Raw genomic sequence first — 57671 nt, forward strand, 5'->3', positions numbered from 1 at the left:
GCCGAGACGCCTCGACGCCACCGTCCTCGCCGAGCGGCGCGACCGACAGCACACCGTCGAGACTGGCGGGGTAAGCCGCCGCGTCCGTCGTCGGGGATCCTGCGGCGGCCACGACGAGGACATCGGCCGCGACCGCCGCCTGCACGGCCTGCTCCAGCTCGGGAGAGCTGGCCGTCGCCGTGAGCGGGACCGCGATCACTCGGGCGCCCCCGTCGACCGCTGCCGTGATGCCGCGTGCCAAGAGAGTCGGCAGCGCGTCGACGAGCGTGATGTCGTCGGGATCGTTGGTGATGCGAACAGGAAGGATCGTCGCCCCCGGTGCGAGTCCGACGAACTGCGTGCCCTCGACGGCGTGCCCGGCGATGAGGGAGCCGACGAACGTGCCGCGTCCGTAGCAATCGCTGTCGGCGGGACCGCCCGCCAGGTCGACACCCGGCAGCACATGACCCTGCAACGACGTCGCCGCCGCGCTGACCCCGGTGTCGAGCACGGCGACGACGACGTCGCCCGTCGTGCGAGCCCACGCGTGCTCGGCGCCCATCCGCTTCTGCCCCCACGACGCGCCCTCGATGACCGGCGAACCGGCCGAAGCCGCGCACGACGCCGCGGCTGCCACGGGGAGGCTCGGCAGCGCGACAGCCGGCAGCCCCGCCGCGAGGGATGCCACGGCGACGACCGTGATGCGTCGGAGCGCGCGCCTCGTGCGGTCGAGGCTCACTGCGGCGGCTCCGTCCAGCCGATCTGCAGACCGGTTCCCCCGCGTCGCGTGAGAAGGGACGCGCGTCCGGCCGGCAGCGGCCTGCCCCGGCCCGGCGAGAACGTCATCGGCTCGGATGCGGGCATCGACAGCGTCAGCTCGGGTGTGTTCGACTCGTGCAGGCGTCGGATGACGGCATCCATCGCCGTTCTGCTCGAGCCCGCGCCCGCGCGGGCGAGGACGAGGTGCAGTCCGATGTCGCCCGCCTGCGGGATGAGCTCGACGAGCGGCATGAGTGGGCCCGACATCCCCCCGCCCAGCAGCAGGTCGTAGTCGTCGACGAGCACGAAGAACTCCGGGCCGCTCCACCAGTCCCGCCGACGCAGCTGCGCCGGTGTGATGTCGGCGCTCGGTACGCGGCCGCGCAGTTCGGCGACGAGCTTCGCGAGCACCTGCTCGGTGGCCGAGGTCGAAAAGGCGGTGGCGAATTGGTAGTTCTCGGGCACTGACTCGACGATGCCGCGGCGCGGGTCGATGACGACCATCCGCACGTCGTCGGGCGCATACGCGTCGACGACGCCGCGCGCGATGAGCCGAAGGGCCCCGGTCTTGCCGCTCGCCGAATCGCCGACGATGCTCAGGTGCGGCTTCAGCGCGAAGTCGTGCCACACCGGCTGCAGGTCCTGCTCGCCGTGCCCGAGCGCGATGATCGGGCCGGGCAGGGTGGGAATGGGCAGCACAGCGGCGTCGAGCACCGCGGGCAGCATGCGCACCGGCGGGGCGACGGGACCGTCCCACGCCTCGTCGAGGGCCTCGCCGAGACCTCGGGATGCCGCGGCGAGCCCCTCTACCGAGGTGTCGCCGTCGATGCGCGGCACGCCGGCGAGGTAGTGCATGCCATCGACGGTGATGCCGCGTCCCGGCAGCTGCGGCACGGTCGCCGCCTTGCGCATGCCGTGGACCGAGTCGATCGGGTCGCCCAGCTTCAGCTCCACGCGCGTTCCGAGCTGGTCGCGCAGCGAGCTGTGCACGTCGGTCCAGCGGCTCGTCGAGATCATGACGTGCACGCCGTAGGCCAGGCCCTGCCGCGCGATCTCCCGCAGCGTCATGTCGTGCTCCTCGAACTCCGCGCGCAGAGCCGCCCAGCCGTCGACGACCAGGAAGACGTCGCCGAACTGCTGGTCGGCGAGCTCCCCGGCGGCGCGCTTCGCGCGGTACTCGGCCATGCCCTCGAGAGCGGCGTCGGTGAAGAGCTGTTCGCGGTCGCGGAGCAGGGTGCGCACCTCGGCGATCGTGCGCGCGACCTGCTCGGCCTGACGGCGGGTGGCGACACCGCCGACGTGGGGGAGTCCTTCGAGCGTCGAGAGGCCGCCGCCGCCGAAGTCGATGCAGTAGAACTGCACCTCGGCCGGGGTGTGGGTGAGCGCGAGGGCGCTGACCATGGTGCGCAACAGCGTGGTCTTGCCGGATTGGGGACCGCCGGCGATGCCGACGTTGCCGCCCGCGCCGGCGAGGTCGATCTCGTAGAGCTCCCGCGTCTGTTCGTAGGGTTTGTCGACCACGCCGATCGGCACGCCGAGGTGTCCGGAACCGGTCCAGCCGATGGCGTGCAGTCCGCGGTCCGGGTCGACGAGCAGCGGCGGCAGCAGCTGGTCGAGCGTCGGCGGTGCGGCGAGCGGCGGCAACCAGACCTGGTGAGCCGGGGGACCAAAGCCGTCGAGGCGGTCGACGATCATCGACATGACCGTGTCGTCGACCCCGGGCGATGTTCCCGTGGGGGCGGGTACGGCGGCCGTTTCTTCCGGTACGGGCAGCGACGTGTCCTCGACCACGGGGGGCACGACGGGCGATGCCTGGAAGACGACGACCTGCTGACGCACTTCTTCCTGCCGCTCCTCGCGCGTGCGCCGCCGGTAGGTGCCCGAGACGTACGCGGCTTTGAACCGTGTGAGCGTCGCGACGTCGCTGCGGAGGTACCCGTTGCCGGGTGCGTTCGGCAGCTGGTGCGCGTCGGGGACGCCGATGACGCTCCGGCTCTCCATCGCCGAGAACGTCCGCAGGCCGATGCGGTAGGACAGGTGACTCTCGAGTTTGGTCATGCGGCCGTCCTCCAGGCGCTGGCTGGCCAGCAGGAGATGCACACCGAGGGATCGGCCCAGCCGTCCGATCATGACGAACAGCTCGGCGAAGTCCGGATTGGATGCCAGGAGCTCACTGAACTCGTCCACGATGACGAACAGCGTCGGCATGGCCTCGAGCGGTACGCCCGCGAGCCGAGCCTTCTCGTGCTCCAGCAGCGACGAGTAGTTGCCGGCCGCGCGCAGGTACTCCTGCCGCCGGTTCAGCTCACCCGCCAGGGCGTCCTGCATGCGGGTGACGAGCGTCGCCTCGTCGGCGAGGTTCGTGATGAGCGCCGAGACGTGGGGCAGCTCGTCGAGGCCCAGGAACGTCGCACCGCCTTTGAAGTCGACGAGCACGAAGTTCAGGGTTTCGGACGAGTGCGTCATCGCCATACCGAGCACGAGCGTGCGCAGCAGCTCGCTCTTGCCGGAGCCGGTCGCTCCGATGAGCAGGCCGTGCGGCCCCATGCCGCCCTGGGCGGCCTCTTTGATGTCGAGATGCACGGGGTGGCCGCGCTCATCGACGCCCAGCGGGATGCGCAGGCGCGTGCGATCGAGGCCTTCGCGCAGAGAGCTCGCGGGGGACCACTTGTCGACGTCGTCGATGCCGAGCAGCGTCGGCAGCTCGAAGTCCGACACCATGGGTTCGCTCGCATCTGTCGAACGGCCGCCCGCACGGTAGGGGGCGATCACGCGAGCGAGCGCCGTCGCGGCGGCGATGCTCATGGCATCCGGAACGCACAACAGCGAGCGCTGCACGCCCTCGGTGCGATCGCGGCGGAGCATGTGCACGGCATCCGTCTGCACGTCCAGCAGCAGGCCGGACGTGTCGTTCTCGTCCACCTCGATGCCCAGGGTGATCGCGGTGGTGCAGCGGTATCCGCCCGCCGTGATGCGCGACCCGGGCACGGGGGCGATGCCGTCGAAGACGACGAGGTGGTAGGGCTCTTCGGCGGTGGGAGAGGCACCGGGCTCGAAGCGGGAGCGCCCGTTGATGTCGGCGTCGATCAGCTCGATGAACTCGGCGGCGTCCGTCGCGAAGAGTCTCGCGGAGCCCGCGCCGTCCTGGCCGCTCGGGTGCTGCGCGTGCGGCAGCCACTTCGTCCAATCCCAGTCGGCGGCGCGCTCCGGTGTCGTGCAGACGGCGACGCGCAGCTCATCCGGCGCGTGCGTCGTCACCGCCTGGGCGACGAGCGCCCGGGCCATGCCCCGCGCGGCATCGTCGTCGCCGGTGAGGCGGATGTCGGCGAGACGACGCACGAACAGGGAGACGGGAAGATCGGGCACCGACCCGTGCACGGCGATGAAGCGCCGCAGCGCGCGCGCCGACAGGGGCTCCAGATCGGCGATGGGTTTGGTCGACAGGGGAGTGATGCGCTGACTGAGGCTGTGCGACCCGGTGCCGATGCGCAGCTCGCCGAAGTCGCCGTGATTGCCGCGGCGCTCCCACAGCCGCGCGGTCATCGCCATGTTCGACAACGACGCCGGGTCGGGATGCCGCCACATCAGAGAAGCGCGCTGCTGTGCGGCCGCACCTCGGACTTTCCCGCGCATCTGACCGAGGTATCGGAGGAAGTCCCGGCGATCGCCGCGCACGGTGGTCCGGCGTTCGGCCGCAGCCCGGGTGAGCTGCACCAGCACCATGAGCACCGCCAGGGCGAGCATGCCCAGGAAGAGCCCGACGGCGAGGGCGGGATTGCGCTCGCCGAGGAAGACGAGCATCATCACCCCGCTGATGAGCATCATCGGCACCATCATGAGCATTGTCAGCGGATCCTTCGGCTGAAGCTCGGGCAGTGATGGCGGCTCCTGCAGCTCGATGTCGCCCGAGGGCAGCTCGGGCGGCTTCTCTCTCTGCTGCCTGCGGAAGGGAATGGTGCTCATGTCGGCTCTCCTCGCTGCATGTGCGTCACCCCTTCCACGGCTGTCCCCCCGCGCGGGGTTCATCGCGCCGCGGCGAAGGTCGTGCCCCCACGATGAACCCTCGCCTCGTCGCGGCGCGTGTGCAGTGCATGACGACGCTCGATCAGCGCACAGCACCCGGCACGGCAGAGGACCACCGGCGGCCCGAAGAGCCCTTCGTCGCCGCGAGCACCGGCGACATGTGCCGTCTCAGCGTCGTCGGGCCGACCTCCCGCGTCGAGCTCGCCGTTCCCTCGCACATCCCGATCGCGGAGTTGCTGCCGACGATCGTCGGCCATCTCGACCCTTCGCTCGCCACGCGGGGCCTGGACCACGGAGGGTGGGTGCTGCAGCGTCTCGGCCAAGCGCCCCTCGATGAGAACCTGGGTACGGCATCCGCGGGGCTCCTCGACGGCGACGTGCTGTTCTTACGCCCGCGCGCGGCCGCGCTCGCCCCGGCGCAGTACGACGACGTCGTCGATGGCGTGCAGTCGGTGCTCGACGCGCGCGATGACGACTGGTCGGCCAGGTCGACTCGCCGAGCGGCGTTGGCCGCGACCGCGGTCGCCTCACTGGCGGCCGTCGTCGTCGCCGGCGGCGCCGGCACGATCGCCCCCCTCATCGCCGGTGCGCTCGCGCTGGTGCTGCTCGCCGCGGGTGTTCTCGTCGGGCGGCTGTGGGATGACCCGATCGCCGCAGTCCTGACCGGCGTGGGCGTCGTCGCGGCCGGCGTCGCGGGAGCGACGGTGCCCGCCGCCCTGTTCCCCGGCGCCGAGGTCTCCCCGCTGGCGACCCTCGCGACGGGAGCCGCCCTGTGGGGCGTCGCGGCGGGTGCGGCGGCCTATGCGCGCGGCGGCGTGCGTCCCGTGCTGTTGGCCTCGGCGGGCGCGGCCATGTTGGCGGTCTCCGCCCTGTCTCTGCCGCTCGTGCTCGGTCTCGACCTGGCCGCCGGGGCGGCGATCCTCGTGGTCCTCGCGCTCGGTCTGGCGCGCGGCATCCCGGGGCTCGCCGCGTGGATCGGCGGACTGGCCGTCGATTCCGTGCCGCTGTCGACGGCGGAGTTCCAGACCGGCCTGGACGCCGTCCCAGCCGACGACGTGCAGCGGCGCGCGACGGTCGCGCACCAGACGGCCACCGCCCTGTGGGTCGCCTGGGCCGCCCTGCTGTGTGCGGCGCTGATCGACCTCGCGCTGGTCCGCGAATGGACCTGCGCGGCCCTGACGGTCGCCGCGAGCGTCGGCGTTCTGCTGCAGGCGAGAGAGCTGCACGCGACGCTGCAACGCGGGGCGGTGCTCGTCGCCGCCGCTCTGCCGGCGGCGGTGCTCGGTGTCGCGCAGGCCGCGCCCCTCGACCCGGTGTGGCAGATCCTCTCCGTCCTCCTGTTGGTGGTCGTCGCCGCCAACGCGTGCGTGCTGGCCCTGGTGCTTCCCCGCACACGCCTCGCACCGACCTGGGGCCGCGCCGGCGACGTCCTGCACTGGTGCTGCGCCATCGCCGTCCCCGGTCTGATGCTCGCCGTGGCCGGTCTCTTCGACTGGATCGCGGACATCGTGTGAACCATCCGCGGCCGTGCGGCCGTGGTCGAGATGACGGCAGGAAAGGAGAGACGACATGTACGGCAGACGGGATCTCGTCGACGCGCACCTCTTCCTGCGCGGGCGCCTCTCGGCGGCGGTCCTGCGGTCCGACCCCGACTCACCCGACCGTCCGCTTCGGCGCACGTCCACCGGGATGGGGGTCGGCGCCGCCGTCGCGGCCGCCGCGATCGTGGTCGTGGTCGTCTTGAATCTCTTCCTGTTTACGACGAACGACAGCTGGCGCGAGCAGCGCGGCGCGCTCCTCGTCGACGAGACGACCGGTAGCCGCTACGTGCTCATCGACGATGTGCTCCACCCCGTCAGGAATCTGGCATCCGCCGCCCTTCTCGTCGGGGGACCGCCGCCGGTGGTCCGCGTCTCGAGTGCAGATCTCGCGTCCGTGCCCCGGGGCCGCGCGGTGGGGGTCGAGGGCCTCCCCGACGAACTGCCGTCTGCTTCGTCGCCGGCGCCGACCTGGACCGCGTGCGCAGCCGACGACACGACGTCCCTGACGATCGGCGGGGCGCCCCGGACGACGCCCCTGGGCGACGGCGAGGGAGTGCTCGTGACGTCGGGCGGGCAGCTGTGGCTCCTCTGGAACGGGGTGCGCTCGCGCGTCGAAGCTCCCTGGGCCGCGCGCGCGATCGGCTTCGAGCCGACGCAGGCTCGCCCGGTCGAGCCCGCGTGGCTGGACACGATTCCCGGCGGTCGCGACCTCGGTCTGTCGCCGTTGACGCTCGGCGGGGTCGGACCGGAAATCGCCGGGCAAGCGACCACGCTCGGGCAGGTGATGGATGCCGAGGGCGACGGGTCTCGCTACGTCGTGACCTCCGAGGGTCTGATGCCCATCACCGAGACGGTCGCGGCGCTGCTGACCGCCGCCCCTTCGTCCGGACTGCCGTCGCTACGCGTTCTGGACCGGCGTGATCTCGTCGCGGCGCGCATCACGGATGCCGCGGCGTGGCAGGACGAACTGCCCCGTACGCCCCCGACGCCGATGGCCCCCGAGGCGGCCCCGTGCTCGGTGTGGACCGACGGGCGGACGAGCATCGCCTCCGTCGAGACCGTCGCGCTCGTCGAGGCCGGCGGAGCCGTCGAGGTGGCCCCGGGCTCCGGGCTTCTCGCCGCCACGGCGGCTGCGCCGGGCGTCAACGGCATCGGCCTGTACCTCGTCTCGGACGACGGCACGAAGTATCCCGTCGCAGACACCGCCACGGCATCCGCTCTCGGGCTCGACGCCTCCCGTTCTCCTGCCGTGCCGGAAGCGCTGCTCGCGCTCCTGCCGACAGGCCCCACGATCGCGACGTAGGAGAGGAGGCGCCCGCAGGTTTCGCATCCACGTCCCCATTCGTTCGAACTCATCCCCTCATCACCCCCGAACAAGGAGAAATTCATGGCACAGCTCACCGGTTTCGAAGCAGGAACCCTTCAGCAGATCATCAGCCGCACGATGGAGCAGGTCTCCGCGATGGAGGCCGCCCGCGGTCGCGTCGAGGACGCCACCCAGACGATGGCCGCAGCGGCGCGGGCGGAGGCCGGAATCGTGCTGCAGCGCCGGCTCACCGAGTGGCAGAGCGAGTACAGCGACATCAAGAACAAGCTCGACGTCCTCAACACCCAGGTGCAGGCGCTGCTGACGCAGCGCACCAACACCGACGACTCCACCACGTCCAGCGCCGCGGCCTGATCACCCCCTTCCCCCCGAAAGGAAAAAGCTATGTCCTTCAATGTCGATCTCGTCCAGTTCGAGGTGGCCAACCAGTCGCTCAACAGCTCCTGCCAGGAGGTCGAGCAGATCCTGCAGAACATCTACGACACCATCCGCCCGATGGGCGAGGCCCAGTGGGGCCGCTCGCTGCCCGTGTGGGGCGAACTGCAGCAGCGCTGGAACGTCGAGTACGAAGAGGTCCAGCAGGCCGGCCTCAACATCAAGAACGCCGCGATGCGCGTTCGCGAGGAGTTCTTCGACGGCGACGTGCGCGGCGCGGCCGTCTTCAACTGAGCACGACGGGGTACCCGCCGTCGGCGGGTACCCCGTGACCCCGACGAGAGGAGAAATCGTGGCAGATGACGGCACCCGCGTCGCCTTCGATCGCGAACAGTACAAGCAGGTGAAGGCGCTGGTCCAGGGCGTCGAGACCACCACCGACGATGCGCTGTACGGCACGGATGGTTACGCCATCAGCTCGGACCTTCGTGCCCAACCCGTCGAGGCGAGATGGGAGGCCGCCGCGCAGGTCGGCAACACCGTCTCGGCGCTCGCCGGTCAGGTGCGTTCGTTCACGGACACCTTCACCGAGAAGACGCTGCCCGAGTTCCGCGACCAGCTGGACAAGGCGGAACAGCTCTTCGAGGAGACCGACGATCTGAGCGCGGTGCAGGCCCAGGCCTGACTCGAAACCCATCACGAGAACCCCCTGCGAACGAGGAGACGACATGGCCGAAGACGAGACCACCACGGGCTCAGGCGACCACGGAGCGACGGGCGCAGGGGGTTCGACGAGCGGGTCCACCGCGACGGGGGACATGGGGTTGGAGGCGCTCCTCGCACTTGTCGCGGGCGTGGAGGACAGCGGGCTGGCGACGGTGCTCGACGAACTGCAGACCGCCGAGAACGGATGGATCGGCGGGACGCCCGGCGGCGCGGGGCGTGACGACTGGTCGGCGGACATGCGGTACGGGTACTACCACTACGAGGACAACGTCCGCACGTACGAGCTCATCAACAACCCGGAGTCCGGCGTGCGTTTCGCCGACGCCTTCCAGGCGCTGAGGAACAACGTCGCCAAAGTGGCGAGCGACAACGGCCCCGGGCTCAGCGCTCGACGCTCCGATACGGCGGCCGCCCTATTCGAGAAGTTCACCTCCGTGATCGGGCAGAACGCCGAAGAGATGTCCGCGCGCGCGACGGCGCTCGGGGCGGAGGACTCGTCTATCCGCGGGTCCGCGGCGACGGCTCTGCTGGCGCAGCTCACCGCTCAGCGGAAGTCCCTCGAGTCCATGCACCGTCAGCTCACCGATGACGGCGGCGTCGGGGCCAACCTCCGGACGGTGGCCGAGGCGGTACGCACCTTCGAGACGTCGGTGCAGAACACGTGGAACCAACACCAGGAGGCCATCGCCAATCGTGCGGCCCAGGCCAAGTCGGCGGTGATGGAGGACATCGTCCGATACATCGAGGAAGCTGACCGCACCTGGCGCGCCGGGGCGAAGGGACGCAACGGCATGACGGTCGAGCACGCCAAGGGCGTCTTCGCCGCCTACACCTGGGGCGACCGTGCACAGCTCGCCCCGCCGGGGTTCACCGGCGTCGGGGGAGATCTGCGGAGCCCGTCGACGTACGGCCCCATCAACCGTGCGATCTCGCAGTCCGTGCGCGACGTCCTCGCGACGGCCGCCGCCGAGGTCTACGCGGCACAGCAGACCCTCGAGACCGCCATGCGATCCTCGTTGCGGGCGCTCAAGCAGATGCAGGACCCTACCGCGATGCCGGAGGACCCGTCGCTTCCCTACCCGGGAGGGAACGGAGTAGGCGGGGACGGCTCGGGCGGGGGGAACAACCTCCCGGACCTGGGCGATCTGCTCGCGGACCTGGACGGGGACGGCGGCGGCGACGGCGCGAACGGCCCGGGCGGGGGCGGTGCGTCGGGCGGCGACGACGGGGCGTACGGCGCTGGCCCGGGTGGTGGCGGCGGTGCGTCGGGCAACGGCGACGGGGTGTTCGGCGACGGTCCGGGTGGTGGCGGCGGAGCTTCGGGCAACGGCGACGGGATCTTCGGCGCCGGTACCGGGGGCGCCGGAAGTGGTGTCGCGGCGGGCAGCGGCGGTGGGGGCGGTGGTTCGGCGAGCGGAGCCGGTCTCGGCGACGGTGGAGGCTTCGGCGCGGCCGGCGACGGCACGGGTTCCGGCGGGGCCGGCGCCTTCGACGGGTCGGGGTTCGGCGGTGCGGGCGGCTTCGGTGCGGACGGCGCAGGCAGCGGCGCGGGGGCCGGCTCGTGGTCTACCGGTGACGTAGGGAGCGGTCAGGGCATCGACGGCGTCGGTGTCGTGGGGACGCCCGGGGGCGCCGGTGGTGGCTTCGGCGGCGCGCGCGGAACCAACAGCGGATCGGCCGGCCGACGGCCCGGGACGAGCGACGGTGCCTACGATGACGGGGCTTCGCTGGTTCCGGACGATGTAGCCCTGCCCGACCTCGACGAGCCGACGGCGGATTTCGCCGGGCTGACGGCGCCCACCGAGTCCGGTGGCGGCGCGGGTATGAGCGGATCGGCGCCGGCGCCCGGAGCCGGCCTTTCCGATCTGGGGTCTGCGGGTGCGGGAGCGGGCGCCGGTAGCGGTGCCGGCTGGACGGCCCCCGGAGCGACCGCCGGTGGCGCCGGTGTCGGAGGCGACCTCGGCATGGGCTCCGGCAACACGGACTCCGACTGGTCGTCGGGCGGCGCCGGGTTCGGGAACGACGTCGGCGCGGGTTCCAGCGGTGCGGGTGGTGCCGGGTCGGACGGGTCGGCGGTCGGCGGCGGCGCGGGCTTCGACGGCGGTGCCGGCGCGGGTTCTGCCGGTGTCGGTGTCGGTTCCGACGGGGCCTCGGGCGGTGTCGGCTTCGGCGGCAGTACCGGTGCGGGCGTCGACTGGTCGTCGGGGGGTGTCGGCGCGGGCTCCGACTGGTCGTCGGGCGGCGGCGGCGCGGGCGCGGCTGGTTCCGGCGCAGACTGGGCGACCGGGGGAGCCGGGTTCGGGAACGACGTCGGTGCGGGTTCCGGCGGCGCGGCAGGCTCGGGGTCGGACTGGTCTACCGGTGGTGGCGGTGCAGGCTTCGGCGGTGACGTCGGTGCGGGCGCGGGCGGCGCAGGTTCCGACTGGGCGCCCGGTGGCGGTGCCGGTGCGGGGCAGAACGCCGGCGCCGACTTCGACTGGTCGTCCGGAGGGGGCTCCGGTCTCACCCCGATCACGGGCGCCGACGCGGGCGACTTCGCCGCGGGTGGCGGTGCGAGTTTCGGCGGCGGTGGCGCGAGCGACCTTCCGAACGTCGGCGGTGGCGGATACTCGCCCGGCGGAGGCGCCGGCGGGATGGGGACGCTCGGGGACGCCGGCTCCGGCGTTGCCGGCCTGAGCGGCGGCGCCGGCGGCGCCGGGTCTTTCGGCGCCCCCGGTGGGGGCCCCGGGGGAGACACCTGGGGCGCGACCGACGGCATCCGCGGTCAGGACGACTTCGCCGCGGGCGGCGGAGCAGCCGGTGCCGGGGCCGTCAACGGCGGCGTGGCCGGCGGCGGAGGGATGGGCGGCGGAGGGATGCCGATGATGCCCATGTCGCCGCAAGCCCAGGCGTCGCGGGACCGGGACCGGGAACGCAACACCTGGCTCTCCGAGGACGAGTCCGTCTGGGGCACGACCAACGCGGATGGCAACGGGGTCGTCGGTCTCGGCGAGGAACGCGAGCCGGTGCAGCCGACCCACGTTCCGGCCGGTGTGGCCGCCGGACGCGCGCCCGTCGCGAGCAGGCGCGCCGAGTCCGGCGCGTCCGAAGAGGCTGCGGTGGCGCAGCAGAAGGGAGCATGATGCAGTTCACCGGAGATGACATCGAGCAGATGATGACGGAGGTGCGGCAGACGCACGCCGATCTCGCCGCTCGCGCCGCCGACATCGACGCGCTGACGGCGACCGCAACATCGAAGGACCGTGTGCTCAGCGCGACGGTGGACGCGCGCGGTGTGCTCACCGATCTGCGGGTGACCGGCCAGTCTTGGCGCGAACTCGCGCCGAAAGAGCTGTGCGCCAAGATCGTCGCCATCGTCGCGCAGGCACAGCGCGATGTCCAGGAACGCGGTCAGGCTCTCCTCGCCGAGAGCGGACCGGACGGCCTGGATCCCTCGGCGGGGCTCCCGACCGCCGACGAGATGACGGCCATGATGCAGACCATGGTCGATCAGCTCCAGGGTGGTCGACCATGAGCGGTGACCGCTTCGCCGCCGATCCCGACCGTCTGCGCCAGAGCGCGCGACGGATCAGCGCCCTGCACAGCCGGGTGCGGGGTCTGTCCGCGACCGTCGAGCAGCTGGCATCCCGTTATCCGGGTGCTGCGGGCGACGGTGACTTCAAGGAGTCCTACGACACGAACTACGTGCCGGCGGCCGAGGCCGCCCGCGCGTTCGCCGCGCAGCTCGCAACCTCCGTCGAGGAACTCGCCCAGGACACGGCGACCGTGGCCGGCGAGTTCGCGGAGACGGAGAACGTCGCGGCGCGGGAGAGCCGACACCAGAGGTAATCGCCCGGACAACGGCCCGGCGGGAACCTCGCGGGGGAATCGAGAAAGGAGGACGCGATGGCGCTCATGGTCAGCAACGAGGCCGCGAACCTCTTCCTCGTGCTCGCGGGAGAGCGCTTCCCGATGGCCAACGAGGACCAGCTGCGCGACCTCGCGCGGGGTTGGCAGATGGCCGCTCGTGAGCTGAACGACCTCGACGGCGATCTGCGCCGTGATCTGCTGGCGACGCAGCGCGGCTTCACCGGTAGAAGCCGCGACGCGTACGACCAGTACATCGCCTCGCTCACCGAGGGCGACGCGCTGCGGGAGGTCGCCGAGTCGATGCTCTCGAGCTCGCAGTTCCTCGCGAAGCTCGCACTCGACGTGGAGTACACGAAGTACACGCTGATCGGCGCCCTGATCGCGCTCATCGCCGAAATCGCCTGGGCCATCGCCATGGCGGTGCCGTCGTTCGGGTCGTCGTTGGCGTGGCTCGCCGCGCGCAAGGCGATGTACTCCATCCTGTTCCGTACGGTGCTGCGGAAGCTCCTCGCGGAGGTCGCGAAGGGGGCGGCGTTCAACGTCCTGAGCGAGGTCGCCATCGACGCGGTCGCCCAGCTCGCGCAGATGGCGGAGGGCAATCGCACCGAGTGGGACGGCGACAAGACCTCCGGTGCGGCGGCGGGCGGAGCCCTCGCCGGCATGTTCGGCGGCGCCGTCGTTATCGGCGGTGCGGCGATCGGCAAGGGCCTCGGCAAGGGCGCCGGCGACATCGCTGTGCCCGGAGCGGGAAAGGGCGTGGATGACGACGTCCTCGACGCGGCGCCGAGCCCGAGCGGGGGTCCGACGTCGAACCCGAGTCCGACGCCGAACCCGCGTCCGACGCCGAGCCCGAGTCCGGCGTCCAGCCCGATGCCACCTCCCGCGACGCCGAAGCCGGGGCCGACGCCCACTCCGTCGTCGGGTGGCTCGGGCTCGCTCCCGGTTTCCTCGACGACGGGAGCGGGGCCACGGCCGCACGGCTGGAGAGAGACCGGTCAGGGCATCGTCACGGACTTCGCGGGCGAGGCCTTCGTGGAGGTCATGACGGAGGGCACCTACAACGCCATCCAGGGCCAGGGGTTCGATGTCAGCGCCGGCGGAGTGATGTCGGCGGCGTCGTCGAGCATCGGCACGGGCCTCGGCGAGGCGGCCGGCTTCCACCTCGGCGGTGGGTCTACTCAGGGCGGTGGGGATGCGACGGGCGAGGGGACGAGCGCGGATGATCGATCCGGCGTGACGTCTGACGGCGGCGCGGCGGATCCCGCCCCGGCGCCGGGGACGAACCCCGGCTCGGGCTCGGGCGCGGGGGCGGGACGGACCTCGGGGCCCACGGCGACGTCCGGCGCGGGAGCGGGCACGGGCCCGGGCAGACGTCCGGCGGACTTCCCCGACCGCGCCGGGGCGGCACCGGCGCCCGGGCAGAGCTCTCCCGGGGTGGAGCCACCGCCCGGGGCGACGATGCCGCCCTCGCCACGGGGGGAACGGCCGGACGCCGCGTCCTCGACGGAGTCAGCGGCGGCACAGACCGCTTCTGCCACCCCGCTCCCCGCGGCATCCGCGCCCTCCGGGCAGCCCTCGTCGGCATCGGCTCCGGTCGGCCCGTCCACAACCCCGGGTGCCCCTTCGGGTGTGTTGGCGGACCCGGGGGCCTCGGACCGGCCCGGGATGCCGATCGAACAGCGGGAGGTGGCCGAGGGGGGGCCGGTGGGCGAACGCGGCGAGACGGAGACCGGACCGACGGCGCCGCCTGACTTGGCGACGACCCCCGGTGTCGAGGCGCGGCCGGCTCCCGCCCGCCCCGCGGACGCGATGACGCCGGGCTCTGTGGCGTCGGGATCCACGGTGACGCCGGGTCCCGCGGCGACGCCGGGACCCGCGGCGACGCCGGGACCCGCCTCCACGCCGGGGTCCGCGATGACATCGGGGCCCGCGGCGACGACGGATTCCCTGGCGACTCCGGACCCTGCGGTGACGGACACGACCGGTCCGGTGGCATCGGACACCACGGGCTCTGCACCGGTGGACCCGGCACCCGGCCCCGCGACGTCGGATGCGGCAAGGCCCGGCGAGGCAGTCGTCGAGACGACCGAGCCCGACCCTGCTGAGACGCCCGCCCCTGTCGGGTCGTCGGGTTCGGCGCACGCGGACGCGGCCGCTCCTGGCCCCGTGCCTGCCGATGGTTCGACACCGGCATCCGCGGTGGCGCCGGCTCCGGGAGGGGCGGGTCCGGCGACGTCCCAGCAGGGGGCCACGCCCGACGCGGTGCCTTCAGACACGGCGACTCCCGGGCCGGCGACGTCCGATGCTTCGACGACCCGACCCGTGGTGACGCCGGACTCAGGTCTAGCGGACGCGGCGACGCCCGGTCCGATGACGCCTGACGCGTCGACGTCTCGACCCGTGGCGACGCCGCCGGACTCGGCGACGCCCGACCCCGCGCCGACGGAGACGGCGACGCCCCGCCCCGCGGCGACACCCGACCCTACGGCGCCCGCCGCAGAAACGCCCGGCCCCTCGGCGATGCCGGACCCGGCGGCGGACACGGCGACGGCTGAGCAGACGACGACACCCGCCGCCACGGCCACGCCCGGCTCGACCACGCAGTACGACCCGGCGCCCGACCCGGCGGTGGACGGTGCGCAGCGGGCGACACCGCAGGACAGCATTCGCACGGATGCCGAGGACGTCGGCGCCGCACCCGTCTCGTCCGACGGCGAGTCGGACACGTCGCGCCGGGTGGCCCACGAGGTCGGGCCCGACCGTCCAGGGGGCAAGCCTGCAGTCGACGGGCGAGAGACGGCCGATTCGCCGCCGACGGCTTCACCCTCGGTGGCCCCCGACCGCGTCCGACCCGAGGGAGTCCCCGCTCCCGTTTCCGCGCCGGCGGATCAGGCGGTGACCCCGAATGGCTCGCGGAGTGAGGCGACGGCATCCGATCCGCGTCCGGGTCGTGCGGATACGGTTGACGCTTCCGCCGACCTCGCCTTCGGCGGACCGGCTGTCGCACCGACGGCCACGCCGCGTGCGGACGCAGCGGCGCCCGCCTCGGGAACGCCCGGGCCGGCACGGCAGACCGCGCCGACGGACGCGGCCCTGGGAGCCGCGCCGTCGAAGGCGCCGACGGCCGTCACGCCGTCAGCGCCGCCGACGGGTTCGACGTCGTCGCCCTCCGCGCAGCCGAAGGCCCCGACCGCGCTGCCGTCCGCCCTTCCAACGTCTTCGCGGGCACCGGCGCCGGCCTCCGAGTCGTCGCGCGTCGGCCCGGGGCTCGCGGCCGCCGGCACGGCCCCGGGGCAGCCGAACGCTGCGCCGCAGGACGCGGGCGGCCCCCGGCATCCGGGATCAGGACCGGCGAGCACGCGTTCCGCGGGGCCGTCATCCCCGGCGGCCGTGGCACCGACGCCATCGTCGGCCGCGGCCCCCGCGGCGGCAGCGTCTCCGGCTCCCGCGTCGCCCGCGCCCTCTTCTCCGCCGCCGCCGCCTCCGCTGCCGATTCGCGCGCCGCGGACCCCCGCCGCCGCGCCCGCGGGACCCTCGCGAACCCGCCGAGACCCGATTCCTCCGCCACCGGCACCGGATCCGCGACAGCCCGCCGCGAGCGACGAGGGATGGCGGCACGCGCCCGATGCGACAGCGCCGTGGTCGGATCCCTCGAACCCCGTCCGCGAGTCGGAGTGGCGTCCCCGGCTGGCATCCGCGACGCCGCACCGCGTGGACCAGACCGCTTTCGACGTGCGCGCCGACAGCCGGCCGGGACGGCCCGACCGCTTCGAGGGACACATCGCCTACGACCGAGCGCGCGTCATCGTGCCCGATGGTCGGGCGGTCCAGGTCTACACCGTGCGCGTCCACCTGGTGCGGGGGGCGGGCGTCACCGACGCCGAGGTCACCGCCGCACAGGACCGAGCCCGGGCGAGCGTGGCGGCCATCGTCAATCGCGGCTATCGACTTCCCAGCGGCGATCAGATGCATCTCGATGTCGAGTTCACTCCCACCGCTGCGACCGCGCACGCCACCGTCCGGGTCGTCGCCGGCGTCGATGAAGTGGGGACGACCGGCCGCGGGCCGGACGGGGAGCCGGTCACCGAGACGGACCAGCGGACGTGGCGGACCGATGAATCCGGAGCGGTGTTGACGCACGAGCTGCTGCACTTCCTCGGCCTCGCCGACGAGTCGCTGGATGCGCGACGCATCTTCCTGCAGACTCCCCGGCGCAGCGCCGTGAGCAACGACACCGGCATCATGGGCGATGCGGTCCATCACGGCGGTGCGACGGTGTATCCGCGTCACCTCTGGGCGATCGAGCGCATTGCCGACGGCGAACACCGGCTGCCGGACCGGCAGTACCCGGCCAACGACATCCTCCAGGGCCAACCGCTGCCCGTCTCGACCATCGGTGACCCCCACGACCTGCGGACCCAGGTCGCCCGTCATCTGCGCGTGCGACCGGACCGTGTCTCGCGGTCGCTGGGCCTGGACGATCGGTCGACGGCGGCGGAGGTCGCTGCCGCGTGGCGCGGCGTGCTCGCGTCCGGGGTCATCACGGTCGACGGACACACCGCCGCGGTGCACCGCACCGATGTGCGCATGCCGGCCGTGACCCCGACGGCCCCCGCGGCGAAGCCAGCGGCGACCGACGGCGCCCCCGCGACCGCGAAACCCGTGACCCCGGCCGAGGATGTCTTCTCGCGCACGCAGAACGTGGAGACCGGGGACAAGAAGTCCCTGAGCACCTCCCACCAGGTGGCGGGGCAGGTGACGGTGGCCGCGGGCTTCGGGCCGGGGTACCCCGCCGTGACCTTCGGCCTGGGCGCCGGTACGGGCTCCGATCTCGGCGTCAAGACGACGCTCAGCGACTCGGCGACCCCGGCGACCGCACCGACGCCCGCGCACGCCGCGGTGTCTCTGGCCCTCACGACGGGCGCCAGGACGACACCCGTCCGCGTCGACATGACCTTGTCGATGCCTGAGCTGGAGCACACCGTACCCCACGCCCGCCCGCAACGCGGACGCGCGCCGGGGGCGCCCGCAGACCCGCGGAGCGCCGACCTCCGGGGCATCCGTCCCCAGCGCGCCACCCATCTCGACACCGCCGCCGTCCGCCCGACGTCGCAGAGGGACGTCGACGCACTCACGAGCCTGCTCACGGCGTCGGGGGCGGCGACGACGAAGGGCGACTCCCTGGCGTTTTCGGTGGATGCCGGAGCGCCGCAGGTCACCTTCCGGGGGGTGTCCGCAGGGTCGAGCAAGACCACGAGCAGCACCGCCTTCTCGTCCGGCTGGTCGAAGAACACCGAGCTGAACGCCACGATCGGTGCGCGCGGGCGCGTGCGCAGCTTCTTCCGCACCGGCGGTGGCCTGACTGTGACGCTGAGCGGCCAGCACGGCGGATCGAAGGAGCTGAAGCATTCCAGCTCGCGCAGCGACGACGACAAGCTGGCGGTCTACACCCTCTCCCGCACGGTCCGGGTGGCGTCCGGTCGCGGCGCTCCGCAGCCGGTCGAGGTACGTACGACGTTCTCGGTGCCGATCGCCGACGCCGCGGCGCGCGGGCTGTGGCTGCCGGACGCCGTCGCCCCCGCCAACGGCAACGCACCGTCCGTGACGCCGGGCGCCGACACCGCCTTCGATCCCTCGAAGGACTCGTTCGTCTCGGCGCCCGCGGATCTGGCGGACCAGATCGCGGCGGGACTCGGGCTGTCTGAGAAAGGTGCCGGTGCCGTTGCGGGTCGGTTCGACGGAGACGCCGGCAAGGCCTCGCTGCACGATGCGGCCACCGGCGGGGCGACCATCACGTGGCAGGAGGGCGGCCGGACGCACCGTGTCACGGTGCAGGCCGACATCGCCCTCACCGACGCGGACGACACCATCGCCAGCGTCCCGTCCAAGCGCGAGGAGTCCCTCGCGAGCAAGCGCGAGATGACGGTGGACTCCAAGCGCGGTCAGCGCTTCACCTTCGGCGGGCTTCTCCTCGCCGCGTCCGGGGCTCCGGCGACGAGCGCACTCGGCCCGGATTGGGGCCGGGCCTCCGCCCAGGTATCCGCCGGGCACCAGCGTTCGGTCAAGAGCTCGGCATCCCAGGCGTTGAAAGAGACGCGTGCGGCGTCCGGTGACACGCCCGCGGCCTACCACCCCGCGCACACGACCCTTCGGGTGGTTCACGAGTCGACCGCGGATGCGAACGTCTTCCAGCGTGCTCTCGCGGGCGGAAGGCTCCTCGGAAGCGGTCCGGCGAGCAGCCGGCACCGCGCGGAGACGCCGAATGCCGGCCGGTCGATCCTGGTGAGCGGGGTCGTCGTGCGTCGTCCCCAGCTTGACGGCGTCGCGCCGACCTCCGCGGGCGGGCGCACCCTCGTGGGAGCGGTCCGTGACAGCGCGTTCCGCGCGGTCGACCTCGCGGCTCTCGGCCCCTTCGCCAAGGTCGAGCGCATTCACGGGCATGAGGTGCACGCCGAGGTGCTCGAGGCCTCGCTCTCCAAGCGCGGCGACCTCACTCGCGGATCCGGCGCGCGACACCGCCGCATCTGGGGCAGTGGGAACTTCTCGAGCTGGGGCCCGCTGACCTTCGACACCGCCTCCGGCACCGTCTCCCGTACCCACGCCCTCACGCGATCGCCCTTCACCAGGCCGGGCGAGGTCACCGCGTCGGCCGTCGCCGCGCTCGCGTCCGACGCCGGACTCCGCACGATCGCGAACGCGGGGCTCGGCGGTCGCCGCGTGTCGACCGGTGATATGACGCTCACCGGCAAGCTCGGCGACCTGCGCGGCTCGGTCGACGTGGAGCAGCGCCTGGGCAATCCCACCTTCGTCACCACCCGGCAGGACCGGACGCTGACGCGAGGCTCCGGGGAGGACCGCAGCGTCGGGACGTCGCGGGAATGGAACGTCGGCTTCGGCGGCGACGCGATGCTGCGCGCGGTGGTGCCGGGCTCGAAGAATCGGTTCGTCATGCAGGGAGGGCTCAAGGCGGGGTACACCTACGGCCGGTCCGCGGACCACAGCCTGTCGACCGGCAGATCGACCGAGCGCAGCCGGACGGGGGAGACCGTCGTCCTCCGCTTCGACGCCGAACGCACCTACTCGCCCACCCTGGAGCTGCGCCGGTGGCGGTGGCGTCGAGGTTTCGCCAACCCGTCGTACACCCGCTACGAGCCGGAGTCCGTGGACGTCGAGCTGCCCGCTGCCGAGGCCGCGAAGCTGCTGCTGGCGCACGGTGTCGCCCTGCCGCCCGAACTGAGCGCTCACGCTGCCGCGGCGCCCGCGGACCCGGTGTCGGGTCCGGCCGCCCCGTCACCCGCTCCGGGGGGCACTGGGTCGTCGGCGAACCCGAGCACGGCCGCTTCGGCGGGCCCGAGCACGGCGCCGGCGGTTCTCCCCGTCGGAGAGCCGGGCGGCTACGAGATGACCCCCCTTCCTCGACCGCAGCCGTCGCCCGGCGGTGGGACCGCGGCGACGAACGCCCCGAGTGCCTCGGCGACCGGGAGCGGCGACCCCCTCGGGCCCTACCGCGACGACTCCGATGCCGTCGTCGGGCACAGCACGATCTCGGCACAGGATCTCGACTCCATGGATGCCACCTGGCGACCGCGTGGCGTGGGTGACGCGGACCGCGGGCTCATCGCGGCCGAGGTTCGGCGCCTGCTCACCGAGGCGCCGGGATCCGGATTCCTCCGCGATGCGATCGTCGGCCCCAATCGGGTCACGATCCCGCTGCCGGGGAGTTCGTTCAGCCAGCGCACCGCGACGATCGAGGTCACCGTCGCTCATCGACCGGATCCGAGGGATTCCGAGAAGCGGACGACCCTGACGGGGGAGAAGCTGTCGACGGATCGGTCGCATGGCATCGCCGGTAAGAGCAGCAGCTTCCACGCCGTCGACATCGGAGCCGACGGTCGGTTGGGGTTCAACACCCGGGCGGATGCCGACATCGACCACCCGGGCGCGGAGATCGCCCCGCAGCACGACGTGACCGTGTTCAACCGCCGATGGGACAAGAGCGCGTCCGAGCCGGTGTCCCCGACGGTGACCGTCACCGCCGAGCACGAAGCGCTGGAGCAGCATCACATCCCCGTCACCTTCGACGTCGACGTGAGCATCCACGAGCACGTCAGCGGTGCCATCGACGCGATGCTGCCGCGCAGCATCACCGGGGGAACGCATCAGAACCTTCCCCCGCTCTCGTTCGCCGGTTCTCTCGACATCCTCGAGCCGCAGAACTCACCGGAGGCGATCGCGTCCGCGCCGCCCGCGCCGAGCGCGAAGCAGTTCCATCTGCCGGCGGCGGGAGCCTGGCGACCCGTGCGGTGGGACCACACGGGAGGCGACGCCATCCGGGCTGCCGTGCACGCGCGACTCGGTTCGCTCGGTGGCGAGCGGCCGGGCGACGTCTACGACGAAGCGCTGCGCGTGTCGATCTCGGACGGCTCACTCTTCGCCGCGCTCCCGCGGATCGTCTCGGGCGAGACGTTCCGCTCCGACGATCTCATCGCCCGACGCGGCGCCTTCCGCGACGTCCGATCCCATGTCTCCGTCTCCGGCGCGCTCGTGGCGCCGTCGATCCGGTTGGACACGACCGCGCCGGAGACGACGCTGAAGCACTCGTTCGACCTCGGCACCGGTACGGCAGCCGGGCGCAAACAGGCGGATGAGACGGGCGCGACCCTCCAGTTCGGCATGTTCGGCGAGACCGACGGCGGCTTCGCGTTCGGGGGGTTTACACCGTCGTGGAAGGTGTCTTCGAGCCGGACGGGCGAACAGGGGGAGGACGTCAAGACCTCCGAGAAGATCACGCACAAGGGCCGGTCGTTCATCGTCGACGCGCACCTGCGGTTGAAGGTGGATGCCGGAACCACGACCGTCGTGAGCCGCGACGGCGAACGGCAACCGGACGAGATCGACGTGCCCGTGGTGCTGCAGGTGTGGGAGCAGCAACTGGGTGCCCTCGATCTCGTGGCGCCCGCCGACCTCGCCGGCGACGCGGTCCGTGATGCCGACGCTGCGCGCGAGGCTGCGAAGGCGGCGGCGCGCGAAGACGAGGCTCGAGACGCACGTGCGGCGGCCCGGCAGCGGGCGCGAGATGCAGAGGATCAGGCCGAGCAGGAACGTCGGGCCGAGGAGGACCGCAGGGCCAAGGCGAAGCGGAGGGCTGAGGAAGAGAGCAAGCGTCGCCAGGCAGAGGAGGAGCGCGAGCGTCGGGAAGCTGAGGACAAGCGCGCGCGTCGGGAAGCTGAGGACAAGCGCGCGCGTCGGGAAGCTGAGGACAAGCGCAAGGCGGAGGCGGAGCGTAAGGCCGAGGAGGAGCGCGAGCGTCGCGAGGCCGAGGCGAAGCGCAAGGCGGAGGCGGAGCGTAAGGCTGTGGAGGAGCGCGAGCGTCGCGAGGCCGAGGACAAGCGCAAGGCCGAGGCGGACCGCAAGGCTGTGGAGGAGCGCGAGCGTCGCGAAGCCGAGGATAGGCGCGAAGCCGAGCAGAAGCGCAAGGCCGAGGCGGACGCGGAGGCGAAGCGGAAGACCGAGGCCGAGCGGAATGAGATCGAGGACCAACAGCGCCGACGCGACGAGGAGCAACGCCGACGCGACGAGGAGGCCTCGGCCGAGGACCGGGCGGATGCCGATGACGACAGTTCCGCGCGCGATCACGACGGGTACGAGCCCGACGACGACTCCGACGGCGGGTCCGACGTGGGCTGGGGCTCGGACGACGGTGACGACGACCGCGAGTCGACCTCCGTCGCCGACGATTCACCGCCGCCGCCGGTCCCCGGTGCCCCGACGCCGCCCGGACCCGGCGGACCGTCCCAGACCACTGCGGTCGACGACTCCGACTCCGAGTACGCGACAGCCCCGAGTGAGCAGCCGTCGGACGCGGAGTACTTCACGGCCCCGGAGCCCCAGGCTGACGAGCCACCGTCCCGACCTGCGCCGCCCCGGCCCCGCGCCGCGACGCCGTTCCCCGCCGCGACAGCCTTCCCCGCCGCGACGCCGCCGCCCTCGTCCGCGTCGGTCGACGGCATCCGGGATCTCCCGTCACCGGCCGCGCACGCGCCCGTCTCGTCGCCGGTCGACCTTCCTCATGCCCTCCCTCCGGGGGAGGTGTGGATTCCCGATGCGCCGATGTCGGGCTACGTGCCCGAGGAGGAGGACGAGCACGACGACGACGGCATCCTGCTCCCGGACGGCACTCTCACCGGGGACGGGTCGGCCTTCGACGCCCAGGCCTTCTTTGACGATGCGCTGGCGGGAATGAGCACATCGGCCGACAGCTCCACGACGAGATGAACCGTGGACGCCGTCTCGCCCGTGGTCGAGATGAGGGAAGGGGATGCCGTGTCGTCGATCACCGTGGAACGGACGGGTTTCGGGATCGTCGTCGCCGCCGAGGGCGACGTTGAGACCGAGTCCCTTCTCGACGGTCTGCCTCCGCTGCGGGCCGCGCGCTACCTGTTGGCGACACCAGCTCTGCAGCAATCTCTCCGGGAGGCCGCGCCCGAGGTCGTCGACGCGGTACGACCTCACCTCGACGGCACCGTCGTCGTCCCGGCCGACGGATTCGCCGGGGAGGGCGCGGACGGCGCGGAGGCAGACAGCGCTCGGCTGGCCCGCGTGCTCGGTGTTCCGGTCGTCGCGCCGGAGGGGCGTTTCCTTCCGTGCCCGGGCACGCTGTTCTCTGTCGGCCGGGGGGACGGCTGGATCACCCGCAGTCCCCGGGGCGCGCGTGTTCCCACCGGACGGCGCTATCCGGCCCCGAGGTGGCAGCAGCACCTGCCTTCGAATCTGCCCGGGGCCGCGCACATCCCCGCCGGACTCTGGGTGACCGCGGGCGCCGAGGCGCGCCACGCCGTTCGACTCGCGGGTATCGCGGTGCGGGAGGAACAGTTGCTCGTCGTCGTGGGCAGTCCGGCGGAGCCGGCACCGACCCAGGAGCGGCTGGCGGCGGTGCTGCGGGCGCTACCCGCGGAGGTGCGGTCGGCGGTGGTCCTCGCCGGCTACGGTTCCGGCAGCCTCGACGTCACTACCGCGCGAGACCTGGCTGCGGCGCTGAACCAGCCGCTCCGCATCGCCCACGGGGTCGAGATCGACGGAACGTCCGTCCGACTCGACGGTGACGAGACGACGCCGCCGACGCTCGCGATCGAGAGCGTGTGCGCCCCCGACGGATCCGTGCGCCTCGAGCGCTGGGAGACGCCGCCCGGTCTCGTTGCCGCGCCCGCCGGCGGTTACCGGTTCGACGAGAGAGCGCGGGCGCGGCGCCGGGCGAGCGCGGACTGGCAGGTGCAGATCGTCCCGACGGGGCTCTTGGTGGCCCCGGTGGGGGAGCGGCTCGTCGAGCCCGGCGCTGCCGCCTCGGTCGGTGATGCGCTGAGCGTCTACCTGCAGTGCGACGGTGCGCGGCGGCCGGCGGGGCTGCCGCGGCTGCTCGGTCCCCTTCTCACGCGTCTGGAACGCCTCGGGACCGTGGCGATCCACCCGCTCGACGCCACCGCGCGGCGCGTCGTCCGCGACGCGTATCCCGGCCGGTGGGCGCCCACCGAGGCGCTCGCGCTGACCCCGGACGGCCGGCTCGTCGCCGCGGCGATGGATGCCAGCGGTGACACCGCGGCGGCGGATGCAGCGGTGTTCGTCGACGAGAAGAACGTCAGCCATACGGACCCGGTCGCGGCGCCGTCCGAGCCTCCAGGACACCCCATCGAGGGTCCGGATCATCCCGACGACGCCGTCGTCCCGGTGGCCCGGGAGCGGCGGTCGTCGCAGAGCCCGGTCACGGTCGAAGCCGTCGTGGGCGTCGATGGCGAGACCCGGCCCCCGCGCGAGGGCGCACCCGTCCGTCGAGCCCGTGGCGCGCTGACCGCGGCCGCCCTCGACGGTGAGAACGCCGATGCGAACCGGTCGACACCCGCTCCACCCGCGCCCGCGACCGGTGCGCTCTCGGTCTCGGACCTGAGGTCCGCCGCGCAAGAATCGCCGACGCCCTCGTCGAGCGCCGCGCCGACTGCGGCCGCGTCGCACGCGCCTGCCGAGGCAGCGGCTGCTGAGCACCCGCGGGCGTCGTCCGACGCCGCAATACCGTCAGCCGCCCCCGCCCCCGCCCCCGCCCCCGCCTCGGCCGCTCCCGCCCCGGCTGCCGCCACCCCGGCCGCGCCCGCCCCCACTCCGGCCGCCCCGGCCCCCGTGACCCCGCCGGCCGGAGGCCCCCCGCGTGCGGGCCTGACCCGTGCCCTGCAGGGGTCGACACTCACCCCCGCGCCCGGCCCCGCCTCGCGGACGGGGAGCATCCCCGCCGAGCGACGGCAGACCGCCCCGCACGACCCCGTGGCCCGCGTGTCCCCGTCCGGAGCGGCGCCCACCGCGCCCGCCGCACCGGACCCGACCGCGACCGCGCCCCTACAGACGACCGCTCCCGCACGGCCGACGGCACCGCAACGGGCGACCCCGCCCGCGCAGACGACCGCACCCGCATCGCCGATCGCCCCCGCGCCGGAGCGCGCGAGCGCCGGCGCGGTCGAAGCGGCATCCGTTCCGGCCTCATCGGTGCCGGAGCGCGCGCCGGTTTCGTCCGTCGAACCGCCCGCCGTCACCCTCCCGCGCCGTCTGCGCGAGGTGCCCGCCGGCGTCCGCTCGACCGCAGAGCAGCGCCACGGCGTGCGGACGGCGCTCGGTCCGCGATACGACATCGCCAGTCGTACCGTGTCGCACCTGCTCGCACAGCAGCCCGGCATGCGGGCCTCCACCGGCGACCGCTCCGCCATGCTGACGGGCCTCTCACTCGTGCGGATCTTCGCCGCGGAGCCGCACGCCGAGTACGACCTCGACTTCCACATCTGCCTCGCGGAGGGACTCGCGATGCTCCCCACCGCACGGACGGTCGTCGTCCGTGGCATCCCGTCCGCCGCCGGTGCCACGCCGGGTGACGTCCTCCGGCTGCGGATGCCGCTGGTCGCCGCCGCCGCCGACGGCCCGGCGACCGGTCCGGCCGAGGCGCTCATCTGGACCACGAGCGGCCGTCGGCTCGACCGCGTGCTGCAAGGTGTGACAGGGGCGGAGGACATCGCGCTGCCCGCCGGGATCCGTCTGCGCGTGCTCGAGGGCGGCGGCGGTCCCGCCGCCCGGATGCTCCTCGCCGAGGAGGGGGCCGGGACCGAACAGGCGCTCGCGAGGCTCCGTTCGGTGGCGGAGGCGCGCGGTGACCTGCGTGTGCACACGGACGACCGGTGGCTCGGCGATCTGCCGTGGGCGGCGTGAGGGGCGGGGACGATGAACGAGCACACCTCGGACGGGGGACGTCCGGCGGGCCTCTTCGGCAGGGTCGCGCGCCGTCTGCGCCCGTCCCCGCTGACCGTGATCGCGCGGGTCTTCGACGGTCAGCACGACGGAGCACCGTGGTTCGCGCCCGAGCACCCCGTGATCGTCGACCCGGTCGAGCGCGAAGACGTGCTCGGATTGCTGTGCTCCGGCGCCGTCATCCTGCACGCCGCCCAGAAACTGCGCGATCACGTGGGCGGCCAGGACGCGGCCGTCCCCGCCTCGCTCCGCTCGGACGGCGTCTGGGTCTGGAGCGACGCCTGCGCGTACTTCTTGGAGCGGTACTGGATCGCGCCGGACGCGGAACTGGTGCGGCACCTGCGCACCGCGGGTCCGCCTCGTCCCGTGAACGCGAAGACCTGGCGGCGGCTCTCCGCGGCGATCCGCCCCGACGCCTGGAAGGGCACGACATGGCCTCTCGACTGACCGCACGGGAGCGCACCGTGCTCACCGTCGCCGCCGACCTCCCCGACTGTCATCCGTCGATCGCGTCGGCCCTCGCCTCGGCCGATGACGGCGACGTCATCTCGATCCGCCCGGGTCTCTACCGCGAGTCGCTCCTCATCGACCGTTCCGTATCGCTGTCGGGCGTGGGGGATGCCGGTGAGGTCCGCATCGAAGGCGTCGACGGTCCCGCGGTGTGCAGCACGGCGGAGGCGCGGATGTCCGGCCTCACCCTCGCCCGGACCGACGGCGACGTGGCCGTCGACGTGGCCTCCGGGACGCTGTCGTTGGACGATTGCACCGTCGAGGCAGCGACGGAGGTCGCGCTCGTGGTGCGGGCCGACGCGCAGCTGTCACTGCACGACAGCCGCGTCGCGAACGACGCCGGTGCCGGCGTGCTCGTCTTCGAGGGCGGTCGGTCAGAGATCACCGGCGGCAGGCTCCACGACATCGCCACGACAGCGCTGGTCGTGCGAGGCCCGAGCTCCGCCCACATCGTCGACGTCGTCATCGCGTCCGCGCCCGGCGGCCTGCTCGTCGCCGACGGCGGGCAGTTGACGGTCGCACGCGGCCGGATCGCCGACATCACCGGCGCCGCGATGACCGTCGAAGGCGGAGCGAGCCTGGATGCCACCGGCACGGTCATCGTGGATGGCGGCGGCATCGGGGTGCTCGTGACGTCCGGGGGCTCCGCGACCCTCGCGGACGTCACGATCCGCAACCCCCGGGGCCAGGGCGTCGTCGGCATGGCCGACGCAGTCATCGACCTGTCCGGGGTCGGCATCCACGACGGCGCGACCCACGCGCTGCACCTGATCGAGCGCGCGCAATTGACGGCGAGGGCATGCGAGCTGCGCGGTGCCGGGCACGACGCCGTCGTCGTCGCGGGCTCGGCGTCGGTCACCCTCGTCGACTCCACGATCTCCCGTCCGGCCGGGACGGGCGTGATCGCGTCGGACGAGGCGACCGCGGCGCTGACGGATGTGCGGATCGTCGAGCCCGAGGTCGCCGGGGCGATTGCGCGGGACAGTGCTCGGCTGGTGCTCGAAGGCGGTTCCGTGCGCGGCGGGCGGCAGGGGGCGGTGTGGCAGGGCTCATCGACGGGTTCACTTCGACGGACTCGCCTGCGAGACGTCGCCGGCGATGCGGTGCACGTCGATCCCGACGCCGACGTCGAGCTCGACGAACCGCTGGCCGGGGATGAGGAGCAAGAGTCCGAGATGACAGAGGTGGAGCGGCGGTCCCCGGCGGAGCCCACCGGTGGCACAGATGCCGGCGCACGCCCGGACGGGGCGAGCGAGCTGGACCGCCTTCTCGCGGAGTTGGACGAGCTCGTCGGGCTCGACAGCGTGAAGCGCCAGGTCGAGACGCTCGTGCGCATGCATCAGATGGCCGAACGCCGCGCCGAGGCGGGCCTGCCTTCGCCTCCCATCTCGCGACATCTCGTGTTCGCCGGCTCGCCGGGGACGGGTAAGACGACCGTCGCGCGACTGTACGGGCGGATCCTCGCCGCGCTCGGCATCCTGCGGACCGGCCAGCTCATCGAGGTCGCGCGCCCCGACCTCGTCGCGGCCGTCATCGGCGGCACCGCGATCAAGACGGCGGAGATGTTCGGGAAGGCGCTCGGAGGCGTCCTCTTCATCGACGAGGCGTACGCCCTGTCGAAGGACAGCGGATCGAGCAACGACTTCGGAGGCGAGGCGATCGACACGCTCGTCAAGCTCATGGAGGATCACCGCGACGACGTCGTGGTCATCGTCGCGGGCTACACCAACGACATGCGCACGTTCATGGCGGCCAACCCCGGTCTGTCGTCGCGCTTCTCGCGAACGGTCGAATTCGCCGACTACTCGTCCGCCGAGATGGTGACCATCGTCGAGGGGCTGTGCCGGGTGAACCACTACAGCCTCGAGTTCGAGACGCGCGCGGCGCTGCACGACTACTTCACCAAGCTGCCCCGGGACGAGACCTTCGGCAACGGTCGCACGGCGCGCAAGGTGTTCGAGGAGATGCTCGGCCGTCAGGCCTATCGGCTCGGCAGTCTCACCGAGGTGGACGCGCTCACCCTCACACGCCTCGTGCCGAGCGACCTGGGCCCGTTGCCCGGATCCGCGATTGGCGCCGGCGTCGGCCGCGTCGACGAGGAACGCGTCGAGCAGCTGCTCGGAACGCTCCGCGAGCTCGTCGGGCTCGACGACGTCAAGACCGAGGTGCAGGGGATGGTCGACCTGTTGACGTCTGCGCGCCGCAGGCAGGCTGCGGGGCTGCCCGCGCCCTCTCTCAGCAGGCACCTGATCTTCGCGGGTCCTCCCGGCACGGGTAAGACGACCGTCGCGCGTCTCTACGGCTCTCTTCTCACGGCGCTCGGAGTGCTCGCGCAGGGCCAGGTCACCGAGGTGTCGCGCGCCGACCTCGTCGGCGAGTACGTGGGGCACACGGCGCGGAGGACGACCGAGGCCTTCGACCGCGCGCGGGGCGGCGTGCTGTTCATCGACGAGGCCTACACGCTCGCGTCGGGCGGGGGCAACGGCGCGGACTTCGGAAAGGAGTCGGTGGACACGCTCGTCAAGCTCATGGAGGACCACCGCGACGAGGTCGTGGTCATCGCGGCGGGCTACGAGCGTGAGATGGACCAGTTCCTGGCGACCAATCCGGGCCTGGACTCGCGCTTCTCGCATCGCGTCAGGTTCGCGAACTACACGCCGGACGAGCTGGTGACGATCGTGAACCAGCACGCGACCAGCTCGGGTTACGAGTGCACGGGCTCCACGGTCGCCGCTCTGCGCGGGCACTTCACCGCCGTCGACCGCACGGCGTCTTTCGGTAACGGCCGGTACGCGCGACAGGTCATGGACGCGGCGATCGCCAACCACGCCCGCCGCACACGCACGATCGAGGATCCGTCGATGGACGACCTCGTCCTGCTTCTGCCGGAGGACATTCCCGCGGCCGGCGTCATCGGCGCCTGATGCCGGACACGACATCACCCGCCGGGTGCGGACCCGGCGGGTGATGTTTCGTGCGTCTCAGGCGACGAGAGCCGCGCTCTGGGAGCGGATGGCTCGCAGCGCATGGAACACGCGGCTCTTGACCGTGCCGACCGGGACGCCGAGCCGCTCGGCTGCCGCCGCGGCGGTCTGATCGGCGAAGTAGACCTCCGCGAGCGTGGCACGGTGCACCGGCGACACGACGGCGAGAAGCTCCGTCACGACGACACGGTCCTCGACCTCGTGTGCGGGATCGTCGACGGATGCCGTTCGTTCGGCGTCGAATTCTGACCAGGCGATCTCCGCCGGGCGTGCCCGACGGGCGCGGTGATGATCCATCGCGATGTTGTGGGTCACGCGCGTCAGCCACCCGCGCACCGACCCGCGCTGCTCGGTGAGGCGGTCGAGGTGGTTCCACGCGCGCAGCATGGTCTCTTGTACGACGTCCTCGGCGGTGGCGGTATCGCCGTCGAGCAGACGCGTGGCGTAGCGCACGAGACCGCGCCGGTGCGTGGTGACGAGCTGATCGAAAGCGGCCGGGGTGGTGTGTGCGGTCGGGGCCGGGGGGATGCCCATGGACGAGTCCTTCCTTCGGTGGACGGTTCTTTTCGATCGTCCGACCGCGCGGAAACGCTGTCTCTGGGCTCATCCCCCGTGTCGGGTCGTCGTCCCGACGCGACGGGTAGGGCTGTCCCTACCCGTCGTCACGTGCTGCAGCGCACGGCTGTCGGGTCGTCGCCGACGAGGTCCTCCCATCGCACATCCGAGAACGTCAGGTCCAGCGCGCCGGTGCCGAACGCCACGAAGGGGGTGTCGACGGCGCGGGGGTCGAAGCCCGAGACCGTGAAGCAGGCCGCCGGGACGATGACCTGCTGCGTAGCTCCCTCGGCGAGGGCATTGATCGTGCTCGTGATGTCGACCGCGCCCCCGCAGGGATACCCGCAGTGCGCGGCGACCTCGAAGAACGTGGCCGCTCCGCTGTTGCGTGTGACGTCGAAGACGAGCGCGCCGCCGCCGTCGGCGATGTCGTTGAGGTCGATGGACGCGCCGGTGCTCTGCGCGTACAGCTGGGCGGGAGAGTCCCCCGTCCACACCGCGTGGAAGCCGGCATCCGTCTGCGTCAGCTGGAGGTTCGGGCGCGATGCCTCCTTCTCGTCCAACGGGGTCACGCCCCACACTCCGGCCGTGTCGCTCGACTGCACGAACCAGTCGAGTCCGGTCGTCGAAATGCCTTCGGTGAGGATGGGGAAGGCGAGGGTGGCGGTCGTGGTCTCGGCCGCGGCGGCGGGTGCGGGCGCCGCGACGACGGTGGGCGGGGCGCTCGCCACCGGGCTTGCCGCGGTGCTCGCCGCTGTCGGGGTCTCACCGCGTCCCGACCACGAGGCGGCGGCGACGATGGCGGCGCCGGCGACCGCGGCGACGGCGAGACCAGCGAGGAGCATCGAGCGGCGACGGACTCGGGGGTGTCCTGTCGTACCCGGGGCGGAGCTCGTGAGGATGGTCGTCGGACGGGGAGCCGCAGCAGCGGTCTCGAACGGGGCATCGTGCCGGGCCGGTGCGGTGTCGTCATCTCGCGCTGCGAGCGCCCGCGCCCGTTCGGCCGCCCCGAGCGCGACGGTGAATTTGGGGAGGTGGGTGGCGGCTATGGGCTTGCCGATCGACGACACCTCCTCGGCCACGAGTGGGATTCGCGTCGACCCGCCCGCGAGCACGACGACATCCACGTCGTCGGGGTCGAGGCCCGCCGAGGCGATCGAGCGCAGCAGAGCGGCGACGGCCGTCTTCACCATGGGGCGGATGCTGCTCTCCAGGTCGAGCCGCGTGAGGGTGATCGCCTTCTCGGCTCCGTCCAGGCCAAGGCGAACCACCGTCTCTTCGTGGACGGACAGTGCTTCTTTGGCGCTCGTACACGCCTCGTCGACCGAGGACAGGATCGCCACGTCGCCGGGGTCGGCCGGATCCAGGGCGGACAGACGTCCACCCAGGCGTTGATCGAGGAGGCCCCGCACCGCGTCGTCGAAATCGTCTCCGCCGAGATGCTCGATCCCCTCCGGGGTGCCGAGCACCTCGGGCCCACCGCTCTCGACGCGGAGGACGGCGGCCTCCGTGTTCCGCCCCCCGAGGTCGAAGACGGCAAGGAGGGCGCCCTCGGCCAGTCGACGATCGCGCGCGAAGAACATCGCGGCGGCGACCGCATCGGCGACGATCTCATCGACGCGCACGCCGGAGAGCTCGGAGATTCGCGCAAACTGCTCCCGGCGGTAGGGACCCCACGCGGCGGGACACGTGACGACGACGCGCTGCGGCCCCTCGCCGTACTGCTCGGTCACCGCGGCGACGACGTCGCGGAGCTGCGCGGCCATCAGCGCCTCCGGCGCCGTGCCGACGCCGCCGATGAAGATCGGCGTGGGGTCGCCGAGCCGCCTCTTGAACCCGCGCACGAGACGCGTCCGGTCCTCGTGCGCGGCGTCTGTCGCCGCCTGGCCGGTCAGGATGGTGCCATCGGCGGCGACGAAGGCGACGGAGGGCTCGACGAGGTGCGGCGAGAGGTGGGCTGCCCGCACTCCGATTTCGTCGCCCACAGCGACCGCGATCGAGGTCGCTCCGAGGTCTACGCCGATCGAATATGGCATGGGGGCTCCTTCCGATGTCCGCGCTCCGTCTCGAACCCGGACACGAGGCAGACACTAGATGAATAGTGTGAACGGGGCCTACCCGGCTCAGCGGGGTCTGTCGTCGGGGGCCGCGATAGCATAAGGGCGCGCGCCGGCCGGACGCAGCGTGACGCAAGGAACGGGGCTTCGATGCGGGTGGCGATCGCCGACGACGGCACCTTGTTCCGCGAGGGGCTCGTGATGCTGCTCGCCGCCGCGGGTCACGACGTCGTCGCTGCGCACGACGGCGGCGATGAGCTCCTCGTCACGCTCGGTGCGGAGCAGGTGGACATCGCCATCCTCGACATTCGGATGCCGCCCGGCGAAGAGGGTGGGTTGGCGACCGCCCGAAGGATTCGGGCTCAATACCCCGACATCGGGCTGCTGATGCTGTCGCACTACGCGGAGTCGCACTACCTGCGCGCGATGCTCGAGATCGGCACCGAGGCCATCGGCTACCGTCTCAAAGAGCGCATCGCCGGCGTGCAGATGCTCAACGACACGTTGGAGCGCATCCATGCGCGAGAGATCGTCATCGAGCCCGTCCTCGCCAGCAGGCTCATCGAGATCGGCGAACATCGTGACACCGCGATGGCGGGCCTGGGGGAGCGCGAACTGGACGTGCTCCGACTGATGGCGGAAGGGCGCGCGAACCGATCCATCGCGGAGCAGCTGTTCGTCTCGGTGAAAGCGGTCGAGAAGCACGTCGCGTCGCTGTTCGTGAAGCTCGAAATCCCCGGTGATGCCACCATGCATCATCGACGGGTACTCGCCGTGCTGAGCTACCTGCAGGCGCAGAAGGTCGGTGGGGTCGGCAGATGACGGCGCGGAGCGTGCCCCGTCGCATCGTGGACGTCATCGCGGCGACTCCCCGCGACTCGCTGCTCCCCGCGCTCCTGCAGAACCTCGCCCTCGGCCTTGCCGATGGTGAAGCGTCCACACCGCGGCTGCGGTTGCTCCAACGCCTCGACGACGGGCATCTTCAGAGGTTGGCCTCGTGGCCTCAGGACGAGGAGGGCTCCGAGCCCGCGCATGCCGATCATCACGCGGTGCCCGGCGTCGGGGTCCTGGAGATCGCGCCCCCTCCCGACCTCGCCGTCGAGAGACGACGACGGCTGCTGGTGGAGTCGTGTGAGTGGCTCGGGGCGACGGTGCGCGCAGACCGTGCTCTGCGCGAGCTCGAGCGAGCCCGACAAGACGCCCTGTCGAGTGAGCAGGATGCCGAGCAGGCCGAGGTCCGCGCCGGACGAGTGCGCGAGGGGGAGCGCATCCGGCTCGTGGACAGCATCACGACGACGACCGTCGCCGATCTCGCCGAACTCCGCCGTCGGCTCTCGACGCCCGCGGGAGCCGTGGAATGGCCGGCCGTCCACGCGCTGACGGAACGCCTCATCGATGAACTCCGCGACACGGTGCGCGGGGTCTTCCCCGCCATGCTGCCCACGTGCGGCGCGGAAGAGACGCTCCGCGAACTCGCGGCGGCGTCTGTCTCGCCCGTCACCGTCGTCGGTGATCTGGGGCGGCGGACGAGCTGGGACGTGGAGTCGGGTTTCTATCACGCCGTGGCCGGCGTGCTGCGGGCGATGGCGCGCGCAGGAGCGCCCCTGACGTTGGCCCTTCACCGTGCGTCCGGGCTGGTCGCGGCGGTGCGAGGCAGGGGACGGGATGGCGACGCGGTCGAACGGGCGTTGCGGATGGAGATCGAGCGCATCGGCTCGCTCGGCGGGGAGCTCCGGGTGCGGGAGCGAACCGACGGGGAGGTCGAGGTGGTCGTGGAGATGCCCGATCGCGGCGACGTGAGCTCGCTGCCCCTCTCGAGTCGGCAGACCGCCGCGCGCCCCATCTACGCACGCGTGTCCGCGCTCCTGGATGCCGCGGGTCTGCCGGACGGAGAGCTCGAAGCCGCTCGGGACGCCCTGGCTGCTTCCGTGACCCTGCTCGTCGTCCAGGGTCCGTCGCCGGCGCCCATGCCGGGCGTGCAGACCGTGCTCTGCGACGAGGTCGCCGATGCGGCGCTCGGCACCGAGGTGCGGGATCGTCAGGGCCGCTGGGGACCGATCGACGCGGTGGTGTGCGCGCTCGCGCCGCGCCTCGGATTCGTCGACGCGCTATCGAGCGAGCAACTCGTCTTCCGTGACGGCGTCGCACCCGCCGAAGCGGTCATGACGCTGTCGGCGAGGGCGCCGGTCCTCCTGGCCCGCCGAGCGCTCGACATGCTCTTCGCGTCAGCGTCGCGGGCGGGCGCCACGGCACTGCTCTGGGAGATCGACCGGTTGCGGTCTCACTCCCTCGAGCTCGTCGAGGACGCGCTGCTCGACGAATACGTGCGCGGCACGGCGCACTCGATCGTCGATGCCGACGCAGCGCGCCTCCTCGGCGCTGCGGGCGGAGATTCGCGCGTTCGCCTCGGTCTTCTTCCCGACGCCGACGACGAGCGGGTGCACGCGGCGGCTGTCGCTGCCGTCGAACGGTGGCAGTGCGCGGCGGCTCGACCGGGTCTGGGCGGTTCCGGGCGGCGGGCTGTCGAGGTCCTGCAGCGGAGTGCGGCCGGTGTTCTCGACCGCGAGAGGTCTTCGTCAGTACGGCACGCTGGCTGAGATGCGTGTCCCGGCGCCCGGCGAGGAGTCGAGGTCGAGGACACCGCCGATGGCCTCGATCCGGTGCGCGAGGGAGGCGAGACCGCCCGCTTCGCCGCTCGCGGTGAAACCCGGTCCGTCGTCGCTCACCCGGACGAACGCGCGGCCGCCCTCGAGTCGAGCCTCGACGAGGATGCGCGCCCCGGGCGCGTGCCGACGGGCGTTGCCGACGGCTTCGAGGGCGAAGAAGTACAGCGCCGACTCGACGACGGGCAGCAGCCTCGCAATGTCGGAGCAAACCTGCACGTTCGCGTCCTCGAGTTCGGCGAGAGCGCCGCTCAGCCCGTCCCGCGCCAGGGTGGGCGGCAAGACGCCTCGCGCGGTGGTGAGCAGGAGCCGCTCGGCCGTGTCGAGCTGTTCGCGCAGGCGGGCGAGCCGCTCCTCGTCGCCCTGCTCGTGCTGCTGGTGCTCGGCGATCGCCATCGTCATGCGAAGGGCGACGAGATGGTGCTGAGCGCCGTCGTGGAGGTCGCGCTCGAGGCGGCGCCGCTCGTGTTCCATGTCGGCGGACGCACGCCAGCGGACATCGTCCAGTCGTCGCACCGCTTCCTGGCGTCGACGTCGGGCGTGCCACACCCCGTCTTCGGCGGCGTAGGGGGTCAGGAGCAGAAGGAGCGGTTGCCATGCGCCGGCACCGGGCATCGCCGCGGCGGGTGCGACGGTGGCGATGATGTCGGGGTCCGATCCGAGTCGGAGGGTCGCGACGTCGTCGCTGGGGACGGCCTCGCGGGCGCTCCAGCTCAATGCCTTCGTTCCGAGCCGCAGTTCGCACCGATGCGCGCCGACCGCCTCCGCGACGGTCGCGAGCAGTGTCGACGGCGGAGGAGGGGTGTCCGATGCGGTGAGCGCCGTGGTGAGCGCATCGCCGATCACGTCTTCGGCGCGCACGCTGCGACGCTATCAGCCCGTCTCACGGCGAGCAGTGCCGACCTGGTGCGGTCGACGGGGGATCGAGCGCTTCGGGTGACCGCATCGCCAGGCCGGTTCCGGATGCTCCTACTCTGGATCCATGGCCCGAGACGCGCACGACGACCAGGAGCAGCGCGCTCTCCGCGCGATCGAAGCCATCAATGCCGGCGCCGACATCGGTGACGAGGCGTCCCGGCTCGCGAACGAGTTCACGGATCGCCACACGTCCCGGCTCACGGCGTGGTTGAAGAGCCGCCGCCGCGGCTAGCGCACCGCCTCAGACCGGCCACTCCCGCGCTTCGAGCCGTTCCAGCAGCACTTCTGCCGCCGAGCCCTCCATCGCGCGGACCCATCTCTGCGTCTCCGACCCGCTCGACGACACCGTCCGCCCGCGTTCGCCGCGTTCGAGCCGCACGTCGACCCGGCCCGCCGAGACGCTCACTCCGCGCAGAGCCCCCGCGGCCACCATCGCGGCGAGCGGATCGTGCAGCGCGCAGCGGCGGTCGGGAAAGACTCCGGCGTAGAAGTCGAGGTAGTGCGGCAGCATGCGCGCCAACGCCTGCGGCACGGCTCCCGGGATCGCTTCGAGGCGCACGAGGTCGGTGGCATCCAGGGTCTGCGTCATCGTGACGTCGAGGGGCACGAGCGTGGTGTCCCAGTCCTGCGCGAACACGACGGCAGCGGCTTCGGGGTCGTTGTGGATGTTGGCCTCGGCCCACGCGGTGACGTTGCCCGAGTGGGCGAACGCACCGCCCATCACGACGAAGTGGTCGAACCGCGCGACCCCGGGCGCCTCGGCGTAGGCCGCGAGATTTGTCAGGGGGCCGAGGGCGAGCACGGTGAGGTCCGGATGCCGTGACGCCACGTGGTCGATCAGCTCGACCGCCGCGCGGGCGTCGTGCGCGCGGGCCGCGGCGGACAGGGCGATACCGCCGAGCCCGTCGTCACCGTGCACGTGCGGAGCTCCGCCCGCGTAGGCGCGAGCGCGGAAATCGTGCGCGCCGATCGCGACGGGGATGTCGTCTTCGCCGGCGAGCTCGAACAGCGACAGGGTGTTGGCGGCGGCGCGGGCGGCATCCGTGTTCCCGGAGACGGTCGTGACGCCCACGACCTCGACGGAGGGCTCGGCCAGCAGGTAGGCGAGGGCCAGGGCGTCGTCGATGCCGGTGTCGCAGTCGACGAGGATCGGGCGGCGGTTCATGCGGGGACTCCGTACGTGTCGAGGGCGTCGAGCGCCGGTTGCGAGGCGTCGTCGGCGACGGCGGCGGACCCCACGGCGCACGCGCGGGAGAGGGCGTCGGTCTCGGCGTCTCCGCGGAGCAGTCCGACGACCAGGGCGGCGCAGAACGCGTCGCCCGCGCCGACGGTGTTGCGAACGGTCGTGGGCACTCCCGCGGCCGAAGCCACGAGCTCGCCGCGCCGGTAGAGTCGCGCACCCTCGGCGCCGAGCGTCACGCAGAGCAGAGGGGCGTCGTGCACCTCGGGCAGCTGTGCGTACTCGGTCTCGTTGACGATCACGAGGTCGCACCGCTCGAGCACCTCGGCGGGCAGCGGCCGGGCGGGGGCGGCGTTGACCGCCAGGAAGCCCGCAGCACGCGCGGCGGCCGTGACGACGGCATCCGACACCTCCAACTGCAGCAGGACCGCAGCTCCCGGTTCGATGCCGAGCGCATCCGCGTCGATGGCGGCGTTCGCCCCCGCGCACACGACGATCGAGTTCTCGCCCGTCGCATCGACGACGATGAGGGCGGTTCCGGTCGCGGCGTCCGTGGTCTGCACCCCCGAGGCGTCGACCCCGATCGCGGCGAAGCGGTCCCGGATGCCGCGACCGTCGGCGTCGTCGCCGACGGCGCCGATGAGCCGGACCTCGGCGCCGAGGCGGGCAGCGGCAACCGCCTGATTGGCCCCCTTGCCTCCGGGGCCGCGGTCGAGGACGCCGTCGGCGACGGTCTCGCCGGGGCCGGGGGAGCGGCGGACGCGGGCGGTGAGGTCGACGTTGATGGCGCCGACGACCGTGAGTGGGGCAGAGATGGCGGGGCCTTCCGATCAGTGCAGCAGGAGGTTCGCGGCGATGAGCAGCGGTGACACGAGGGCCGCGCCCACGGCGGTGCTCACGAACGGGAACGGGGTGTAGCCGGTGGGCATGGGGCGCTCAGCTTCTCGCGGATCGGCGGCGCAGGCCCGCCGACACGATGGCGACGAGGGTTCCGACGGCGACGCCGATGACCGTCTCGATCACGCGGTCGCGCAGCAGCATGTCGGGGGCGACGGGGGAGGCGAGCGACACCATGAGCAGAGCCAGCGGGGTGATGAAGAGCATCGCGATGCCGTAGTTGCGGCCGACGAACAGCTCGGCACCCGCCTGCAGGGCGACCGCGATGAGCAGCACGACCCACGGGGGCAGGTCGAGAGCGAGCAGCCCCGCGGCGATCAGCACGCCCAGGAGCGTTCCGACCAGCCGCTGCACGCCGCGGATGAGTCGCGCGGTGACGTGTGCTCCGCCGACGGCGGCGACGGCACCGACCATCGCCCAGTACCAGTGCGTCCCGATGAGCAGGGCCCCGGCGATGCCGGCGACGAGAGCGGCGACGCCGACGGTCGCCGTCATCTCCCACGCGACCGAGCCGATGGGCGGCCGCGTGCGAGCCGGGCGCCGCCACGAGCCGCGCCGTGCGAGGACGAACGCGCAGGTCACGAGCAGGCTCCACAGCACGCTTGCGCCGCCGACGACGAGCACGGTGAGGAACGTCGCGCCGGTGGCGGGGAAGCTCGCGGTGGCTCCCGCGGCGAAGACGGCGAAGAGCGCACCGGGCGGATGCCACTGGGCGCGGTAGGCGAAGAGGGTGACGGCCGCGGCGAGGACCGCGACGACGGCGACGCTCGCCATGGCGGGGGTGGAAAGGGCCGAGAGGGCGGTCCCGACGAGCATGCACGAGACCAGGACCGTACCCGCCACGGCCTGCATGCGCACGCGCGTGCGAGGGAGGTCGGTGCGCCCGTAGAGCGCGGCGAAAGCCCCGAAGCTCGCGTAGACGCTCAGGTCGAGGCGGCCGAGCGCCAGGAGCACGAGAAGCGGGACACCGACGCTCACCACGGCACGGAAAGCCACTCGGTGATCCCCGCGGTGCGGTCCCACGCGGATGACCCCGGTCCACACGCGCCCCCGGGATTCCGCCATCCCTCCAGCCTACGCTCCAGGATCGCGGGCGCCGGGCGTCCCGCGGGGGAGCCGGACCCTCGGCGGGAGAGGCGAGGGTGCCCGGAGGGATGCCGAGACGTCAAGGGCGTGGCATCCCTCGCTCGATCTGATGGGGTGGAGCGATGGATGCCGAACGCCAGAAGCCCCCGATCGAGCCCGGCCCCGAGCCCGACACGTCGACGGCCGCGGAGGGGACGAGGTCGGATCCCTCGCTGGACGAGGACGATCAGCCGATCGAGTGACGTCTCGACGTCGAACGGTGAGCCGGTCAGCGGCGAGACGTTCTGCGTAGGGTGGAAAGCCCCGACTCGAACGAGGAGAGACGTGTTCCGCACGCCCCTGACCCTGTTTCGCACCCTCGCGATCGCCGAGGCGGTCTCGTGGACGCTCCTGATCGGAGGGTTGATCCTGCGCGCCGTCGCGGACCTGCCGATCGCGGTATCGATCGGCGGGGGGATCCACGGCTTCGTGTTCCTCGCCTACGGCGCGACCGCCGTGCTCGTGGCGCTGAACCAGCGCTGGGGCCTCGGTCCCACCGCCCTCGCGGTGGTCAGCGCCGTGATCCCGTACGCCACGATCCCCACCGAGATCTGGCTCCACCGCACCGGACGTCTGCGCGGCGCGTGGCGCCTCGACGACAGCGGTGACCCGCGCGATCGGCGCCCGCTCGACCGGTTGCTGCGATTCTTCCTCCGTCGACCGTGGGCCCTCGCGGTGGCGCTCGTGGCGGTCGTCGTGGTCGTGTTCGTTGTGCTGCTCACCGTCGGCCCTCCCGGCGGCAAGGGCTGACGTCGGACTCCCCCTCAGCGCACGAGGATGCGCACGCTCGCGGGGACGATCCGACAGGTCGCGGTGAACGTCTCGACCGACCCGGACAGGGTGGCCGTCGCCCTCCCCGCCCCGAGGAACGCGACCGTGCCGTCGTGCGCGTGGACACTGGGCGAGCGGTCCGAGAAGTGGCGCATCTCGCCGCCCGAGCCGCTCGCGAAGGCGAGGTCGAGCTCGACGGCGACGATCGGACCCGTCTCGGAGCTCACGCGCCAGTCGATCGCGGCGAGCCCTCCGCCCCGGCTCGTCATCGTCAGCGTCGCCGACCCGCACTCCTCACCGCCCACGATCTCCGTGCGCAGAGGCTCGGCCGGGGGCGTGGTGGCGGCACCGCAGAGGTCGATCCCGTGCAGGCGGGCGTAGCCCCGGCCGTTGTCGGTGATGCTCGAGCAGTCCGCCAGGAGAGGGGCCGTGAGGGCATCGGAGAGCGGATCGGCGCGCACGCTGCCGGTTGCGGGTGCGCCGGAGGCGGGAGGGGCGGACGGCAACGCCGTCGCCAGGGCCGCGACGACCAGGAGCGCGGGAACGGCGGTTCGGATCCGCACGGCGCACCTCCTCGTCGACGTCGATCGAAATCTACGCGCGGAGCGCAGCGGACGCCACGACTCGACGCGGATCGGGTCAGCGCTTCGTCGAGACGGTGACGGTGAACTTGCGATCGCGCGCCACCTGGCGGGTCGGACCGACCAGCCGCTCCAGCGCCGCGCGGTACCGCAGCGAGGAATTCCACACCGTCCACAGCTCGCCGCCCGGCTCGAGCACCCGAGCCGCGTCGGCGAACATGCGGGGAGCGAGACCCTCGTTGATGGCGGCACCCGCGTGGAACGGGGGGTTGAGCGCGATGAACGAGGCCGAGGCATCCGGTTGCGACCGGAGGACGTCGTCGCGAACCACGCTCACGCGATCGGCCACGCCGTTGGCCTCTGCCGTGGCCCGCGCCGAGGCGACGGCGACCGCGGACTGGTCGCACGCGACCACACGGACGGAGGAATGCCGCACGGCCAGGGCCGCGGCCACCACGCCCGTCCCGCAGGCGAGGTCGATCGCCCGGTCTCCGCGCGGGGCGGGCAGCTGGGCGAGCATCAGGCGCGTGCCGATGTCGATCGACGCGCCCGCGAAGGCGCCGCCGAACGCACGGACCCGGATGCCGTCGATCTCGGCCCCCTCCGGCTCGGGGACCGCGCCGTCGCGTGGGCCGCGGGCGGTGAGGACGCGGGACTTCTGCCGCGCGTGCGAGACGTCCACGCGGTCGAAGAAGCGCCGTAGCACGTCGTTCATCGACACCGTCATGTGCTTCAGTCGGCCACCCGCGACCACGACGACGTCGGGGTGCGCGTGCAGCGCGATGAGTCCGGCGATGTCGGACAGCGCGTGAAGCGACCGGGGGAGGCGCAGAAGGACGACGCGGGCGCCGGTGAGCAGGTGCGCGTCGAGCGCATGAGAGACGAAGGAGTCCTCGAGCTCGGCATCGCGGGCGTTGCGCGCGAGGGCTTCCTCGCCCAGCAGCTCGTCTTGATGGACCCGGATGCCGCGGGCTCCGGCATCCGCGGCCGCCAGGGTCAGTGCCCCGTAGGAGTCGCCGACCACGACGAGCTCTCCCTCACCGAGCGCGGCACGCACGTCGGCGGATTCGTCCAGGATCAGACGATCGGCGGCATCGACGGCCACGAGGTCGGGACCCTCGAGATCGGGGTGGCGACGCAGGGCATCGAACGAGAAAGGCACCGGACCACGCTACCCGGGGGTGACGTGACGCGGTGCCTGACCGAGATGCGTGCTCAGCGGGTGCCGAAGTGGAACGGCAGCGCCAGCGAGGCCGAGACGAGGATGATGCCGAGCGCGAAGAACAGCGCCGGAGCGGCGAGGGAGAACGAGATGCCGGTCAACAGCATGCCGCCGACGAACAAGATGAGAGAGACGATGAACATGAGGATCCCTTCGGTCGCTCCAGGCTATCGTGCCGAGTCCGCGCGCGAGTGCGCGGCCGGGGTGGCGTGGGGGTCGAGCGCGTCCGGAGCGCGGCCGTCGACGGGACGGATACCGAGAGCCGCGTGCGCCCAGAGGGTACTGCCGGCCACGGCTGCGGGCATGACCGCCACCGCCCCGAGCGGGACGAGGAAGCAGAGCTGGGTGGCGACGCCGAAACCGAGGGCACGTGCGCGGTTCGTGCGGAGGAGCTCTCTGCGCGCGCGCCGATCGAGCCCCCGGGCGGAGAGCGCGCGCGAGGTGAGTTCGTCAGCCAGGAGCCACCCGGTCAGCAGCACGCCGGTGACGAAGCCCAAGACTCCGCCGACGAAGGGGATGAGGCCGATGAGCCATGCCAGAGCAGCGGCCACGATACCCCGGAGGATGAGACGCACGCTGTCTGCGACGGCCCGCCAGAAGCCGTACTCTGCGGCGGGGACCGCGCCCGTGGCGCTGCGCTCGGTCGCGCGCCAGATGCGGTCGTAGAACGGCTCACCCACGGCGAGAGTGACGGCGGTGAACGACACGATGACCACGAGGACCGCCGCGCCGAACGACGCGAGGCCGATCGCCGCACGGAGAGTGCCGGCCCACACCGGTGCCCACGCGTCGGCGAACGGCGTCCAGTCGTCGACGAGATCGGGCAGGACGAGACCCCACGTCACGAGCGCGGCACCGAGCACCAGGCCGACGATCGTTCCCGGGATGAGCCCGAGCGCCATCGCCCCGGGGGTTCGGCGCCATTGGCCGAGACCGCGGGCCAGCAGTGCCGCTCCGGCGAGGAATTCGCGCATGCCGGAATTGTGACAGACGCCACCGACGTCGAGAGGAAGGTTGCGCTCGCCGCCGATGTCGGCGGGCAGTGCCAGGATGCCGCTATGCGCATCCGCACCACTTCGACGCAGCGCACGTACCGGTACGTGCGACTGGCGCTGATCGGTGCGACGGTGTTCCTCGCCATCGGTGTCGGCCTCGAGCTCGGGCGCGGCGACGGGCTGCCGTCGGTCAGCGCGACGTATTACACCCCCGCGGGCCCGGTGTTCGTGGGGGCGCTGAGCGCGACGGCCCTCGCCCTGCTCGCCCTATCGGGCCGCAGCCTGGAGCAGGGCCTGCTCGACATCGCGGCGGTGCTCGCTCTCGTGATCGCCTACGTACCGACGACCATCTCGTCGAACGCCTGTGCCGACGGTCTGCGCTGCGTGCCGCCGGAGGTGAGACCGACCGTGGCGAACAACGCCGTGGCGGTGGCATCCGTGGTTCTTCTCGGGGCGGTCGCGGCGGGGATCCTGGCACGCGTTCAGGGCACCGCGAGTCGCGGGGTAGCGCTCACGGTCGGGGTCATCGTCGTGCTGGTCGCCGGGGGAGCGGCGTGGGCTCTGGCCGCGCCCGGGGTCTTCCTCGCGTGGGCGCACGAGATCGCCGCGGTCGCGTTCTTCGTTCTGATCGCGGCGGTCGCCTCGATCGCGGCGTGGAGGCCGCGGCGCAGCGGGCGGCTGCGGCGGGGAGTCCGTCTCGCCTACGCGGCCGTGGCCGTGGCGATCGTGCTGACCCTGGTCCTGCTCGTCATCGGGGTCGTCTCGGGCGTGGAACGCACGGGCTTTCCGGTCGTGCTCGTGGGCGAGTCGGCGGCCCTGGCGCTCTTCGCGATCTTCTGGCTCGTGCAGACGGTGGAGCTCTGGAACGACGCCGACCCGACCCTCCGGGAATAGACGCCGCGCACTCTCGTTGAACTTGATGCGACGGCGCTCAAGTAGCAAACTTGAGTGAACCGCACTCACGTATCTCAGGAGACGGAATTGCCCGAAGAATTCACCCCCGGCGACGGCGCTCAGTCGTTCGACGAGTTCCTGGCCCGCTACCTCGCGGGCGAGCAGGCGCGAGCCGAGCGCTCGATCGACCTCAGCCGGTTCCTCAGTGCACGCACGCAGGACGCCCTCCAGGCGGCCGGACGTTTCGCGCTCGGCCGAGGCCAGCGTGAGCTCGACGCTCTGCACGTGCTCCACGTCCTCGTCGGACGCTCGCCCGCCAAAGAAGCCGTCGCGCGGCTCGGCGCCGACCCCGCCGCGATCGCCCGTGCGGCCGAGAGCCGCCTTCCCGCCGCCGCGACCCCCGCGAACGTCGACGGTGCCGTCGTCGCCGGCTCCGTGCAGCGCGCGCTGTTCCACGCGTTCCAGGTGGCGCGGGCCGCCGGGTCCACGTACGTCGACCCCGACCACCTCTTCTTCGCGCTCGTCCTCGCCCAGGACGCGCCCGCGGGGCAGATCCTCGCGCAGGCCGGAGTGACCGCCGAGGCCCTCACCCAGGGGGTGCGCGAGACCGTCATGGGCGGCGACGAGAACGAGGCGGCCGACGAGTCGGCATCCGCGACTCCGAACCTCGACCGCTTCGGCACCGACCTGACGGCGCGGGCCGTCGCCGGTGAGCTCGACCCGGTCATCGGTCGCTCCGATGAGATCGAGCAGACCATCGAGATCCTCAGCCGCCGCACGAAGAACAACCCCGTGCTGATCGGCGAGGCCGGCGTCGGCAAGACGGCCGTCGTCGAGGGGCTCGCCCGCGCGATCGTCGCCGGAGAGGTGCCCGAGCAGTTGCGCGGTATGCGCGTCGTCTCGCTCGACCTCGCGGCGATGCTCGCCGGAGCGCGCTATCGCGGCGACTTCGAAGAGCGCCTCACCCAGACGATGGAGGAGGTCGCGGCATCCGACAAGCTCGTCGTCTTCATCGACGAGGTGCACACCCTCGTCGGCGCGGGCGGGAGCGGAGACGGCTCGATGGACGCCGGGAACATCCTCAAGCCCCGCCTCGCCCGCGGCGACGTGCACCTGATCGGCGCCACGACCGTTCGCGAGTACCGCACGATCGAGAAGGACCCCGCCCTGGAGCGGCGCCTTCAGCCCGTGCGCGTGGGCGAGCCCTCGATCCCGGATGCCGTGGAGATCCTGCGCGGACTCCGCTCGGCGTACGAGGAGCACCACGCCGTGACGTACACCGACGAGGCGTTGCGCGCGGCGGTCGAGCTGAGTCACCGTTATCTGCCGGACCGCGTGCTGCCCGACAAGGCGATCGACCTCATCGACCAGGCGGGCGCGCGGCTGCGGCTGCGGCTGGGCTCGACGGTCGACACGACGGCGCTGCTCGAACGCCTCGCAACCCTGGAGGCCGAGAAGAACGCCGCGGTGTCCGCCGAGCGCTACGAGGAGGCCTCTCGTCTGCGCGATGAGATGGCTGCCGTGCAGACGCGGCTCGACGAGGCGACGGCCGGCCCCCGTGCCGCCGCGGTCGTCGACGAGGCCGAGATCGCCGCGGTCATCAGCCGGGCCACTGGCATCCCCGTCGCACGCCTCACCGCCACCGAGCGGGGCCGCCTGGCCGACCTCGAGGCCGAGTTGCACGCTCGCGTGATCGGTCAGGACGACGCGGTCGCCGCCGTCGCGAAGGCGGTGCGTCGCAACCGCACGGGCATGGGCGACGAGAACCGCCCGGTCGGATCGTTCCTGTTCCTCGGCCCCACCGGCGTCGGCAAGACCGAACTCGCAAAGGCTCTCGCGGGCTCGTTGTTCGACGACGACGCAGCGGTGATCCGCTTCGATATGAGCGAGTTCGGCGAGCGGCACACCGTGTCGCGCCTGATCGGTGCCCCTCCCGGATACGTCGGCTACGACGAGGCCGGTCAGCTCACCGAGCGTGTGCGCCGCAACCCCTACGCCGTCGTGCTGTTCGACGAGATCGAGAAAGCCCACCCCGACGTCTTCACGCTGCTGCTGCAGGTGCTCGACGACGGCCGGCTCACGGACGGACAGGGCCGCACGGTCGACTTCCGAAACACGGTCATCGTGATGACCTCGAACCTGGGCGCCGAGTTCCTGGCATCCCGCTCGGGCGCCATCGGCTTCACCACGACGGGTCGCGAGTTCGCCGATGCCGACCTCCGCGACCGAGTGATGGGAAAGCTCCGCGAGGCCATGCGTCCGGAGTTCCTCAACCGCATCGACGACATCGTGTTGTTCCGCAAGCTCGAGAAGACGCAGCTGCGCGAGATCGTGGGGTTGCTGCTGGAGGCGACCTCGCGGCGACTGGCGTCGCGCAACGTCTCCCTCGAGGTCACCGATGCGGCGATGGACCGTCTCGCCGAGATCGGGTACGAGCCGGAGTACGGAGCGCGGCCCCTGCGCCGGGTCATCCAGCGCGAGGTCGACGACCGTATCGCCGACCTGTTCGTGTCGGGTGAGCTGAGCGACGGTGCAGCGGTGACGGTGGATGCCACGGACACGGGCATGACGGTCACCCCCGTCACCGCCGCTCTCGCCGCCTGACGAGCCCCTTCTCGACGCCCCCGGTGCTTCGGTGCCGGGGGCGTCTTGGCGTGGGGGCGTTTCGCCCGGGCAGCGGCGACCCGCGCGCCAGCCCCTCCCGATGTCGCAGGTTCGCGGCAGAGTAGAGACATGAGTCGTATCGGCACGATCTTCAGCCCGTACCCGCATCCGCCCGAGAAGCTTCGCGACGCAGCGCGAGCGGCCGAAGACGCGGGGGTCGACGAGCTGTGGCTGTGGGAGGACTGCTTCCGCTCGTCCGCGTGGGCCGCCGCCGCCGCCGCTCTCGCCGTCACCGACCATCTGCGCATCGGAGTCGGCATCGCGCCGCTCCCGCTGCGCAACGTCGCGGCGTCGGCGATGGAGATCGCGACGATCGAGCGCATGTTCCCCGCACGCCTCCTGCCGGGCTTCGGGCACGGGGTGCAGGACTGGATGCGTCAGGTCGGCGCCAAGGCCGCCTCACCGCTCACGCTCATGCGCGAGCAGCTGCCGGCCCTCCGCTCGCTGCTCGCCGGTGAGACGGTGAGTACCGAGGGGCGCTACGTGAAGCTCCGCGACGTCACTCTCGACTGGCCGCCTCCCGCGGCGCCGCTCGTCTATGCCGCCGCCGAAGGGCCCAAGACCCTCGCCCTCGCCGGGGCCGTCGCCGACGGGGTGGTGCTCGACAGCAGGCACACCGTCGCCGAGATCGCGGCGGCCGTGCAGACCGTGCAGATGGGTCGTGCCGAGGCGGGCCGTGAGGGCCGCACCGATGTCGTCGCCTACGTGCTGACGGCGTTCGGCCCCGACGCTCTCGAGCGCGCCACCGCGGTGCTCGCCGATCGCGAAGACGCGGCGGACCGCGTGCTCGCCGGCTCGGTGACAGAGGTGGCCGAGGGGGTCGCGCGCTTCCACGCCGCGGGCGTCGACGACGTCGTTCTTCTCCCCACCGACGACGTCGACCTCGCCGCCTTCTTCTCGGCGGTGGGTCAGGTCGCGCTGGCCCTGCCGAACGCGGGAGATGCGTCATGACACGAGGAACCGTTTCGCTCGGACTCGCAGGCTCCCTCGGTCCCGACGCCGTCGCGCGGATCGCTCCGGCCGTCGAGAGAGCGGGCTTCGACACCCTCTGGATCAACGACACCCCCGATGGCGATGCTCTGGCCGCGCTCGCCGCCGCCGCGCGTGTCACGGATCGTCTTCGACTCGCGACCGGCGTCGTCCCCGTCGATCGCCGGCCCGCCGACGCGATCGCCGCCGAGGTGGCATCCCTCGGTCTTCCGCTGGACCGCTTGACGATCGGTATCGGCTCGGGCATGGCCAAGCAGGGCGCCCTGGCCCGGGTGACCGAGGCCGTCTCCGTGCTGCACGAGGCCGGCGTGCCCCGCGTCCTCGTGGGGGCGCTGGGCCCCAAGATGCGCCGCACGGGGGCGGAGCTCGCCGAGGGCGTGCTGTTGAACTGGGTACCGCCGACCGAGGCTCGAGACCAGGCCGAGGTCCTCCACGCCCTCGCACCGGCCGCGCACGTCGCGGTCTACGTGCGTACCGCCGTGGTCTCGGCCGCCCGCGAGCGCCTCGACGCCGAGACCGCCATGTACGCGTCGTTCCCGAACTACGCCGCGAACTTCGAGCGGATGGGAGTGGATGCCGCGGCCACGACGATCCGCGACGCCGCCGGACTCGCAGACGCGCTCGAGGCATACACGGCGGCCGCCGACGAGGTCGTGCTGCGCGCGATCGTGCCCGAGGACACGGTCGAGGCGTACGTCGAGTTCGTGCGGACGACGGCGCCGGCCCGGCACAGCGGTCATGCGGCATCAACGGACCCGGACGCCGTATCGCCACGCCCGCCGGGGTCGTGATGACCCCCTGCTGAGGCCGGTGGGGCCGCGCGCGAGCGGCCCCGCCGGCTTGCACGGATGACAGACTGACCCCATGCCGCGTCGCACTGGTCTCACCGTCCGTTCCGTCGCCCGCGGGGTGCTGGCCCTCCTGCTCGTCGGGGCCGGGGTCGGCCACGTCACGTGGGGTCGGCGGGGCTATCGGATCGTCGTCCCGGGGTGGGCCACGCGACTGCTTCGGACGGACAAGGACGCCATCGTCGTGGCATCCGGGGCCGTCGAGGTCGTCTTGGGGGTCGCTCTCGTCGCTCTGCCGCGGGAACGTGGACGCATCGGGGCGGCCATCGCGGCCTTCTTCGTCGCCGTGTTCCCGGGAAACGTGCACCAGTGGCGGACCGGACGTTCGGCGCCGGGGCTGAACACCGATCGCTCCCGCTTCATCCGGCTCTTCCTGCAGGTGCCGCTCGTCGCGTGGGCGTGGTGGTCGACGCGCGCCCGGTGACGCCCCTGCCGCGGTTCGGAACGGAACTCACGGTGCAGAGCCGATGAATCACACCTCGAGCCGCTGACTGCCCCTCAGGCCGCCTCGCCGAGCTCCAGGATGCCCTTCTCGAACGCCGCGCGAGCGAGCACCTTGTACCCGTGGTCGGCGAAGAACACCGTGAGCCGGTCGTCCTCGATCGCCATCACGGTGCCGGTGCCGAACTCGCCGTGCTCGACGGTCGAGTCGATCCGGATGCCGTCGTCGTCGGACGTCTCGTCGCGCTCGTCGACCGTGGCCGCGGTGCCGGCGTCGCACCGATCGCACGACCCGCACTGGGCGGCAGTCTCGACGCCGAAGTACTCGAGCAACGCCCGCCGGCGGCAGTGCGTGGTCTCGGCGTACCCGCGCATGATCTCGATGCGCGAAGCTCGAATGCGCTCCTCGGCCTCGTCGCGCTCGCGCACGGCGCTGACCGCGTCGCCCGCCGATACCTTCGCTTGCGCCGAGACCCCCTCGGGGCCCGAGACGGCGAGCTCGCACGCCACGAGCTGATTGAGCACCCGGCCGATCGCCCTGACCGAGCGTCCGCTCTCGTCGGCGATGTCCCTCGCGCGCACCGGCTTCTTCATCCGCTGGAGCACGTCCCACACCCCCGCGATGTCGGCGCGCTTGGTGTGACCGCCCGCGAAGAAGGAGCGCAGCGAGAAATCCTCGGCGCGGTAGTGCAGGATCGCCCGCGCGGGTTGCCCGTCGCGTGCCGCTCGGCCGATCTCCTGCGCGTAGGAGTCGAGGGACTCGGTCACGTCGGCGTGCACGACCAGACGAACGTCGCTCTTGTCGACGCCCATGCCGAACGCGGAGGTCGCCACGACCACGTCGAGTTCGCCTGCGCTCCAGGCGGAGTGCACCTCGTCGCGCTTCTTCTGCGCCATCGCACCGTGGTACGCCGCAGCTCGCAGGCCGAGCTCACGCAGTTCCTCGGCATACGAGTCGGTGCCCTTGCGCGTCGCCACGTACAGCAACGCCGGGCCGCCGGCATCCTGGACGTCCGCGATGACGGCGCGGCGCTTGTCGGCGTCGTGCTCGTGCCGCCGGACCGCCATGTGGATCTCGGGGCGATCCATGCCGCGCACCTCGAGGTGAGGCTCGCGCATGCCGAGGCTTTCGACGATGTCGTCTCGGACGGGAGCGGATGCCGTGGCCGTCAACGCCAGCACCGGGGGGTGACCGAGCGCCTCGATGGCGTCGCCGATGCGCGCGTAGTCGGGACGGAAATCGTGGCCCCACGCCGACACGCAGTGCGCTTCGTCGATGACGACGAGGCGCACGTCGGCTTTCGAGAGTCGATCGAAGACCTCGTCGTTGGCGAGCTGCTCGGGTGCGAGGAACGCGTACACCGAGTCGGGGCCCTCGATCGCCGCCCAGGCCTTCTTCTTGGCGGCGGCACCGGTGCGGGAGTTGAGGGCGACGGCCGCGGGGGCGTCGGGGGCGGCGTCGATCGAGTCGATCTGGTCGCGCTGCAGGGCGAGCAGGGGAGAGATGACCACCGTCGTCCCCCCGAGCTCGCAGCCGGCGATCTGGTAGACCGCCGACTTTCCTGCGCCGGTGGGGAAGACGACGAGGGTGTCGCGACCGCTCACGACCGCGTCGATCGCCTCGGCCTGACCCGGCAGCAGGTCGTCCCATCCGAACACCTCACGGGCGGTGCGGGCGGACTGTTCGAGTGTGGCGGGAGCGTTCACGAATCCTCATTCCTCGGGGAGGAACCCAGCACACTCCAGACCTCCGACATCGATCCGGGGGTTGCGAGGCCGGGCCGGATCTGTTCTCACCGGGACGGCCGCACAGGCGATCCTCCTCCGAAGGTGCCGGGTTCTCCGGCGCTGCATGGCACCGCCGCCGGTTCCGCACAAGCGTCGCCGCGATGTCGGAGGGGGATGCCAGGATGCCGACATGCTCTTCGGCGATATCGAGACCGCGCTTGCGGCGGTGACGAACACGCGTTCTCGACTCGCGAAGGTCGCCGCCCTCGCCGCGCTGGTGCGCGGGCTGGACCCGGACGAGATCGAACCGGCGGTGGGGCTGCTCACCGCGTCACCGCGGCAGGGCCGCCTCGGGGTGGGCTGGCGCACGCTCTCGGCGCACGACGGCGGTCACGCAGATGAACCGAGCCTGACGATCGGCGACGTCGACGCGGCTTTCACGCGGCTGACCGCGGTCGGCGGCGCCGGGGCGGGGGCGGAGCGCACGCGCCTGCTCGACGAGCTCGCCGAGCGCGCGACGGCGCGGGAGTGGCATCTGCTGATCCGGATCATGACGGGCGAGCTGCGCACCGGCGCCCTCGAGGGGGTGCTGCTGGATGCCGTGGCCCGAGCCTCGGATCGCGACGTCGCTCTGGTTCGTCGCGCAGCCATGCTGTCGGGCGACCTGGGCGCGACAACGCGCATCGCGCTGACCGCCCCCGCCGCCGATCTCGCGGCTGTCGGACTCGTGGTGGGTCGCGGCGTGCAGCCGATGCTCGCCTCGACCGCGACGAGTGTCGCGGAGGCGATGGCGGTGACGGGGCGTGCGTCCGTGGAGTACAAGCTCGACGGGGCCAGAGTCCAGGTGCATCGGCACGGTGACGAGGTCCACGTCTTCACCCGCACGCTGGCGGACATCACCCATCGCGTTCCGGAGATCGTCGAGGTCGCCCTCTCGCTCTCCGTCCACGACGTGATCCTCGACGGAGAGACCCTCTCGCTCGACGAGGACGGCGGTCCCCGGCCGTTCCAAGACACCATGGCGCGCTTCGGCGCCGAGTCGGCGCGCGAGATCGCCCTCCGGCCCTGGTTCTTCGACATCATGCACGTCGACGGTCGTGACCTCGTCGACGAACCGCTCGCCGCGCGCCTCGACGAACTCGAGAGGGTCGCGGGAGAGCACCGCATCCCCGCCGTTCTGACCGACGACGCGGAAGTCGCCGACGCCTTCGCGCGCGACGCTCTCGCCGCCGGTCACGAGGGCGTGATGGTCAAGGGGCTCGACGACGCCTACACCGCGGGGCGCCGCGGCAAGAGCTGGCTCAAGGTGAAGCCGGTGCACACGTTCGACCTCGTCGTCCTCGGCGTCGAGTACGGTTCGGGGCGACGTTCGGGATGGCTGTCCAACCTGCATCTCGGCGCGCGCGATCCCGAGGGGCGTTTCGGCGAACCCGGCGGCTTCGTAATGGTCGGCAAGACCTTCAAGGGTCTGACCGACGAGCTGCTGCAGTGGCAGACGGCTCACTTCGCCGAGCGGCAGACCGGAGAGGTGGCGGGGGGTCTTCGCGTGGCACCCGACACCGTCGTCGAGATCGCCATCGACGGGGTGCAGCGGTCGGTGCGGTACCCGGGCGGCGTGGCGCTGCGCTTCGCCCGGGTGAAGACCTACCGTTCGGACAAGACCGCGGCCGAGGCCGACACGATCGACACCCTGCGCGCGCTGCTGCCCGGCGGCGAAGCAGCGACGAAAGGATGACGCGATGAGTCTGGCCCCCTGGCTCGACGGTGAACTCGGTTACCGCAGCTTCGGCACCCCCGGCGCTCCGCGTGCCGTGTTCGTCCTGCGCACCGGCGACGTCGCCACCACCGACCCCGACGCCCGGGTGACTTCGGGCTTCGACGTGCGGATCGTCGCCGTCGGTCTCGACGCCCCCGAACTCGAAGATCCGCCGGTGTTCGGGGGACAGACCCCCGCCGGGCTCACCGTCGAGGCGTTGAGGGCGCTGCTCGAGCGCGAGGCCCCCGGCGCGACGGTCGGACTGGTCGGCGAGCGGTCTGCGGGACCGATCGCGCTCTATCTGGCCGCGGCCATGGGTGAGGTCGTCGACCGTGTCGCGATCGTCGGCGTTCGGAGCCCGACCGACGCGCTGAGCCGTGACCTGCGCACGCCGCTGCTCGACGATCTCGCGGCCGATGTCCTGGTGGTCGTGGGCCACGATGGCCCCGCGGGGCAGGGCGACGCTGCGTGGTACGTCGACCGGTTGCGCTCAGGCGCCGCGGAGGTCATCCACCCGGACGAGATCGGCTCGGTCAACGGCGAGGTCACGCTGACCTCGGTCTGGTCGCGCGTGCTGACCCACGTCGCCCCGGGCGCCGAGCGCCGCTGACGGCGCGGGTCGTCACCGGCGCGGGGCGCCGAACGGCCCGCCCAACCTCTTCGACCCGTTGAGTGTCCAAAACACCCGGACGCCCGTCGAAATCGTCCGGGTGTTTTGGACACTCGAAGTGAGGGCGAGTGTGCTCGCGAGGGCGAGGTGCCCGTGAGGGCGAGGTGCCCGCGAGGGCGAGTGCGCCCGGTAGGGCGAGTGTGCCCGCGAGGGCGAGCGTGCTCGCGGCCGTGATGCCGCGTGCCGACCGTGCCCCGGCTGGGGCCGCGCGACCGCGCCTCAGCCTCGCCCGTTCGCGTCCCTTGAGTGTCCAAAACACCCGGACGCCCGTCGAAATCGTCCGGGTGTTTTGGACACTCGACGCGGGCGCCCACGTCTGGTCAACCGCGCAGGGCCACTCATGCGCACGCGAGGCCACGTCCGCCAGCGCGTCGGGTCCGCGCGCCCGCGCCACCTCAGCCCCGCGAGACCGCCTTCACCTGCACGACGTTCGACTCCTCGTCGACCTCGACGTGATCGGTCTGCGCCTTGAGGAAGTCCGAGAAGCTGCGGAACCCGAGCGCCTTCTCGCTGAACGACGGATCCAGACGCTTCATGAGATCCTTCACCGCCGACGCGTGGAGCCACTCGCCGTCGGCGCGCTCCGCCTCGAGTTGCATCGCGCGCTCGAGCAGGTCGACCGCGGGATCTTTCGAGCGCTTGCGCGCGCGGGGCCGCGACGGGGCGGGATCCTTCTTCGTCTCGGCGAGATTCGGGATGCCGGGGAGGGAGTCGTAGGCGTCGAAACGGTCGCACGCGGCGGCGAGCGACTTCGCCGTGGACCCGGCCACGCCGACCCCGACGACATACCGGCCGAGCCGCTTGCACCGCTGAGCGAGCGGCACGTAGTCGCTGTCTCCGGCGACGACGACCACGTGCGACAGGTCGGGGAGGCGAAACATGTCTTCGACGGCGTCCACCGCGAGACGGATGTCGGCGCCGTTCTTGGCGTAGGCCGCGGCCGGGAAGAGCTGCACGAGGTCGACCGCACGAGCCACGAGCTGCGAGCGGTACTCGGCGTTGACCGGTGACGACCAGTCGGCGTACGCGCGGGTCAGCACCAGCGTGCCGAACGATGCGGCGTAGTCGATCACCGCGCCGACGTCGATGGTCGCCTTGGTCAGGCGCTCGGCGATCTCGGGGTCGATCGGATTCTCGGCGATCTTCTGCCGATCCCGCGAGTAGGCGTTCCGGCCGTGCACGCGGTCGTACCAGGACATCACGATGTTGTCGAAGTCGAGGTAGACGGCGACGCGGGCGGTCTGGGTGTCGGGCATGCCTCCAGTCTGACCCGTCGCGGCGGAGCGCGGGTAGCCCTCGCCGCTCATCGCTCGCCGGGGTACACCACGCCGATCTGGCGTCGCACCTCGTCGAGCACGCCCATGATCGCGACCGTCTCGTCGATCGACAGGATGTCGTTCGGCCCGGCTCCGGCCGCGACGAAGCGCTCTGCCGCCTGCGCCTGGAACTGCATGCCGCGGCCCTCGACCTCGCTGGTGAACTCCTCGATCACGTCGCCGTCGGGGGAGACGACGCGGAACGACGTGGGGGTGTACCAGACGCGGTCGATCTCGATGCGGGCCTCGGTGCCGACGATCTGCGCCGTGTTCAGACCGGCCCCGCGCGACGACGACACGGTGCTCGACAGCGCCCCGCCGGAGTGCACGAACGCGGTCGCCACCTCTGCATCGCTACCCGCGTCGGAAAGCCGCGCGAGAGCGGTGATGCGCTCGGGGAGGCCCAGGACGTCTATCGCGAACGAGATCGGGTAAATACCGAGGTCGAGCAGGGCTCCGCCGCCGAGTGCGAGGTCGTTGAGGCGGTGAGCCGGGTCGGTCGAGATCTTCTGGGTGTGGTCGGCCGAGACCACCCGGATCTCACCGAGGGTGCCGGCGGCGAGAATCTCGCGGATGCGCACCATGTGCGGCAGGTACCGCGTCCACATCGCCTCCATCGCGAGAAGACCCTTCGCGGCCGCCGCGTCGCGGATCTGCGCCGCCTCGGAGGCGTTCAGGGTGAAGGGCTTCTCGACCAGCACGTGCTTGCCGTGCTCGAGGGCCAGCAAGGCGTTGTCGAGGTGGCCGGGGTGCGGCGTCGCGATGTAGACGATGTCGACATCGGGGTCGGCGACGAGCTCTTCGTACGAGCCGTGCGCGTGCGCGATGTCGTATTGCTCGGCGAAGGCGCGAGCGCTGTCGATGCGGCGCGAGCCGACGGCGGTGACGTCGAGGCCCGCGGTGCGCAGGTCGGAGGTGAAGGCGTGCGCGATGCCGCCCGTTGCGAGGATGCCCCAGTGCAGTCCGGTCATGCGATCCACCGTAGCCGCGTCTGCCGACATCGGCGTCGCGCCCGCCCGTCGTACGCCGCGGACATCGGATGCCGGCATCCCCGGGGCTCCGCGATGTCCCACGCCCTAGGCTCGTCGCATGACGCCCGTCGAGCGCTTCCGCGAGCTGCTGTCCATCCCGACGGTGTCGCGGGTCGACCCGGGCGAGATCGACGACTCGGCCTTCGAGACGTTCCACGCTGCCCTCGAACGGCTGTACCCGCTGGTCCACGAGCGATTGGAGCGGCAGGTCGTGGCCGGCCGCTCGCTGCTGTACCGCTGGACGGGAACGGCGAGCGACGCGCCGCTGGTCCTCCTCGCCCATCAGGATGTCGTCCCCGTCGACGGGCAGGAGTGGCGGCATCCGCCTTTCGCCGCCGACCTCGTGGGGGAGGGACCCGATGCGACGATCCACGCGCGCGGCGCGATCGACGACAAGGGCGCTCTCGTCGCCATTCTCGAGGCCGTCGAAGCGGCGCTCGCCGAAGGGGTCACCCCGCGCACCGACGTGTGGCTCGCTTTCGGTCACGACGAAGAGACTCGCGGCACCGGGGCACAGGCCATGGCCGCGCTCCTGGAAGAGCGCGGCATCCGTCCGGCCCTCGTGCTCGACGAGGGGGGAGCGGTCGTCGAGGGCGCCGTTCCCGGCGTCGCCGTGCCCACCGCGATGATCGGCGTCGCCGAGCGCGGCGTCGCGACCTTCGAGCTCGTGACGCGCGAGGCCGGGGGTCACGCCTCGACCCCGCCGCGCATGCCCGCGACGGCCCGACTCGCTCGGGCCATCGATCGCCTCCGGCGTCGTCCGTTCCCGCGTCGGCTCGTCGCTCCCGTCCGGGCGATGCTCGCCACCGCCGCCGCTCACACGGGCGAGCCCGTCTCGACGCTGTTCCGCCGCACCTCGCTGTCGGCTCCCGCGGTGACCGCGGCCCTGTCGGTGCTCGGACCCGAGACCAACGCCCTCGCGCGCACCACTGCGGTCGTCACCCGTCTCGAAGGTTCGGCGGGCGAGAACGTGCTCGCCACCTCGGCGCGGGCGAGCGTGAACGTGCGGCTGCTGACCGGCGACACACTCGCCGACGTCGCGATCCACCTGCGTCGAGCGGTGGCCGACCCGCTCGTCGACATCGAGCTGCGCCACGGCGACGATCCTTCGCCGGTCTCGCCCTGGCAGGGGGAAGCATGGCGGCGGTTGTCGCGGGCGGTCACCGACACCCTCGGCGCCGACACCGTGCCCCTGCCCTACCTGCAGCTCGGTGCCAGCGACAGCCGGTTCTACACGGGGATCACCGACGCGGTGTACCGCTTCGCGCCGTTCCACCTCACGCGCGCCGAGCGCGATGCGCTGCACGCTCCCGACGAGCGCATCCGCGTGGACGTCTGGCTCCGCGGCATCCGGTTCTATCGTGCACTGCTCGAGTCCTGAACGGGTTCACACACAGCTTGTCGACCGCCCCGCGGCGACGCACCTCGTCAGAACCGGATGCGTGCCGCGGCTGCATCCCGATCCGCTCCCGAGACGTCGAGCCGATGCTGATGCGCCGGCGCCGACGCGCCCACGACGACCCGCCCCGCCCGCGCACCCCGGCGGATCGCGCTGACGTGAGCACGTTCGGGCGGACCGAGCCGCGTCGGCTATCCTCGTGTGACCGGTCACGCAACAGCGCGCGACCCGCAATGAGGCGGACCATGAGCGACACCGATATTCCGGAGGCGACGGGGCGCGCCCCGAGCATCCGCGATGTCGCGCGGCTCGCGGGGGTGTCGTATCAGACCGTCTCTCGTGTGATCAACAACAGCACGCAGCTGCGTCCCGAGACCGCCGCCAAGGTGCGATCCGCGATCGCCGAGCTGAAGTTCGTGCCCAACCAGGCCGCTCGTGCCCTCGCCACGAGCCGCTCGCGTCTGATCGGCGTCCTGGGGCCGCGCGCCACCACCCACGGCACCGCATCGATGGTGCAGGCCATCGAATCCGCCGCTCGCGCCGCCGGTTACCGTCTCACCGTCACCAACCTCGCCACGAGCGCCCCCGACGATGTCCGCTCGTCGATCGACCACCTCATGCAGCAGTCGATCGAGGGGCTCATCGCGGTGGCTCCGCAGACCCGGGTCGTCCCGATCCTCGACGAGCTGAAGCTTCCGGTGCCGGTGCAGATCGTCACCTCGACGGACACCTCCACCACGCACAACGACCAGAGTGCGGGGGCACGCGCCGCCGTCCGCCACCTCATCGAGCTCGGGCACTCGCGCATCCTCCACCTCGCCGGTCCGCGTGACTGGGTCGAGGCCGATCACCGTATGCGGGGGTATCTCGCGGAGATGGATGCCAACGACCTGTCGCCGCGACCGCCCGTCCTCGGCGACTGGACGGCGCAGTTCGGCTTCGAGGCGGGGCTGGAGCTTCTGCGCACCGAGGATGCCACCGCGGTGTTCGCGGGCAACGACCATATGGCGCTCGGGTTCATGCATGCCGTGCGAGCCATAGGTCGTTCGGTCCCCGAGGACATCTCCGTCGTCGGTTTCGACGACGTCCCCGAATCCGCGCATCTCTGGCCCCCGCTCACCACGGTGCGCCAGGACTTCGTGGGCATCGGCACGCGCGCGGTCGCCGACCTCCTGGCATCCCTCGGCGAGGTGAACGACGACAAGCCGGTGGTCGAACCCGACCATCTGCGTCTCATCGTGCGGGCATCGACGGCCGCACCCCGGGCGTGAGCCGCGCGCCGCCCACGTCACGTTTCGGCAACGGCTGGACTTCGAGCGCATCGAGACTTGACAGTCCCGCCTGGCGGGGAGGTAGCATCGCTCACACGATGTGAACGGTCACATGACCGGGTCACACGGCCGACGGGACTCGCTGCGGAGCGGATCCGTCGAGACGAAGACGTTTCGAACGACGCGGGTCGCACCGCCTCGCCGAGGGCCCTTCGTTTCGCCCCCGAAGCCGTGCGCCCCGACGCGACCCGTCTGCATCGCCGCGGTGGGCTCCAGGGGGAGGCGCCGCGACAAACACCCAACGGAGGGAACCAGAGTGAAGAAGCACAGCATGCTCAAGGCGATCGCGGG

41 protein-coding genes (2 of these 41 only partly in view) are annotated in these 57671 nt (G+C 72.2%); 26 read left to right on the plus strand and 15 right to left on the minus strand.

From position 1 onward, the window contains the following. Window positions 1–718: the 5' portion of a S8 family serine peptidase gene (locus tag AB6V29_RS06990; protein ID WP_369357735.1), read on the minus strand. Its footprint begins 464 nt before the window's first position; the window shows 718 of its 1182 coding nt (coding positions 1–718); its start codon is at window positions 716–718; its stop codon lies off the left edge, out of view. Further along, a complete protein-coding gene (eccCa, locus tag AB6V29_RS06995) occupies window positions 715–4701 on the minus strand; it encodes a type VII secretion protein EccCa (RefSeq protein ID WP_369357737.1) in 3987 nt (1328 codons plus the stop codon). Before eccCa ends, AB6V29_RS06990 begins: the two co-directional genes overlap by 4 nt. 128 nt (window positions 4702–4829) lie before the next feature. On the opposite strand from eccCa, the gene eccD reads away from it, so the two are divergent. The 12 genes from eccD to AB6V29_RS07055 all read left to right on the plus strand — a co-directional run bounded on the left by eccD (window position 4830) and on the right by AB6V29_RS07055 (window position 29288). After that, complete coding sequence (gene eccD, locus AB6V29_RS07000) at window positions 4830–6275, plus strand: type VII secretion integral membrane protein EccD (RefSeq protein WP_369357739.1); 1446 nt, start codon at window positions 4830–4832, stop codon at window positions 6273–6275. A gap of 55 nt (window positions 6276–6330) precedes the next feature. After that, the gene (eccB, locus tag AB6V29_RS07005; RefSeq protein ID WP_369357741.1) at window positions 6331–7605 is read left to right on the plus strand and encodes a type VII secretion protein EccB; all 1275 of its coding nucleotides are present in this window, start codon (window positions 6331–6333) and stop codon (window positions 7603–7605) included. Window positions 7606–7689: 84 nt separating this feature from the next. After that, a complete protein-coding gene (locus tag AB6V29_RS07010) occupies window positions 7690–7983 on the plus strand; it encodes a hypothetical protein (protein WP_103206313.1) in 294 nt (97 codons plus the stop codon). Window positions 7984–8013: 30 nt separating this feature from the next. Beyond that, window positions 8014–8298 carry a hypothetical protein gene (locus tag AB6V29_RS07015; RefSeq protein ID WP_369357743.1) on the plus strand — a complete coding sequence of 95 codons (285 nt, stop codon included), beginning with the start codon at window positions 8014–8016 and terminating at the stop codon, window positions 8296–8298. Window positions 8299–8356: 58 nt separating this feature from the next. After that, window positions 8357–8689, plus strand: coding sequence for a hypothetical protein (locus AB6V29_RS07020; protein WP_369357744.1), 333 nt, complete (start codon window positions 8357–8359; stop codon window positions 8687–8689). Window positions 8690–8732: 43 nt separating this feature from the next. After that, window positions 8733–11852, plus strand: coding sequence for a hypothetical protein (locus AB6V29_RS07025; RefSeq protein WP_369357746.1), 3120 nt, complete (start codon window positions 8733–8735; stop codon window positions 11850–11852). Further along, window positions 11849–12244 (plus strand): YbaB/EbfC family nucleoid-associated protein, encoded by a 396-nt coding sequence (locus tag AB6V29_RS07030; protein WP_369357748.1) that lies wholly within the window; start codon window positions 11849–11851, stop codon window positions 12242–12244. Before AB6V29_RS07025 ends, AB6V29_RS07030 begins: the two co-directional genes overlap by 4 nt. After that, window positions 12241–12558 carry a hypothetical protein gene (locus tag AB6V29_RS07035; protein ID WP_369357750.1) on the plus strand — a complete coding sequence of 106 codons (318 nt, stop codon included), beginning with the start codon at window positions 12241–12243 and terminating at the stop codon, window positions 12556–12558. The genes AB6V29_RS07030 and AB6V29_RS07035 overlap by 4 nt, the downstream gene beginning before the upstream one ends. A 57-nt stretch (window positions 12559–12615) precedes the next feature. After that, window positions 12616–22854: a hypothetical protein gene (locus tag AB6V29_RS07040; RefSeq protein WP_369357752.1), complete on the plus strand. Its 10239-nt coding sequence runs from the start codon at window positions 12616–12618 to the stop codon at window positions 22852–22854. Between the two features lie 3 nt (window positions 22855–22857). Continuing rightward, on the plus strand, window positions 22858–25815 hold the full coding sequence (locus AB6V29_RS07045) for a hypothetical protein (RefSeq protein WP_369357754.1): 2958 nt from the start codon (window positions 22858–22860) through the stop codon (window positions 25813–25815). Between the two features lie 12 nt (window positions 25816–25827). Continuing rightward, window positions 25828–26301 carry a hypothetical protein gene (locus AB6V29_RS07050; RefSeq protein WP_369357756.1) on the plus strand — a complete coding sequence of 158 codons (474 nt, stop codon included), beginning with the start codon at window positions 25828–25830 and terminating at the stop codon, window positions 26299–26301. Beyond that, entirely contained in the window at window positions 26286–29288 is a 3003-nt protein-coding gene (locus AB6V29_RS07055) for an AAA family ATPase (protein ID WP_369357757.1), read from the plus strand. Before AB6V29_RS07050 ends, AB6V29_RS07055 begins: the two co-directional genes overlap by 16 nt. Before the next feature lie 57 nt (window positions 29289–29345). On the opposite strand, the gene AB6V29_RS07060 is transcribed toward AB6V29_RS07055, so the two are convergent. Both AB6V29_RS07060 and AB6V29_RS07065 read right to left on the minus strand, forming a co-directional pair. Then, a complete protein-coding gene (locus AB6V29_RS07060; RefSeq protein WP_369357759.1) occupies window positions 29346–29882 on the minus strand; it encodes a sigma-70 family RNA polymerase sigma factor in 537 nt (178 codons plus the stop codon). A gap of 128 nt (window positions 29883–30010) precedes the next feature. Then, window positions 30011–31939, minus strand: coding sequence for an Hsp70 family protein (locus AB6V29_RS07065; protein WP_369357760.1), 1929 nt, complete (start codon window positions 31937–31939; stop codon window positions 30011–30013). 171 nt (window positions 31940–32110) lie between these two features. Between AB6V29_RS07065 and AB6V29_RS07070 the strand changes: the two genes are divergently transcribed. Further along, entirely contained in the window at window positions 32111–32782 is a 672-nt protein-coding gene (locus tag AB6V29_RS07070) for a response regulator transcription factor (protein WP_369357762.1), read from the plus strand. An 11-nt stretch (window positions 32783–32793) separates the two neighbouring features. After that, window positions 32794–34557, plus strand: coding sequence for a hypothetical protein (locus AB6V29_RS07075; protein ID WP_369357763.1), 1764 nt, complete (start codon window positions 32794–32796; stop codon window positions 34555–34557). Here the strand turns inward: AB6V29_RS07075 and AB6V29_RS07080 are convergent. Next, window positions 34537–35484, minus strand: a complete 948-nt coding sequence (locus AB6V29_RS07080; protein ID WP_369357765.1) for a sensor histidine kinase — start codon at window positions 35482–35484, stop codon at window positions 34537–34539. The two genes, AB6V29_RS07075 and AB6V29_RS07080, sit on opposite strands and share 21 nt — an antisense overlap. Window positions 35485–35605: 121 nt before the next feature. Here AB6V29_RS07080 and AB6V29_RS07085 point away from each other — a divergent pair, with 121 nt between their 5' ends. Continuing rightward, a complete protein-coding gene (locus AB6V29_RS07085; RefSeq protein ID WP_369357767.1) occupies window positions 35606–35773 on the plus strand; it encodes a hypothetical protein in 168 nt (55 codons plus the stop codon). A gap of 9 nt (window positions 35774–35782) precedes the next feature. On the opposite strand, the gene AB6V29_RS07090 is transcribed toward AB6V29_RS07085, so the two are convergent. The 3 genes from AB6V29_RS07090 to AB6V29_RS07100 all read right to left on the minus strand — a co-directional run bounded on the left by AB6V29_RS07090 (window position 35783) and on the right by AB6V29_RS07100 (window position 38683). Beyond that, the gene (locus AB6V29_RS07090) at window positions 35783–36706 is read right to left on the minus strand and encodes a nucleoside hydrolase (protein ID WP_369357769.1); all 924 of its coding nucleotides are present in this window, start codon (window positions 36704–36706) and stop codon (window positions 35783–35785) included. Then, window positions 36703–37536 carry a ribokinase gene (locus AB6V29_RS07095; RefSeq protein ID WP_369357826.1) on the minus strand — a complete coding sequence of 278 codons (834 nt, stop codon included), beginning with the start codon at window positions 37534–37536 and terminating at the stop codon, window positions 36703–36705. Before AB6V29_RS07095 ends, AB6V29_RS07090 begins: the two co-directional genes overlap by 4 nt. A 121-nt stretch (window positions 37537–37657) precedes the next feature. Continuing rightward, window positions 37658–38683 carry an FUSC family protein gene (locus AB6V29_RS07100; RefSeq protein ID WP_369357770.1) on the minus strand — a complete coding sequence of 342 codons (1026 nt, stop codon included), beginning with the start codon at window positions 38681–38683 and terminating at the stop codon, window positions 37658–37660. Between the two features lie 345 nt (window positions 38684–39028). Between AB6V29_RS07100 and AB6V29_RS07105 the strand changes: the two genes are divergently transcribed. Beyond that, window positions 39029–39493, plus strand: coding sequence for a DUF3817 domain-containing protein (locus AB6V29_RS07105; RefSeq protein ID WP_267787536.1), 465 nt, complete (start codon window positions 39029–39031; stop codon window positions 39491–39493). Window positions 39494–39507: 14 nt separating this feature from the next. Here the strand turns inward: AB6V29_RS07105 and AB6V29_RS07110 are convergent, their stop codons facing one another. The 4 genes from AB6V29_RS07110 to AB6V29_RS07125 form a co-directional block, all read right to left on the minus strand. Further along, a complete protein-coding gene (locus tag AB6V29_RS07110; RefSeq protein WP_369357772.1) occupies window positions 39508–40077 on the minus strand; it encodes a hypothetical protein in 570 nt (189 codons plus the stop codon). A gap of 76 nt (window positions 40078–40153) precedes the next feature. Continuing rightward, a complete protein-coding gene (locus tag AB6V29_RS07115; protein WP_369357773.1) occupies window positions 40154–41257 on the minus strand; it encodes a class I SAM-dependent methyltransferase in 1104 nt (367 codons plus the stop codon). A gap of 53 nt (window positions 41258–41310) precedes the next feature. Further along, entirely contained in the window at window positions 41311–41460 is a 150-nt protein-coding gene (locus AB6V29_RS07120; protein ID WP_164481596.1) for a hypothetical protein, read from the minus strand. Between the two features lie 24 nt (window positions 41461–41484). Next, window positions 41485–42291 carry an EI24 domain-containing protein gene (locus AB6V29_RS07125; protein ID WP_369357776.1) on the minus strand — a complete coding sequence of 269 codons (807 nt, stop codon included), beginning with the start codon at window positions 42289–42291 and terminating at the stop codon, window positions 41485–41487. Between the two features lie 9 nt (window positions 42292–42300). Between AB6V29_RS07125 and AB6V29_RS07130 the strand changes: the two genes are divergently transcribed. The 5 genes from AB6V29_RS07130 to AB6V29_RS07150 all read left to right on the plus strand — a co-directional run bounded on the left by AB6V29_RS07130 (window position 42301) and on the right by AB6V29_RS07150 (window position 48132). After that, a complete protein-coding gene (locus AB6V29_RS07130; protein WP_267787533.1) occupies window positions 42301–43206 on the plus strand; it encodes a hypothetical protein in 906 nt (301 codons plus the stop codon). Between the two features lie 87 nt (window positions 43207–43293). Further along, entirely contained in the window at window positions 43294–45810 is a 2517-nt protein-coding gene (locus AB6V29_RS07135) for an ATP-dependent Clp protease ATP-binding subunit (RefSeq protein ID WP_369357778.1), read from the plus strand. Window positions 45811–45939: 129 nt separating this feature from the next. Then, on the plus strand, window positions 45940–46821 hold the full coding sequence (locus AB6V29_RS07140) for an LLM class flavin-dependent oxidoreductase (RefSeq protein WP_369357780.1): 882 nt from the start codon (window positions 45940–45942) through the stop codon (window positions 46819–46821). Continuing rightward, window positions 46818–47651 carry an LLM class flavin-dependent oxidoreductase gene (locus AB6V29_RS07145; protein ID WP_267789328.1) on the plus strand — a complete coding sequence of 278 codons (834 nt, stop codon included), beginning with the start codon at window positions 46818–46820 and terminating at the stop codon, window positions 47649–47651. The genes AB6V29_RS07140 and AB6V29_RS07145 overlap by 4 nt, the downstream gene beginning before the upstream one ends. A gap of 73 nt (window positions 47652–47724) precedes the next feature. Further along, a complete protein-coding gene (locus tag AB6V29_RS07150) occupies window positions 47725–48132 on the plus strand; it encodes a hypothetical protein (protein WP_267787531.1) in 408 nt (135 codons plus the stop codon). A 74-nt stretch (window positions 48133–48206) separates the two neighbouring features. Here AB6V29_RS07150 and AB6V29_RS07155 read toward each other — a convergent pair whose 3' ends face one another. Continuing rightward, the gene (locus tag AB6V29_RS07155) at window positions 48207–49856 is read right to left on the minus strand and encodes an ATP-dependent DNA helicase RecQ (protein ID WP_369357782.1); all 1650 of its coding nucleotides are present in this window, start codon (window positions 49854–49856) and stop codon (window positions 48207–48209) included. Window positions 49857–50067: 211 nt separating this feature from the next. Between AB6V29_RS07155 and AB6V29_RS07160 the strand changes: the two genes are divergently transcribed. Both AB6V29_RS07160 and AB6V29_RS07165 read left to right on the plus strand, forming a co-directional pair. Beyond that, window positions 50068–51612 (plus strand): ATP-dependent DNA ligase, encoded by a 1545-nt coding sequence (locus AB6V29_RS07160; protein ID WP_369357783.1) that lies wholly within the window; start codon window positions 50068–50070, stop codon window positions 51610–51612. A 4-nt stretch (window positions 51613–51616) separates the two neighbouring features. After that, a complete protein-coding gene (locus tag AB6V29_RS07165) occupies window positions 51617–52243 on the plus strand; it encodes a hypothetical protein (protein WP_210073985.1) in 627 nt (208 codons plus the stop codon). Between the two features lie 455 nt (window positions 52244–52698). On the opposite strand, the gene AB6V29_RS07170 is transcribed toward AB6V29_RS07165, so the two are convergent. Further along, window positions 52699–53559, minus strand: a complete 861-nt coding sequence (locus tag AB6V29_RS07170) for an NYN domain-containing protein (protein WP_267787528.1) — start codon at window positions 53557–53559, stop codon at window positions 52699–52701. 47 nt (window positions 53560–53606) lie between these two features. Further along, complete coding sequence (locus tag AB6V29_RS07175; RefSeq protein ID WP_369357785.1) at window positions 53607–54590, minus strand: Gfo/Idh/MocA family protein; 984 nt, start codon at window positions 54588–54590, stop codon at window positions 53607–53609. Window positions 54591–54708: 118 nt separating this feature from the next. Between AB6V29_RS07175 and AB6V29_RS07180 the strand changes: the two genes are divergently transcribed. The 3 genes from AB6V29_RS07180 to chvE all read left to right on the plus strand — a co-directional run. Beyond that, on the plus strand, window positions 54709–56031 hold the full coding sequence (locus AB6V29_RS07180; protein ID WP_369357787.1) for a M20/M25/M40 family metallo-hydrolase: 1323 nt from the start codon (window positions 54709–54711) through the stop codon (window positions 56029–56031). Between the two features lie 263 nt (window positions 56032–56294). Further along, a complete protein-coding gene (locus AB6V29_RS07185; protein WP_307317665.1) occupies window positions 56295–57320 on the plus strand; it encodes a LacI family DNA-binding transcriptional regulator in 1026 nt (341 codons plus the stop codon). Window positions 57321–57651: 331 nt separating this feature from the next. Further along, window positions 57652–57671 carry the 5' end (the start) of a multiple monosaccharide ABC transporter substrate-binding protein gene (chvE, locus tag AB6V29_RS07190; RefSeq protein ID WP_210074199.1) on the plus strand. It continues 1084 nt past the right edge of the window, so the window shows 20 of its 1104 coding nt (coding positions 1–20); the start codon lies at window positions 57652–57654; the stop codon falls past the right edge of the window.

The sequence above is a fragment of the Microbacterium sp. 20-116 genome (genome assembly GCF_041079415.1).
Taxonomy (GTDB): Bacteria; Actinomycetota; Actinomycetes; order Actinomycetales; family Microbacteriaceae; genus Microbacterium.

Bases quoted from the DNA above. Each gene is read 5' to 3' on its own strand.
- AB6V29_RS07150 (WP_267787531.1), top strand. From the start codon at position 47,725: ATGCCGCGTCGCACTGGTCTCACCGTCCGTTCCGTCGCCCGCGGGGTG.
- AB6V29_RS07140 (WP_369357780.1), top strand. From the start codon at position 45,940: ATGAGTCGTATCGGCACGATCTTCAGCCCGTACCCGCATCCGCCCGAG.
- AB6V29_RS07170 (WP_267787528.1), bottom strand. From the start codon at position 53,559: ATGCCCGACACCCAGACCGCCCGCGTCGCCGTCTACCTCGACTTCGAC.
- AB6V29_RS07090 (WP_369357769.1), bottom strand. From the start codon at position 36,706: ATGAACCGCCGCCCGATCCTCGTCGACTGCGACACCGGCATCGACGAC.
- AB6V29_RS07030 (WP_369357748.1), top strand. From the start codon at position 11,849: ATGATGCAGTTCACCGGAGATGACATCGAGCAGATGATGACGGAGGTG.
- AB6V29_RS07085 (WP_369357767.1), top strand. From the start codon at position 35,606: ATGGCCCGAGACGCGCACGACGACCAGGAGCAGCGCGCTCTCCGCGCG.
- AB6V29_RS07125 (WP_369357776.1), bottom strand. From the start codon at position 42,291: ATGCGCGAATTCCTCGCCGGAGCGGCACTGCTGGCCCGCGGTCTCGGC.
- AB6V29_RS07055 (WP_369357757.1), top strand. From the start codon at position 26,286: ATGGCCTCTCGACTGACCGCACGGGAGCGCACCGTGCTCACCGTCGCC.
- AB6V29_RS07120 (WP_164481596.1), bottom strand. From the start codon at position 41,460: ATGTTCATCGTCTCTCTCATCTTGTTCGTCGGCGGCATGCTGTTGACC.
- AB6V29_RS07025 (WP_369357746.1), top strand. From the start codon at position 8,733: ATGGCCGAAGACGAGACCACCACGGGCTCAGGCGACCACGGAGCGACG.
- AB6V29_RS07060 (WP_369357759.1), bottom strand. From the start codon at position 29,882: ATGGGCATCCCCCCGGCCCCGACCGCACACACCACCCCGGCCGCTTTC.
- AB6V29_RS07040 (WP_369357752.1), top strand. From the start codon at position 12,616: ATGGCGCTCATGGTCAGCAACGAGGCCGCGAACCTCTTCCTCGTGCTC.
- AB6V29_RS07035 (WP_369357750.1), top strand. From the start codon at position 12,241: ATGAGCGGTGACCGCTTCGCCGCCGATCCCGACCGTCTGCGCCAGAGC.
- AB6V29_RS07100 (WP_369357770.1), bottom strand. From the start codon at position 38,683: ATGGCGGAATCCCGGGGGCGCGTGTGGACCGGGGTCATCCGCGTGGGA.
- AB6V29_RS07160 (WP_369357783.1), top strand. From the start codon at position 50,068: ATGCTCTTCGGCGATATCGAGACCGCGCTTGCGGCGGTGACGAACACG.
- AB6V29_RS07145 (WP_267789328.1), top strand. From the start codon at position 46,818: ATGACACGAGGAACCGTTTCGCTCGGACTCGCAGGCTCCCTCGGTCCC.
- eccCa (WP_369357737.1), bottom strand. From the start codon at position 4,701: ATGAGCACCATTCCCTTCCGCAGGCAGCAGAGAGAGAAGCCGCCCGAG.
- AB6V29_RS07175 (WP_369357785.1), bottom strand. From the start codon at position 54,590: ATGACCGGACTGCACTGGGGCATCCTCGCAACGGGCGGCATCGCGCAC.
- AB6V29_RS07070 (WP_369357762.1), top strand. From the start codon at position 32,111: ATGCGGGTGGCGATCGCCGACGACGGCACCTTGTTCCGCGAGGGGCTC.
- AB6V29_RS07050 (WP_369357756.1), top strand. From the start codon at position 25,828: ATGAACGAGCACACCTCGGACGGGGGACGTCCGGCGGGCCTCTTCGGC.
- AB6V29_RS07180 (WP_369357787.1), top strand. From the start codon at position 54,709: ATGACGCCCGTCGAGCGCTTCCGCGAGCTGCTGTCCATCCCGACGGTG.
- AB6V29_RS07165 (WP_210073985.1), top strand. From the start codon at position 51,617: ATGAGTCTGGCCCCCTGGCTCGACGGTGAACTCGGTTACCGCAGCTTC.
- AB6V29_RS07010 (WP_103206313.1), top strand. From the start codon at position 7,690: ATGGCACAGCTCACCGGTTTCGAAGCAGGAACCCTTCAGCAGATCATC.
- AB6V29_RS07065 (WP_369357760.1), bottom strand. From the start codon at position 31,939: ATGCCATATTCGATCGGCGTAGACCTCGGAGCGACCTCGATCGCGGTC.
- AB6V29_RS07185 (WP_307317665.1), top strand. From the start codon at position 56,295: ATGAGCGACACCGATATTCCGGAGGCGACGGGGCGCGCCCCGAGCATC.
- AB6V29_RS07015 (WP_369357743.1), top strand. From the start codon at position 8,014: ATGTCCTTCAATGTCGATCTCGTCCAGTTCGAGGTGGCCAACCAGTCG.
- eccD (WP_369357739.1), top strand. From the start codon at position 4,830: ATGACGACGCTCGATCAGCGCACAGCACCCGGCACGGCAGAGGACCAC.
- eccB (WP_369357741.1), top strand. From the start codon at position 6,331: ATGTACGGCAGACGGGATCTCGTCGACGCGCACCTCTTCCTGCGCGGG.